This window comes from Janthinobacterium sp. SUN073, from assembly GCF_030397665.1.
GTDB lineage: Bacteria > Pseudomonadota > Gammaproteobacteria > Burkholderiales > Burkholderiaceae_D > Janthinobacterium.
Genome location: NZ_JAPUBT010000006.1, coordinates 281704 through 333796, shown reverse-complemented (window position 1 = coordinate 333796; position 52093 = coordinate 281704). Strand labels below are relative to the sequence as shown.

48 protein-coding genes (1 of these 48 cut by a window edge) are annotated in these 52093 nt (G+C 62.5%); 19 read left to right on the top strand and 29 right to left on the bottom strand.

Features of this window, described 5'->3' with window-relative positions:
- From O0882_RS18620 to O0882_RS18605, 4 genes are all read left to right on the top strand, one after another.
- Positions 1-232 (top strand): hypothetical protein (locus O0882_RS18620; protein ID WP_289950349.1); only part of this gene is annotated, 232 nt, incomplete at its 5' end.
- Positions 233-245: 13 nt separating this feature from the next.
- Positions 246-512, top strand: a complete 267-nt coding sequence (locus O0882_RS18615) for a PAAR domain-containing protein (protein WP_289950347.1) — start codon at positions 246-248, stop codon at positions 510-512.
- A 100-nt stretch (positions 513-612) separates the two neighbouring features.
- A complete protein-coding gene (locus O0882_RS18610; protein WP_143451712.1) occupies positions 613-1260 on the top strand; it encodes a hypothetical protein in 648 nt (215 codons plus the stop codon).
- Between the two features lie 40 nt (positions 1261-1300).
- Complete coding sequence (locus tag O0882_RS18605) at positions 1301-1735, top strand: DUF695 domain-containing protein (protein WP_100875823.1); 435 nt, start codon at positions 1301-1303, stop codon at positions 1733-1735.
- Here the strand turns inward: O0882_RS18605 and bla are convergent, their stop codons facing one another.
- Together bla and O0882_RS18595 are read right to left on the bottom strand one after the other, a co-directional pair.
- The gene (gene bla / locus O0882_RS18600; RefSeq protein ID WP_289950341.1) at positions 1736-2629 is read right to left on the bottom strand and encodes a class A beta-lactamase; all 894 of its coding nucleotides are present in this window, start codon (positions 2627-2629) and stop codon (positions 1736-1738) included.
- The gene (locus O0882_RS18595) at positions 2622-5297 is read right to left on the bottom strand and encodes a PAS domain-containing protein (RefSeq protein ID WP_289950339.1); all 2676 of its coding nucleotides are present in this window, start codon (positions 5295-5297) and stop codon (positions 2622-2624) included. The genes bla and O0882_RS18595 overlap by 8 nt, the downstream gene beginning before the upstream one ends.
- A 519-nt stretch (positions 5298-5816) precedes the next feature.
- Between O0882_RS18595 and O0882_RS18590 the strand changes: the two genes are divergently transcribed.
- Positions 5817-8048 carry a TonB-dependent receptor gene (locus O0882_RS18590; RefSeq protein ID WP_289950336.1) on the top strand — a complete coding sequence of 744 codons (2232 nt, stop codon included), beginning with the start codon at positions 5817-5819 and terminating at the stop codon, positions 8046-8048.
- A gap of 76 nt (positions 8049-8124) precedes the next feature.
- Here the strand turns inward: O0882_RS18590 and gluQRS are convergent, their stop codons facing one another.
- The 8 genes from gluQRS to O0882_RS18550 all read right to left on the bottom strand — a co-directional run bounded on the left by gluQRS (position 8125) and on the right by O0882_RS18550 (position 21840).
- Positions 8125-9051, bottom strand: coding sequence for a tRNA glutamyl-Q(34) synthetase GluQRS (gluQRS, locus tag O0882_RS18585; RefSeq protein WP_289950334.1), 927 nt, complete (start codon positions 9049-9051; stop codon positions 8125-8127).
- 106 nt (positions 9052-9157) lie between these two features.
- The gene (locus tag O0882_RS18580; protein ID WP_289950332.1) at positions 9158-9562 is read right to left on the bottom strand and encodes a hypothetical protein; all 405 of its coding nucleotides are present in this window, start codon (positions 9560-9562) and stop codon (positions 9158-9160) included.
- A 6-nt stretch (positions 9563-9568) separates the two neighbouring features.
- Positions 9569-14563 carry a PAAR-like domain-containing protein gene (locus tag O0882_RS18575; protein WP_289950329.1) on the bottom strand — a complete coding sequence of 1665 codons (4995 nt, stop codon included), beginning with the start codon at positions 14561-14563 and terminating at the stop codon, positions 9569-9571.
- Positions 14560-15858, bottom strand: a complete 1299-nt coding sequence (locus O0882_RS18570) for a DUF2169 domain-containing protein (protein ID WP_289950327.1) — start codon at positions 15856-15858, stop codon at positions 14560-14562. Before O0882_RS18570 ends, O0882_RS18575 begins: the two co-directional genes overlap by 4 nt.
- Before the next feature lie 2 nt (positions 15859-15860).
- Positions 15861-18002 carry a type VI secretion system tip protein TssI/VgrG gene (gene tssI, locus O0882_RS18565; protein WP_289950324.1) on the bottom strand — a complete coding sequence of 714 codons (2142 nt, stop codon included), beginning with the start codon at positions 18000-18002 and terminating at the stop codon, positions 15861-15863.
- A 77-nt stretch (positions 18003-18079) separates the two neighbouring features.
- Positions 18080-19126, bottom strand: coding sequence for a type VI secretion system baseplate subunit TssG (gene tssG / locus O0882_RS18560; RefSeq protein WP_289950323.1), 1047 nt, complete (start codon positions 19124-19126; stop codon positions 18080-18082).
- The gene (gene tssF / locus O0882_RS18555; RefSeq protein ID WP_289950321.1) at positions 19090-20949 is read right to left on the bottom strand and encodes a type VI secretion system baseplate subunit TssF; all 1860 of its coding nucleotides are present in this window, start codon (positions 20947-20949) and stop codon (positions 19090-19092) included. The genes tssG and tssF overlap by 37 nt, the downstream gene beginning before the upstream one ends.
- Before the next feature lie 78 nt (positions 20950-21027).
- Positions 21028-21840 carry an outer envelope protein gene (locus O0882_RS18550; protein ID WP_289950359.1) on the bottom strand — a complete coding sequence of 271 codons (813 nt, stop codon included), beginning with the start codon at positions 21838-21840 and terminating at the stop codon, positions 21028-21030.
- Positions 21841-22286: 446 nt separating this feature from the next.
- Here O0882_RS18550 and O0882_RS18545 point away from each other — a divergent pair, with 446 nt between their 5' ends.
- The 6 genes from O0882_RS18545 (at position 22287) to O0882_RS18520 (ending at position 29596) form a co-directional block, all read left to right on the top strand.
- On the top strand, positions 22287-23801 hold the full coding sequence (locus O0882_RS18545) for an ABC transporter ATP-binding protein (protein ID WP_289950319.1): 1515 nt from the start codon (positions 22287-22289) through the stop codon (positions 23799-23801).
- Complete coding sequence (locus O0882_RS18540; protein WP_289950317.1) at positions 23794-24870, top strand: ABC transporter permease; 1077 nt, start codon at positions 23794-23796, stop codon at positions 24868-24870. The genes O0882_RS18545 and O0882_RS18540 overlap by 8 nt, the downstream gene beginning before the upstream one ends.
- The gene (locus O0882_RS18535) at positions 24863-25792 is read left to right on the top strand and encodes an ABC transporter permease (RefSeq protein WP_289950314.1); all 930 of its coding nucleotides are present in this window, start codon (positions 24863-24865) and stop codon (positions 25790-25792) included. Before O0882_RS18540 ends, O0882_RS18535 begins: the two co-directional genes overlap by 8 nt.
- A 21-nt stretch (positions 25793-25813) precedes the next feature.
- Positions 25814-26890, top strand: a complete 1077-nt coding sequence (locus O0882_RS18530) for a BMP family ABC transporter substrate-binding protein (RefSeq protein WP_289950312.1) — start codon at positions 25814-25816, stop codon at positions 26888-26890.
- A 121-nt stretch (positions 26891-27011) separates the two neighbouring features.
- A complete protein-coding gene (locus O0882_RS18525) occupies positions 27012-27848 on the top strand; it encodes an HDOD domain-containing protein (protein ID WP_071079117.1) in 837 nt (278 codons plus the stop codon).
- Between the two features lie 137 nt (positions 27849-27985).
- Positions 27986-29596 carry a M28 family peptidase gene (locus O0882_RS18520; protein WP_289950307.1) on the top strand — a complete coding sequence of 537 codons (1611 nt, stop codon included), beginning with the start codon at positions 27986-27988 and terminating at the stop codon, positions 29594-29596.
- A 43-nt stretch (positions 29597-29639) separates the two neighbouring features.
- Here O0882_RS18520 and O0882_RS18515 read toward each other — a convergent pair whose 3' ends face one another.
- From O0882_RS18515 to O0882_RS18505, 3 genes are all read right to left on the bottom strand, one after another.
- Complete coding sequence (locus O0882_RS18515) at positions 29640-30863, bottom strand: MFS transporter (protein WP_289950305.1); 1224 nt, start codon at positions 30861-30863, stop codon at positions 29640-29642.
- A gap of 180 nt (positions 30864-31043) precedes the next feature.
- Positions 31044-32042: an LLM class flavin-dependent oxidoreductase gene (locus O0882_RS18510; protein WP_289950304.1), complete on the bottom strand. Its 999-nt coding sequence runs from the start codon at positions 32040-32042 to the stop codon at positions 31044-31046.
- 154 nt (positions 32043-32196) lie between these two features.
- The gene (locus tag O0882_RS18505) at positions 32197-32475 is read right to left on the bottom strand and encodes a hypothetical protein (protein ID WP_289950303.1); all 279 of its coding nucleotides are present in this window, start codon (positions 32473-32475) and stop codon (positions 32197-32199) included.
- Between the two features lie 167 nt (positions 32476-32642).
- On the opposite strand from O0882_RS18505, the gene O0882_RS18500 reads away from it, so the two are divergent.
- A complete protein-coding gene (locus O0882_RS18500; protein ID WP_289950302.1) occupies positions 32643-33770 on the top strand; it encodes a peptidase M24 in 1128 nt (375 codons plus the stop codon).
- A 61-nt stretch (positions 33771-33831) separates the two neighbouring features.
- On the opposite strand, the gene O0882_RS18495 is transcribed toward O0882_RS18500, so the two are convergent.
- Positions 33832-34269, bottom strand: a complete 438-nt coding sequence (locus O0882_RS18495; RefSeq protein WP_289950301.1) for a hypothetical protein — start codon at positions 34267-34269, stop codon at positions 33832-33834.
- A 220-nt stretch (positions 34270-34489) separates the two neighbouring features.
- Between O0882_RS18495 and O0882_RS18490 the strand changes: the two genes are divergently transcribed.
- Entirely contained in the window at positions 34490-34768 is a 279-nt protein-coding gene (locus O0882_RS18490) for a hypothetical protein (protein WP_219133153.1), read from the top strand.
- Between the two features lie 18 nt (positions 34769-34786).
- Here the strand turns inward: O0882_RS18490 and O0882_RS18485 are convergent, their stop codons facing one another.
- From O0882_RS18485 to O0882_RS18465, 5 genes are all read right to left on the bottom strand, one after another.
- A complete protein-coding gene (locus O0882_RS18485) occupies positions 34787-35212 on the bottom strand; it encodes a VanZ family protein (RefSeq protein ID WP_289950299.1) in 426 nt (141 codons plus the stop codon).
- 543 nt (positions 35213-35755) lie between these two features.
- Positions 35756-36520 carry an SDR family oxidoreductase gene (locus O0882_RS18480; RefSeq protein WP_289950298.1) on the bottom strand — a complete coding sequence of 255 codons (765 nt, stop codon included), beginning with the start codon at positions 36518-36520 and terminating at the stop codon, positions 35756-35758.
- A 23-nt stretch (positions 36521-36543) separates the two neighbouring features.
- Positions 36544-37065, bottom strand: coding sequence for a TPM domain-containing protein (locus O0882_RS18475; protein WP_289950297.1), 522 nt, complete (start codon positions 37063-37065; stop codon positions 36544-36546).
- Entirely contained in the window at positions 37065-37892 is an 828-nt protein-coding gene (locus tag O0882_RS18470; protein WP_289950296.1) for a TPM domain-containing protein, read from the bottom strand. The genes O0882_RS18475 and O0882_RS18470 overlap by 1 nt, the downstream gene beginning before the upstream one ends.
- A 1-nt stretch (position 37893) precedes the next feature.
- Complete coding sequence (locus O0882_RS18465; protein WP_289950295.1) at positions 37894-38508, bottom strand: LemA family protein; 615 nt, start codon at positions 38506-38508, stop codon at positions 37894-37896.
- A 157-nt stretch (positions 38509-38665) separates the two neighbouring features.
- On the opposite strand from O0882_RS18465, the gene pyrF reads away from it, so the two are divergent.
- A complete protein-coding gene (gene pyrF / locus O0882_RS18460) occupies positions 38666-39490 on the top strand; it encodes an orotidine-5'-phosphate decarboxylase (RefSeq protein ID WP_289950294.1) in 825 nt (274 codons plus the stop codon).
- A gap of 144 nt (positions 39491-39634) precedes the next feature.
- Here the strand turns inward: pyrF and sbcB are convergent, their stop codons facing one another.
- Complete coding sequence (gene sbcB, locus O0882_RS18455) at positions 39635-41083, bottom strand: exodeoxyribonuclease I (protein WP_289950293.1); 1449 nt, start codon at positions 41081-41083, stop codon at positions 39635-39637.
- Positions 41084-41225: 142 nt separating this feature from the next.
- On the opposite strand from sbcB, the gene O0882_RS18450 reads away from it, so the two are divergent.
- On the top strand, positions 41226-41855 hold the full coding sequence (locus O0882_RS18450; protein ID WP_289950292.1) for a DUF5610 domain-containing protein: 630 nt from the start codon (positions 41226-41228) through the stop codon (positions 41853-41855).
- Position 41856: 1 nt separating this feature from the next.
- On the opposite strand, the gene O0882_RS18445 is transcribed toward O0882_RS18450, so the two are convergent.
- The 6 genes from O0882_RS18445 to O0882_RS18420 all read right to left on the bottom strand — a co-directional run bounded on the left by O0882_RS18445 (position 41857) and on the right by O0882_RS18420 (position 46713).
- Positions 41857-42822, bottom strand: a complete 966-nt coding sequence (locus O0882_RS18445) for a GGDEF domain-containing protein (RefSeq protein WP_289950356.1) — start codon at positions 42820-42822, stop codon at positions 41857-41859.
- A gap of 2 nt (positions 42823-42824) precedes the next feature.
- Positions 42825-43061 (bottom strand): hypothetical protein, encoded by a 237-nt coding sequence (locus O0882_RS18440; protein ID WP_289950291.1) that lies wholly within the window; start codon positions 43059-43061, stop codon positions 42825-42827.
- A 24-nt stretch (positions 43062-43085) separates the two neighbouring features.
- Positions 43086-43463: an HPF/RaiA family ribosome-associated protein gene (locus O0882_RS18435; protein WP_070221366.1), complete on the bottom strand. Its 378-nt coding sequence runs from the start codon at positions 43461-43463 to the stop codon at positions 43086-43088.
- Between the two features lie 187 nt (positions 43464-43650).
- Complete coding sequence (locus tag O0882_RS18430) at positions 43651-44316, bottom strand: DUF1345 domain-containing protein (protein WP_289950289.1); 666 nt, start codon at positions 44314-44316, stop codon at positions 43651-43653.
- A 37-nt stretch (positions 44317-44353) separates the two neighbouring features.
- Positions 44354-45604: an MFS transporter gene (locus O0882_RS18425; protein WP_289950288.1), complete on the bottom strand. Its 1251-nt coding sequence runs from the start codon at positions 45602-45604 to the stop codon at positions 44354-44356.
- 83 nt (positions 45605-45687) lie between these two features.
- Positions 45688-46713 (bottom strand): CDP-6-deoxy-delta-3,4-glucoseen reductase, encoded by a 1026-nt coding sequence (locus tag O0882_RS18420; protein ID WP_289950287.1) that lies wholly within the window; start codon positions 46711-46713, stop codon positions 45688-45690.
- A 12-nt stretch (positions 46714-46725) separates the two neighbouring features.
- Here O0882_RS18420 and O0882_RS18415 point away from each other — a divergent pair, with 12 nt between their 5' ends.
- The 4 genes from O0882_RS18415 to O0882_RS18400 all read left to right on the top strand — a co-directional run bounded on the left by O0882_RS18415 (position 46726) and on the right by O0882_RS18400 (position 48946).
- Complete coding sequence (locus O0882_RS18415; protein WP_289950286.1) at positions 46726-47643, top strand: SDR family oxidoreductase; 918 nt, start codon at positions 46726-46728, stop codon at positions 47641-47643.
- Positions 47644-47726: 83 nt separating this feature from the next.
- Positions 47727-47987 carry a hypothetical protein gene (locus O0882_RS18410; protein ID WP_070257479.1) on the top strand — a complete coding sequence of 87 codons (261 nt, stop codon included), beginning with the start codon at positions 47727-47729 and terminating at the stop codon, positions 47985-47987.
- A gap of 207 nt (positions 47988-48194) precedes the next feature.
- A complete protein-coding gene (locus O0882_RS18405) occupies positions 48195-48464 on the top strand; it encodes a hypothetical protein (RefSeq protein WP_289950283.1) in 270 nt (89 codons plus the stop codon).
- Between the two features lie 242 nt (positions 48465-48706).
- Positions 48707-48946: a hypothetical protein gene (locus tag O0882_RS18400; protein WP_029496207.1), complete on the top strand. Its 240-nt coding sequence runs from the start codon at positions 48707-48709 to the stop codon at positions 48944-48946.
- Between the two features lie 81 nt (positions 48947-49027).
- Here O0882_RS18400 and O0882_RS18395 read toward each other — a convergent pair whose 3' ends face one another.
- The 3 genes from O0882_RS18395 to O0882_RS18385 all read right to left on the bottom strand — a co-directional run.
- Complete coding sequence (locus O0882_RS18395; RefSeq protein WP_289950282.1) at positions 49028-49714, bottom strand: hypothetical protein; 687 nt, start codon at positions 49712-49714, stop codon at positions 49028-49030.
- Between the two features lie 188 nt (positions 49715-49902).
- Complete coding sequence (locus tag O0882_RS18390) at positions 49903-51762, bottom strand: CHASE domain-containing protein (RefSeq protein WP_289950281.1); 1860 nt, start codon at positions 51760-51762, stop codon at positions 49903-49905.
- Positions 51763-51964: 202 nt separating this feature from the next.
- Positions 51965-52093, bottom strand: the 3' end of a protein-coding gene (locus tag O0882_RS18385; protein WP_289950280.1) for a glutamine--tRNA ligase/YqeY domain fusion protein. It continues 1638 nt past the right edge of the window; the window shows 129 of its 1767 coding nt (coding positions 1639-1767); its start codon lies off the right edge, out of view — the gene reads right to left on this strand; its stop codon occupies positions 51965-51967.

Sequence of the window (52093 nt, the reverse complement as noted above, 5' to 3'; positions counted from 1 at the left end):
CGGCAGCAGTCTCGCCACCGCCCTGTCTTTAAATTCTTGTCCGTATCGTGCCAATTCATGCTCCAGTCAACGCTCCCAAGTTTACCAAACCTATCGGAGCGACAACCATTCTGACACCGGGGGGGATGCCGGCGGCGATATCTTCCGCAGCCGCGTCACGCCAGCCGTCGACCCGGCCAACTACGCGGCGCCATCGGTGGAAGCCATCCTGGAAAGCTCGGCGGGACAATAATTCGGGAGGCAGCATGCGCAAAGTCATCCGTTTGGGCGACGCCACGTCGCATGGCGGCAAGGTGCTCAGTTGTGCCGCCACGTATTTTACGGTCAATGGGATTGCGGTCGCCTGCGTCGGGGACTTGTGCAGCTGCCCCATCAAGGGGCATCAGGGCTGCAAGATTGCCAGCGGCTCGTCCCGGCACACCATCAACGGCATCGCCATTGCCTTTGAAGGCGATACCACCACCTGCGGCGCCAAGTTGCTCGCTGGTGGTGTCAACTTCCGCACCTCCTGACGTCCGCTCCTCCCTGTATTTCCTGGTAACTATATAATCTGCGCTTGGGCGATACCCGCCCCTGAACGTCGATTGAAGGAATGCCATGCCAGGATATTTCATGCGCTCTGTAGCGCTCTTTACCGTATCGGCCGTGTGCATCTCAGCCAGCGCCGCCGAGGTGGTGGCAGTGGATGCGCAGCAGCGCGCGTCCTTGCTGGAATTTTATGCGCAGCAATATCCGGGTGAGCCCGCTGCGCGCACCGTGTTCGAGAGCGTGCCCGTGGTAGGCGGCCGTGGCAGCGAAGTGGTGGGCAGCGTGGAAACGTCGCCGTACCGTGGCCATGGCGCGCTGTGCCGCACGCAGCGCACCAAGTTCGTGCAGCACGGTGAGGGCAAGCAGGCGCGCTGGCAGGAGGCGGGCATGGAGTATTACGCCTGGCTCGACCGTGGCACCTGCCGCGCGGTGGCTGAACCAGTGCGCATGCTGCAACGGATACCCGATGTGGAGCTGGAAGGCGTGTTGCTGTACCAGAAGCCACTGCTGGAGCGGGCGCGTTTATTGATGGCGGGTAACACTGCCTGCGCCCCATTGCGGGCGCTGAAGTTTACGCTGGCGGCCGTCGACGTGGGCGCCGCCGCACCGCGTGCCGAAGAGCGCTATGCGCTGGTGTTCAAGAGCGACCGCGACAGCTACGCCCGTGTCTGGCTGCGCAAGAGCGGCGCCCAGTATGACGCCTGGAATGTGACTTGCCCGCCAGTGCTGTAAGCTGCGCCTCCTCGATTTATTTTTTTTGACTGTTGCAACCATGAACGAAAATTCCACTTCCGCCCGCAGCTGGGGCACCATCGTCACGCATAGCGACGAGATGGCCATCATCTACCGCTATGTCGACACTTTCCATGACGACTGGGACCTGTCGTCGCAACCGGACCGCATCATCATCGCCTGGCGTTATGAAGATGAAACAGGCATGCCCGCGCCGAACGAGCGCGAGCACATGGAAGAGCTGGAAGCGGCGCTGGCGCCCGTGGTGGAAGAGGGCGGCTTCGCCACCCTGGCGCTGGTGTCGACCGGTGAAAACTTGCGCGAATGGATTTATTACACGCAGTCGGGCGAAGAGTTTTTCAACCGCCTCAACACGGCGCTGGCGCCGCGTCCGAAATTCCCGATTGAAATCCGCAGCGCGGCCGACCCCGCCTGGTCCACGTATGCGGGCTTCATGGCTGCTCTACCGAAATAATCAGACCAGCGCAGCCGTCACGATGCGCGTGGCGGCCGTGATGATGTCCTGATTCGTGTCCGCGTTTTTCTGTTCGCGCGTGTAGTACACGGCGATGACCAGCGGCGCGCCGCTGGCCGGGTAGGCCACGCCGATATCGTTGACGCTGCCATAGGCGCCCGAGCCCGTTTTATCCGCCACCTGCCAGCCGGCGGGCACGCCGGCGCGGATGCGCTTGTCGCCCGTCGTGTTGCCGCGCATCCAGGCGTCCAGTTGCTGGCGCTGCGGCGCCGGCAAGCTATTTCCCAACAACAATTGCTGCAGGCTGTGCGCCATCGACGCAGGGCTGGCCGTGTCGCGCACTTCGCCGGGGATGGCGCTATTGAGTTCCGTTTCCCAGCGTTCCAGCTGGAACACCGTATTGCCGATGCTGCGCGCAAACGCCGTCACGGCTTGCGGCCCGCCTAATAATGTCATCAAGAAATTGGCTGCGCTATTGTCGCTGTACTGCAAGGCGGCGGCGCACAGGTCGGCCACGCTCATGCCGTCGGCCAGATGCTTTTCCGTGATGGGCGAATAGGTGACCAGTTCCTTTTTCTCGTAACGCACGTGCTGCTCCAGCAAGCCCGGCTGGCTGACGCCGCGGGCAAGCACGGCGGCCGCCAGCATCGCCTTGAAGGTGCTGGCCAGGGGAAAGCGTTCGTCGGCGCGGTAGGCAACGCGCAGCTCGCTGCCGTGGCGCCAGGCGGCAACGCCAAGGCGTCCGCCAGCGGCCTGTTCCAGCGCGGCCAGTTGCGTGTGGGCGGCGGCGAGGCTGGTGGAGGGCGCGGCAAACAGCAGCGGTGCCGGGCACAGCAGGGCGGCGCCGCTGGCCAGCAGGAGGGTGCGGCGGACGTGGTTCAGGGATTCAGTCATGGTTGGTCGGTGTTGTTGGAGTGGAAAGGGTGGTCAGCAGTTCGCCGATGGCGAGCAGGTTGGCCGGTTTGGTCAGATGGTGGTCGAAGCCGGCCGCGCTCGATTGGCTGCGGTCGTTTTCGGCGCCCCAGCCCGTCAATGCGACGAGCACGACGTTGGCGCCGACCGGTATGCGGCGCAGCGCGCGCGCCACCTCGTAGCCGTTCATGCCGGGCAAGCCGATGTCGAGGAAGATAACGTCTGGCAAAAATTGAGGCGCCACGGCCAGCGCCTGCGCGCCGTCGTGGGCCACTTGCGTGGCATGGCCCATCATGTCGAGCACGGCGGCCAGGGTATCGGCCGCATCGATATTGTCGTCGACCACCAGCACGCGGAAACGGGGGCCGCTGGTGGCGCTGGCCGGCACGGCCGGTGCGGCGGATGCTTTCGCTTCCTCCAGCAGCAGGGGGAGGCGCACGCTGAAAGTGCTGCCCAGGCCGGCGCCGGGACTGGCCGCCGTGGCGCTGCCGCCATGCAGCTCGGCCAGGCGCCGCACCAGCGACAGGCCGATGCCCAGGCCGCCCTGCGCGCGGCCCATGTTCTGTCCCACCTGGGTAAACATGTCGAAGATGGTGGCCAGCGATTCGGCGGGAATGCCCACGCCGCTGTCCTGCACCTCGATCAGCGCCTCGTTGCCGTCGCGCCGCGCGCGCAAGCTGATGTGGCCGCCGGCGGGCGTGTACTTGGCGGCATTGTTGAGCAAATTGCCCAGTACTTGCGCCAGCCGCGTGGGGTCGGCCTCAAGCGGCAGCGCCTGCTCGTCGAGTTGCACCTGCAACTGGTGGTGGCCCGCTTCGATCAACGGCATGCTCGTTTCCACGGCGCTGGCGATGATGGTTTTCAAGTCCGCGCGTTCCAGCTTGAGTTCGATCTGGCCCCGCGTGATGCGGGCCACGTCCAGCAAATCATTGACCAGATGCACCATCTGATTGACTTGCCGCTCCATCACGTCGCGCACTCTCGCCACGGTGGCGGGCTTGTCGGCGGCCAGGCGCATGATCTGCAAGCCGTTGCGGATGGGCGCCAGCGGGTTGCGCAATTCGTGCGCCAGGGTGGCCAGGAATTCCGTCTTGCGCCGGTCCATTTCGGACAGGTTGTCGGCCAGCTGGCGCAATTGCTGCTCCGAGCGCTTGCGTTCGCTGATGTCGCTGAACAGCACCGTCAGCAGGCGGCTGCCGGGGCCGCCCAGGCGCGCGGCGAAGACCTCGAACCAGCGCTCCATGGCGACGGCTTCGTTTTCATAGCGCACGGGTTCGCCCGTCTTGACGACCTGGTCGTACAGGTCGAACCAGTGCTGGTCGTGCTCGGGCACGAAGCTGCGGATGGTCTTGCCGATGGCATTGTCCAGCCCCGACTGCTTGACGAAGGCGGCATTGCCTTCCAGGTAGCGGAAGTCCACGGGGCGGCCTTGCTCGTCGTACAGCATTTCGATGACGCAAAAGGCCTGGTCCATCAGCTCGATCAGGGTGCGGTAGCGTTCCTCGCTGCGGCGCAGCGCATCTTCCACCTGTTTCTGGCGCGTGACGTCGAGCAGGACGCCGGGAAATTGCAAGGGCGTGCCATCGGGTGCGTATTCCGCGCGGCCCCGCGCGATGACCGAGCGGTACTGGCCATCGCCGGCAGTGACGCGGTAGCTGGCTTCGAACGGCGTGTGCGCCTGCAGCGCTTGGGCAATCTGCGCGCTGACTTGCTCGCGGTCATCGGGATGGATGAGGTCCAGGTAGCGCGCCAGTGGCGCCGCCGTGGCCGTATCGGCATGGACGGAGAACAGGCGCGCCATGTTGCTGTCGGCCGTGACCCGGTCGGCCACGATGTCCCAGTTCCAGGTGGCCACTTCACCGGCCTCCAGGGTCAGGCGCAGGGTTTCCTCATTCTGCTTGCTGGCCGTCAAGTCGAGCGAGATGCCGGACAGGGCGATCACGTTGCCGGCGCCGTCGCTGGCGCAGGTGCCGCGCATGTGCGCCCAGTGCAGCGATCCATCGGGCCAGCGCACGCGGATGTCGATCTCGAAATCGCTGGCGCTGGCGATGGCTGCGTGCACCACCGTTTGCCAGTGCTGCAGCTCGCCGTCGAGCATGGCGCCCGTCAGCTGCGCGTAGTCGATGTGGCTGGCAGGCGGCAGGCCCAGATTGGCCTTGAACGCGTCGGAGCAGGCCATGCTTCCGCTGCCCAGGTCGATCTCCCACGTGCCCATGCGGCCGCCCTGCATGGCCAGGCGCAGCCGCTGTTCCGTCTGCCGTTGCTGCGTCACGTCGCAATGCGAACCCAGCCATTCAACGATGCTGCCGTCGGGCGCCAGCACAGGCAGCATGCGCACCACCATATTGCGGTAGGTGCCGCTGACGTGGCGCAGCCGGTATTCCGCTTCGAACACGCTCGTCAGATGTGACGGCATGACGTAAGGCAAGTTGCGGTCATCCGGATGCAGGGCATTGAGCCAGCCGCGGCCCAGCAGTTCGGCTTCCGTCTGGCCCGTGAAGGCACGCCAGGAGGGCTGGTCGGCATCGAACTGGCCGAAGCTTTTCGTGCTCCAGACGATGTCGCAATGGGCGCGCAGCAGCAAATGGGCGGCCTGGGCGGCGGCAATGGAGGAAGGGACGGCGTTGCTGGGCTGGCTCGGTTCTGGCATGGAGGCGATCGACGATGGTGCGGGGTACCGCCGCCGCACTGGGATGGGGCGGCATGGCAGCTCAATTCTGGCGATATTACAACTATTTTTACCCTCAGGGTTGTCTTGCAGGACGCCAATTCTGCTTTCTGCAGGCCACGAGAAAAAGGCGCGTCCTGCGGCAAATCATCGGGTGAAACAGCCAGGCAAGGGCGCTGTTGTGGCTGAATAACCACTAGTCGGCCCTTTATGTTGATGAATGAATATTTTACATAACAATATTCTTGCAGCGCATAAGGCGCTTGAATTAAATTGGCGCCTTACTTAAAAGTTGGTGTTCATCAGACATCCCAGAGATGCGGCCGCCACCGCTGTCAGCTTGGACGACAGCCAGGGCAGAGCCAGTGACGCCAGGAGCGGAGAAACATCCGCTCGCGCTGCCGCACCATGACGGTGCAGAGAACGCCAGCGCCGTACATAAGCCGGAGACAGGTTGGAAGACAGATTTCGCAATTCTTTTTTAAACTTCTGGGAAACAACATGATCAAGATGTCCAAGATGCACCAGCGTTTGTGCGCCAAAAGCGCCGCCATGCTGGCACTGTCCGCTGCCTTGCCTATCGGCTCGGCGTATGCTGATGAAGTCGCTGCTGATACGACCCCTGCCGCCAGCCAGCTGGAAACCGTGACCGTGACGGCGCAGCGCCGCAAGGAAAATATCCGCGACGTGCCCGTCTCCGTATCGCTGCTGCGCGACGAGAAGCTCGACGTGCTGGTATCCGGCGGACAAGATATCCGCGTGCTGGCCGGCAAAGTGCCTAGCCTGAACGTGGAATCGTCGAACGGCCGCACCTTCCCCCGCTTCTACATCCGCGGCTACGGCAATACGGACTTCAATACGTTTGCATCGCAACCTGTTTCCCTGATCTACGACGATGTCGTGCAAGAAAACCCCATTTTGAAGGGTTTTCCGATTTTTGACGTGGCTGGCGTCGAAGTGTTGCGCGGCCCGCAAGGTACCCTGTTCGGCCGCAACACGCCGGCCGGCGTGGTCAAGTTCGAATCGGCCAAGCCGAAGCTGGAGAAGGTCGAAGGTTATTACAACGTTTCCACCGCCACGCACAACACCAGCAATGTCGATGGCGCCGTCAACGTCCCCCTGAGCAATGAATGGGCCTTGCGTTTTTCGACCCTGCGCCAGCACCGCGACAATTATGTCGACAACACGTTTACGGGCAAGAAAGATGCGCTGGACGGCTACAATGAACACGCCGAGCGCGTGCAACTGCTGTACGCACCGAACACCACGTTCAACGCCCTGTTCAATGTGCATCAGCGCACCACGACCGGCAGCGCGCGCCTGTTCTTCGCCAATGCAATCAAGAAGGGCACGAATGACCTGGTCGATGGTTTCGACCCGCAAAAATCGTACACCAATGGCCAGAACTTCCAGCGCCTGCGCACCAGCGGCGCCAGCGCCCGCCTGAGCTGGGACCTGGACAGCGTCAAGCTGTTCTCGATCACCGGCTATGAAAAGGTCAACAATTACCTGAGCCATGGCGACATCGACGGCGGCGTACCTGGCCCTTCGAATAATTTGCCATTCCAGGTAGAGACGGCTGGCGGCATCAGCGGCGTCACCCAGTACAGCCAGGAATTCCGCGTCGAATCGAAAAACGCCGGTCCTTTGAACTGGCAGTCGGGCCTGTACTTCTTCGATGAAGATGCCAACGGTTTCACCGACAACTTCAACAGCGACACGGGCGCGCTGACCTCGCACGTGGCCAGCCATCAGAAAAACAAGGCCTGGGCCGCTTTCGGTTCCGTCAACTACGCCGTCAACGAAGATTTCATGTTGCGCGGCGGCTTGCGCTATACCAAGGACAAGAAGGATTTCAACACGGTCGAGGCGGACCGCGTGAAGCAAATCTCGCCCACCAGCGCCGATGTCAGCAAGGGCAAGGTCAACTGGGACTTGAGCGGCACCTATAAATACAATAAGGACGTGAACTTCTACGCCCGCATCGCCACCGGCTTCCGCGCGCCGAGTATCGCGCCAGCTGGCGACAAGGTGCCTGTCACCATCGCTGATGCGGAAACCATCCTGTCCTACGAGGCCGGCATCAAGGCTGACTTGTTCAACCGCCGCGCCCGCGTCGCCTTCAGCATTTACGATTACGAGATCAAGAACCAGCAACTGACCGTGGTTGGCGGCAGCTCGAACGTCAACCGCCTGATCAATGCTGCCAAGACCAGCGGCCGTGGCGTTGAGCTGGACCTGGAAGGCTTCGTGACGCCTAGCCTGAAAATGTCCCTGGGTGGCAGCTACAACTTCACCCAGATCAATGACGCTGGCCTGGCCGTCAGCAAATGCGGTTTTGCTTCCTGCACCATTCTTGATCCGATCAATGCCGCCGGCAACGTCGTTATCAACGGCAATCCGCTGCCACAGGCGCCAAAATGGATCGTCACGGCCACCGGCCGCTATTCGATCCCGCTGGAAAACGGCGAACTGTTCCTGTTCACGGACTGGGCATACCGCAGCAAGATTAACTTCTTCCTGTACGAAGCGGCCGAATACACGGGTAAATCGTTGCTGGAAGGCGGCTTGCGCGTAGGCTACATCTGGGATGCCGGCAAGTATGAAGTGGCCGCTTTTGGCCGCAACATCACCGATACCCGCCGCATCACGGGCGCCATTGACTTCAACAACCGCACGGGCTTCATCAATGAGCCACGTCAATTTGGTGTGCAGTTTAAAGGCAACTTCTAATTGCCTGATACGAGGCGCCGGCCCTTGCGGCCAGCGCCTGCTTCAACCCGCCCGGTTTGCGCCGCGGCGGGTTTTTTTATGTGCGCTCGGGAAGGCGCGCCAGCCGCTGCGCCCAGGCGGGAATGGCTTGCCGCCAGAAATCTTCCACGTCGTCGGCGCGCACGTCGAGACCGAGGAAGCGGGCGGCCGGCAGCAGCGCCGACGCCAGCAGTTCGCCGGCATGCGTGCCCGTATCGAAGGCGAGGGCGCCCGTCTGCTTCGACAGTTTCTCGCCGCTGGCATTGTTGACGACGGGCACGTGCAGAAAGCCCGGATGCGGCAAGCCCAGCACATCCTGCAGATACAGCTGGCGCGGCGTGGAATCGAGCAGATCCGCCCCGCGCACCACCTGCGTGATGCCCTGCACGCCATCGTCAACCACCACGGCCAGCTGGTACGCCCAGTAACCATCGCCGCGCAGCACGATGAAGTCGCCCACCTCGCCAGTCAGGTCCTGCCGCTGCGGACCATGCCAGCGGTCAATAAAGCCATACACGGCTTGCGGCCCTTCTGGCACGCGCAACCGCAAGGCCCGCGCCGCCTTGCCCGGCGCCAAACCATGGCGGCAGGTGCCCGGATACACGGCGGCCCCGCCCTTGGCGACACCCGCCTGCAACACCGAATCGTGGATTTCCTTGCGCGAACAGGCACACGCATACACGAGGCCAGCGTCCTGCAAGCGCTTCAGCGCCGCCTGGTACAGCGGCAGCCTGCGGCTCTGCCACGTCGCCTCGCCATCCCACGTCATGCCGCAGCGTTGCAAGGTGGCCAGGATCGCCATATCGGCGCCCTCGACATTGCGGTCATAGTCCAGATCCTCGATGCGCAGCAGCCACGTGCCGCGATGCACCTTCGCATCGAGATAGCTGGCCATGGCGGCAACGAGCGAACCCATGTGCAGGGGGCCGGAGGGAGAGGGGGCGAAGCGGCCGATGTAGGGGGCGGTGGGAAAAGAAGTGTTCATTCGTGCAGGCGCAAGCGGCTACGTCGGTAGTCTGCGCTTGTGGAGTTGGTTATGGTTGGAGCCAAGTATCGGGGAGCGAACGTGGCGTGTCAAATCGGTTGGCAGGTTAGTTGATTAACAAATACTCTATTTTGTTGAAAATCTCCGCTATCTCCTCTTTGCAATAGTGGGGGTCATTTAATTCACGCCATTGGATTCCCTTTAATTTCTTATTTTCCTCATGAAATTTATCTCTAAAGCTAACTACAATGCTTCCATTGTTTGGCCAGTTATTTTTGCTTATGCTTTTTAGTACATTTCCATTTTCCATCTCATTGATTAATGCAGTCATTATGTTATTAGGCATATGCTCTAGTTGCTTTGCCCATTCGATATTTTTGTTTTTTATTTTTTCAATATTTTTTTTGTTTTCCTTAAAAATTTCTTCTTCTTCCCATGATGTTGGGTATGTGAAATCGTATATGGGGTTTTCTTTTGTTCCATTATTTTTCCAGTGTTTTTTGTTTTTCATTTTAACTTATATCTTTCTTCTTATTCCCGGTGAGAGACTGCTTATGTCTGATGGGGAAACGTAATACTGTGTTGCGCCACCGCTACCAAATTGTGTATTTGCTTTTGCCATTCCTTTTGCTACGCAAATGTCCTTATTTACACGATAAACTTGTACTTCAGTTCTCATCGCTCGTGGGTTGCCCATGCTATCCTTTCCTGCTGTTACCTGGGTCAGATCATGATACTTCTTCACGTCGCCGGCTGATTTGATTAGGGTATGATTTGTGACACCAAAGCCTGGATCTGCTCCTGGTGATAGGGAATATAAAATTGTCCCCTTTTTCAATACCATATTGGTGTAAGTATCTACAAAAGCATAAGGATTGTTCGGGTAGGTTGCGGTTCCTTGAGTTGCCCGTGCTTCAGATGCGGGATCTTTCCCGACGCAAGGGTTGCAAGGTGTATTCTTTGGACACCGAGCAGACAAACCCAATGGATCGATCCATTGGGTTGGCGACTTCACATAGGTATAGCCATTCAGCCCTCCCAGTAATCCTATTGGATCTTGCGTCAGGTACCTTGCAGTACTGGCGTCATAGTACCTATAGCGATTGTAAAACAGCCCAGTCTCTTGATCCTCATACTGCCCCTGAAACCGCAGCGGCTGCTCGATTTCACCTTCGACGTGCAGCAAACGCCCCCACGCTTTGTAACGCCCGCTCCAGACCACGTTCCCTTGCGCATCCGTCAACTCGCGCGGCGTACCCAGGTGATCGCAGTGGTAGTGGGTGATGCTGTCGTGTGCTGCCGCGTCATCGGCTGCCGCCTGGGTACCTTGCCATGCCGATACATGCAGCGTTTCGGTGTCCACATGTTCTTGCTTAATCGTGGCCTGCAGTTCGGCGTCGTGCCGGGTGGCAGGCAAATCCCATTGGGCCACGCGCGGCAGGTGGACCGCGCTTGTCTGGCGGCAGGCTGGCGAAGCGATACTGGCCAGCGGTACGAAGCTGTCCGGCTCGTACAGGTATGTGATCGTGTCTTCTTGCCCAAGTTCCTGTGCCAGCGTGTCGCCATCCCAGACGAAGAAGGTGGTGGTGGCGTTCGTGCGGGCGGGCTGGTCTTTGGTGATGTCTTGCTGCTTGCTCCAGCGTGCTTCTTCTACCCGCTTGACGATGCGGCGGCTGAAGGCGTCATAGAAATAGTGGGCGCGGTGGCGTGACTGGCGTTCCGTCCTGGTGGTGTGGCTGAGGCGGTTTTCGGCGTCGTATTGCAGTTCCAGCTCGCTCCAGGTCGACTCCCTGCCTGGCGGATGGAAGCGCTTGCCGATGGCGTTGCCTTGCTCGTCGTAATCGTATTCGATATCGCCGTAGCGTTTCAGTACGTTGCCGGAGGTAGGAGCCTTGTCGAGCAGATTGCCTGCCGGATCGAAGGCGAAGTGTTCGTCCAAGCCCGGTTGCACGGCGGCCAGCAGTTGGCCGACGGGGTCGTACGTATAGCTGAGTTTGCCGAGCGGGCCGGTAGCGGTGGCGCCTGTTTGAAAAATGGTGGTCAGGTTGCCCTGCGCATCGTAGTCGAAGCGGCGTTCGCGCACGGGGGCGGGCGCGTCGGCGCCGCGTGCCAGAGTCATTTGCGTGAGCCGCGATTGCGGGTCGTACTGGCGCGTGGCGAGCAAACCGCTGCTGCCCAGCTGCCGCTGCTTTTCCCGGTGCAGCTTGTCGCGCTCCACGTCGACCACGGTCTGGCCCTGCCACAGCACGCCATGCCAGTGGCCGGAACCATAACGCAGGGTGTCGATGCGGCGTCCGTTCGGCAAGACCGTCTGGATGCGGTTGCCCAGCTCGTCATAGGCGTGCGTCATGACGAAGCTGGCATCCGGCACGCGCGGGGCATTGGGCAGCCTGCCGGCATCGGGTAGGGATTGCAGAAAATATGCGCTGCGCTCTTCGGTCAGCTGGCCCAGCGCATCGTGGAAGAAACGCTGTTCGGCTTGCGGCGCGGATACGGCCGTCAGGCGGCCCAGTGCATCGTAGGCGTAGCGCACCACGCCGTCCGCCGTGGTCTTGACTTGCAACAAACCGAGTGCGTCGCGCAGCAGCTGCGTGCGCTGGCTGCCGCACTCGCTGGCGGTCAGGTTGCCGGCCCGGTCATAACTGTATTGCGTGCGCTTGCCGTCAAAGCCCGTTTCCGACGTCAGCCAGCCTTCCGCGTGATACGCGAGCCGGTAGCTTTCGCCCTTGGCGTTGATCAATTCCGTCAGTTGCAGCGCGCTATCGTAGCGATACTGTAAAGACTGGCCAATGGCGTCCGTGCGCTCCACGGGCAAGCCCTGGCCGTTGTAGCGGTAGCGCGTCTGCTGGCCGGCGCCATCCACGTGCAAGACCAGATTGCCGTCTGCATCGTAGGCGTAGTGTTCCCGTGTTTTGTCTGGTGCGATGAGCCCGGTCAGGCGGCCGAGGCCATCGTACTCATAGCTGCTGACGTGGCCCATGGCATCGCGCGCAGCCGTCAATCTTCCCTGCTTGTCGTAGCTGTATTCGCTGCTGTGGCCAGAACAGTCCGTGTAGCTGGTAAGCAAGCCCTGGCGGTTGTACTGGAAATGCTTGCTGCCGCCCCTGGCGTCGGTCAGTTCCACCAGCTGGCCGCGCTGGTCGTAGCGGTAGCGCGTGACGTGGCCCAGCGCATCCGTGATGCTGACGGGGCGGCCTGCCGCATCGTATTCGCGGCGTGCGGTGTTGCCCAGCGCATCCGTGAAGGAGACGGGCTGGTTCTGGCCATCGTATGCGATGTTGCTGCCGTGCCCTTTGGCATCGGTGCTGCGGGTCAGATTGCCGGCTGCATCGTAGGCGTAGCGGGTGGCGGCGCCGTTGGCGTCGATATCGGCCAGCAGCATGCCGTCGCGGTCCCACTCGCGCCGGCCCAGCGAGGCGGCCTTGTCGCCATTCACGCGGCGCACCTCGGTGACCAGCCAGTTGGCGTCGAATGTGTATTCAAGGACGCCGCCGTTTTCCGCGACGCGGCTGGTGTCGTTGTCCACGTAGTCGATGCGTGTGTGCTCGCTGCCATCTTGGGCGCGCGTGGCGATGGCGCGCGCCTGGTAACTGTTGGCCACGGTGACGGGGAAACGTTCGGCCAGCTCCGGTTCGCTCAAGGGTGAACCGCTCCAGCTGGCGCGCAGCGCGTCCAGGCTGATCCATTCCAGTACGTACGTAAAACCCGTGTAGCTGCTGCAAGAGGTGAGCAGGTGGTGACGATAGCTGTAGCGACGCGTGTCACCGAGCGCATTCGACTGGCTGATCAGGTTGTGGCGCGGCGCGAAGGGCGCCAGGGTATCGTTCGTCTCGACGGCATAGGCGTAGCGGACGTGGCAGAGGCGGCTGCCGTCTGGCAATACTTCGTCGACTCTTCCTATGTGGATGGCTTTTTCCGACTCCCCGCGCATGGCTTCGAGCATGCTGCCATCATCGCCGCGCAGGCGCAGCAGCACTTCGCCCGGTTTGGCATCGATGCATCGGTCGATGCTGATGCCGCGCCCATCGCGCCCTTCGCTACGCACGAGTGCAAAGCGTTGCGTGGCGACGGGAGCGGACGGGGCCAGCATGGCGTTGACGCCGTCGTAGCCGTGCGGCAGCCAGCCGCCTTCAGCGCGCGCGTAGCGGTCGACGCTGCCGTCGCGCCACAGCACGGTAAAAGTGTCGGCGCCGTCGCGCGTCAGCGTAAAACCTTCCTTGCGGCTGTCGTGCTGCTGGCCCGCTTCCAGGTGGGGCAGGCGCAGGGCGCGGCCGCTGTCATCGTGCAACACGATGCCCGCATCGCACAGCGACAGGCTGGTGGTGTAGGGCGTAGACCAGCGCGCGCCCAGCAAGCCCCAGTCCTCGCATGCGGCGCCGGAACGGTAGCAGCGCGTCCAGGCGATGGGGATGCTGCGTTCGAGCGCGAAATCCGTCTGGTACAGGATTTCCTGTCCCGTGCCGAAATGCACGGGCTTGCGGCCCTTGACGGGTTTTTTTGCGGGGCCGCTATCCTTTGGGCAGCAGTCGGATGGCGGCTCCGATTTCGGCTCCTTCTTGCCGCGGCTCTTGCCGTCGTCGCCGCCGTTTTTCGGGGGAGGTTTGTCGAGTTTTGGGGGCGGCTTGTCCGGTTTTTTGCCGACAATCTTTTCCTTGACCTTGTTGATGGTCGGCGCCGCTTTTTTGCCGAGAAACTTGCTCAGTATTTTTCCGCCTGGAACCTTCCCGAACACCGCTGTTTGCAGTAATGTGCCTGCCGCATTCGTGACGATGTCCGAGGCCGTATTGAGTAAATCTGGTGTCTTGCCTGTCAATACATAGTCGGCTGCCTGGTCCAGCACCGTGGCCGATGCTTCCATTGCCGTTCCGCTGGCAACGGTCGCTGTGCCGGCAACGGCGCCTGCCGCCGCCCCCGCTTCCATCGCGGCAGCAACGGGGGCGCCGACTCCCGTTGCCGCGACGCCCACGCCGGCGACTCCCAGCACGGCGCTGCCTGTCAGGACGGCGCCGCCTGCGTCCACCAGGTCTTCGGCGGCGCCATGCATGCTCTTCGAACCATGATCCTTGTAGTCTTGTGCCGCTTCCCGTATCGCCGCCTTCAGTTCCTTGAGCACGGGCTTGGCCGCCTCCCCACCCCGTTCATAAATCTTGCCCACGGTATTGCGCGAATTCATCCACACTTCGCGTCCCATCTGCACCAGATTGGCGCCATTGGCGCGGTGGATGGGGCTGGCGACCTTGGTGTCGACCTGCTTGCCGACGGTGCCGCTCTTGACGCCGCCCGCCTTGCCGGCCGCGTCGCCCTTGACGGTGGGAATGATGCTGCGCTGGTGCAGGATGACGGGTTCGCTGTGCGACTTGACGTTGGGCGAAGCGTTCTGTGCCTCCGCAAACTCACCGATGATGCTGTAGGGAATAGGGGGCGTGCTGGAGCCGACGGGCGTCTTGCAAATGTCGGGGCTGAGGCTGACGCAATAGAAGCGCCCCGACTTGGTGACGGTTTCATTCGTCATGGTTTCTTGCCCTGCCCGGCGGCTTCGCTTAGCGCTTCCTGCGCCTGTTCCAGCAGTTCGATGCGGGCGATCTGCGCCGGTTCCATCAGGTGCAGCAGGCGCGAGGCGACCTGGCCCGCATCGGCCGGCACGATGGCACGCCACACCAGTTCCACGCTGGCCGCCTCGGGATCGACCAGCACCGTATCGATGGCCAGGCGCCAGACGAGCAACTGGTCGTTCTTGTCTGTCAGCAGCAGGCACAGTACTTGTTCAGGCAAGGCGAAGTGCAGCACGGTGTTGCCGCGCTGGTCGATGCGGGCCGAGCGATGGTCGTGGCGGCACAGATTGGTCAGCGTAAATTGCTCCCGTCCCGCCAGGTACGGACATTGCTGGTCGGGCGGCGTGCTGTTCCAGTACGCGAAATCGAAGTCTTCCGGCAGGGTAGGGACTTCGTCGGTATCCCATTTTTCCTTGACGACGATGCTGCCGGCCAGTGCGCGGCGCGGCAGCCAGCCACGGCCGATAACGGCCAGCCCCGCCGGCGCGGGCAGCTCCTTGCCGCCGGCGCCTTGCCAGAACTGGGCGGCCGTGCATGGCAGAGATGCATCCGTGATGCGCGGTGCCGGCACCTCGTCGATCTGTTTCGCATCCAGGTACCAGTGCCGCGCAAAGCCCCGTCCCAGGGGATTGGCCTGGCAGGAATCGTGCGCCGCCGCGTTGCAGTCATCGGCCTCGATGCGGCATTGGCCGCCATATGCGTAGGCGTAGTGCAGCGGCAGTTGCAGGAACGCTACCGGTGCGGATAGCTGCCACGGATTGGGCCGCAGCAAACCCACCGTGGCGATGCGGGCGCAGCCCTGCGCCAGGCGAGTGAGGATGGCTTTCTTGCGGAAGGCGCGCTCGCCACTCACTTGCAGGGTCTTGTCGATCAGGGTCTTCTTTTCTGACCGCACCTTCAGGTTGACGAGAAATTGCGGCATCGCCTGCCCGCGCGGCGCGTGCGCCACGCCATTGACGATCACGTCGCAGCGCGGTTTATACGGCGCGAAGTCGCTTTCCTGAACGGTGCCCGCCTGCGTGTCGCCGTCCAGGTGCTGATCTTCCGTGGCCAGCGGTGATTGGCGCGCCATGGGCAGCAGGCTGGCCAGGCCGTCCGCGCCGCAGGGGCCCAAGGTGTAGCCCATGCGCGCCACCACCACATGAAAGGCCTCGCCAAACTGGTCGACCATGTCGAACTGGCTGGCCGCGTGCGGCGTGCGGTTGTCGAAGAGCAGGTTGGGGATGTTGAAATGGGCTGTGCCGGCGTCGTTCATCGTCAGCCCGGGTTGTTGTCGATGTCGTCGCCATGGATCTGCACCTTCGATCTGCCGCGAATGATGATTTCATCGGCAACCAGTTCGATGCGTCCTGGCGTGATGGTGATGCTGGACGTGCCCACTGTCATTGTGTGCGAATCGGTGGCCGTGAGCGTGCTGTCGGCGCCGACGATGACGCTTTTCGTCAGGCCGACTTGCTCGGCCTGCGCCAGCACCACAGTGGTGTTCATGGCGCCGATGACGGTGGTCTGGTAGGCTGCGCCGATGGTCAGCACCTTGGCCAGGCCGATCGTTTCATCCTTGGCCAGGGTCACCCGTTCCGAACGGTGGCCGTCGATCTGCACCTGCTCGTTGCCGCCCACGTGTTCGCGGCGGTTGTCGCCGATGTCGATGTGTTCGTCATGGTCGACGCGCTCACGGCGGTTGTTGTGCACGGTGATGTCTTCATCGTGGTCCACCGTTTCCGTGCGGTCGCGCTTGACGTGCACCGTTTCATCGCGGTCGATGGTTTTGCGCCGGTCATTGCCAACCCAGTGCGACTCGTCGTGCTCGACTTCGATGCGCTGGTCTTTTTCCGCATGCAGCCATAGCTCTTCCGCATCCTTGCGGTCCTCGAAACGCAAGGCATTGGCGTGCGCGGAGGAACCTTTTTTTGAGGAGCGGCTCAGCATGCCGCTTTGCGTCTTGTTGGCCGGTAGCTCCCATGGCGGCATATTGCGCGCGTTGTAGACGCAGCCGATGATGATGGGCATGGCGACGTTACCGTCGAGAAATTGCACGGCCACTTCCATGCCCACCCGGGGCAGGCTGATGTGGCCGAAATTCGGGCCGGCCCAGTTTGATATCACGCGTATCCAGGGCGAGCTCTTGTCGTCGAAGGTGCCCAGGCGGTCCCAGTGGAATTGCACCTTCACCCGACCATAACCGTCCGTATGGATTTCCTCGCCGGGCGGCCCGACGACGGTAGCTGTCTGCACGCCGTAGATCTTTGGTTCGCGGCTATGAAAATTGCGGCCGGGGCGCCAGGGAGTGGCGCGCGGGATGCACGTAAACGTGTTGCTGTAGTGCGAGGTGGCGCCGTGCCCTTGCTGGTAGTTGTTGCTGGCGTAGTGGTGCACGGACAGGATCAGGTATTCGCCAGCTGCGCTGTCGAAATGCCCGTCCAGGGTGAACCAGCGTCCCGGCTGCGCCGTGCGGTCATTGCCCTGCGCCTCGAACCGCTGGCCCTGGGCATCAACCTCTTCCATGCGGCGCTGGGCCAGGGCTTCGCCATCGTCGATGTTTTTAAAACCGTAGCTGCCCGTGTTTTCATACACTTCCAGGGACGGCACGGCGCCTTGCCGGTTCAGCGAGTCGCGGCTGGCGCGGGCGCTGCGCGGATTCTTGAAGTTGAAACTGGCCACCGTCATCTGGGCCGGGGCCATGCGCCGCACCGTGCGCCATTGATGCACGCCATCGTCTTCCAGGGAACCGGCCTGGTGCTGGAAGGGCATGGCGCTCGATTCTCCATCGATGGGCTTGCCGGTAGTGCTGTCGTCGTTCAGCCACAAGGTGTGGCCGTCAAGGCGGTGTTCGTAGCGGTAATGCCAGCCCAGCTGTTCCCAATGGCGGTGCAGCAGGTTGTGGTCGCTTTCGTTGTGCTGGCACGTGTAGGTGATGGCGGGATCCAGGCCGCTGGCGGCCAGCTTGTAGTCGCGCATCAGGTAGTCATCGAAGACCTTGTCCGTTAGCGCCGCTACCGTCAGGCCGTGGAAGGCGACATTGTTTTGCCGCAAGTGCAGATGCGCCAGCCATGGCTCCAGCACCATTTCATAAAAGGCGAAGCCGCCGTCCGTGCGCAGGAAGCGGAATTCGAACACGTAACCATTGAAGTAGCGCAAGGTACCGTCTTCGCGCACCAGTTCGATGGTCACCATCTTGCCCATCACCTTGTCGAGCGCGATGGCGGCGTTGTCGGACAGCACTTCCACCACATGGGAAAAATCGCGCGACAGGCTTTCGCTGGCGGCCAGGCTGTTGGCCAGGAACTGGATGCCGGCGGGGCCGTCGCCATGCGGAAAGTGCAGGCGCAGCAGGCGCTGGCCCTGCATGTCGCCCGTTAATGCCGTCCATGCCGCCGTCGTATCGGGGAACTGGCTCATCGCGCATCGCTTCACGGTAGGAATCGTTGAGCGACTGTAGCAATAGCGAACACAAGCGTTTTGCGCCGCCGCAAGGTTCAATCTTTGAGTGATGGCATCAATTGCATTTCGTAATGCATGTCGTCGCGGTGGCGCGGTGATGCTGCATCGCCGAGGAAACTGTTGCAGCCGAGTCCGCCTTGTGGCGCGGTCGTCAATGCCAGTCCCCGCACCTCGCTGGCGTGCAGCACCAGCACGATCTGGTAGCGCACGAGCGGCTGGCCGAACAGCATCAGCATGTGCCGCAGCGCTTCGCTGCCAGGGGCGCGCGGCAGGAAGCTGGCGTGTTGCTGCGCCGTGAGCGGACCGAGGCGCAGGCGTACGGCCAGGTCGGGGCGGCGGCAGCGCTCGCCGATGGTGGCGCGCTGGCCCAGCACGGCATTGGCCATGCCCAGCGCTGTTTGTTCGCGCGGCGCCAGCGCGTCCATGGCGCCCGTCGCTTCGTCGATGTGGCAGGCCACGCCAAAGTGGTCGCTGAGGATGCGCGCCATGACGATGGACGAGATGTTGCGTTGCTGCAGCAAGCCGCTGTACAGGCCGATCGCCACCTCATCCTGGCCCTGGCCCGGCTGGCACGCGGCCAGGTCCAGCAGGCGCGACAGGAAGGCGCCGCTGTGACCGGCCTGCTCGATGCGGTATTTTTGCCACGCCTGGTAAAACAGGGTGACGGCACGGCTGGAAAACAGGTCGAGAAAAGCGCGCGCGCTGGTGTCGCGCTCGCTATGCTGGTGCGCGGCGATGCGCTCCGAATAGTGGCTGGGCAAGCTGCCCTGGCAGCCGAGCAGGCCCATGAAGGCGGGCGTGAGGTGGATGTGCTGGCTGTGGCCGGACAGCAGCGCTTGCAGCAAGGCATCGGCATCAGCGATGCCGTTGGTCGTGAGCGCCTCGATCTGGCTGGCGGGAAAGCGCAGCGAAACGCTGTTGTCGAAGCGCAGAATCTTTGCCAGCGCCGTGTGCTCATCGATGCCGTGTTCGGCCAGCCACGCCAGCAGCAGGCGCAGCGCCTGGAAGCACTCGAAGCGCTGCGGCGCGTCGAGCAATTGCTGGATCACGCTGGCGTGGCGTCGGCGCTGCGTTCCGGGCATCGGATGAGTTCCTCGCCGCTGCGCTGGGACAGCAGCGTCAGTTGGCTAAAGCAGTTGAGCTGGCTGTTCAGGGCGAAGTAGCGCTGCAGCACCTGGGCAAAAATATAGATGCTGCTGCCGACGAAGGCTTGCTCGTCGATGCCCAGGCGGATGGCAATGCCGGGCATCAGGGTGGGAAACGGCACGGTCGGCATCCACGCGCGCGTGCTGCCGTGTTCCAGCGTGACGATGCCCTGGATCAGGCGCTGCGTGGTGGGCGAACGGGGCAGGTCGTACAGGCTGAGCATTTTCTGGAATTCGCCCAGGCCCGCTTGCGTCAGGCCCGAGTAATTGAGCGACAGGTGCGCAATCAGGCGCCAGTGGGCGCCGTTGTCCGCCAGGAAGCGCATGCTGGGCGTGGGCTTGCGCAGGAAGCGCGCGGGGATGCCGTCGGGCACGTCTTCGGCCAGCAAGTCGCCGCAGGGCAAGCCGTAATGCAATTGCGTGGGCAAGTCGCGGTTGCTGCACAGCAGTTGCGTCGAGACGGTGGCGCAGGCCGCGTTGTCTGGCGAAAACTGCGGGTCGATCAGGCTCAGGCGCATTTCATGGCCGGGGCTGATGGCTGCCACGGTTTCGTCGCGGCGCGCCAGCCAGTATTGACCATGCTCCTGGCCCTGCTCTGCCTGAGAACCCTGCAGCGAGGCATACAGCGGCAAGAAGGTGCTCAGGCGCTCGCCGGCCTCGTCCTTGCGCACCACGGTAACGGCCTCGATGCTATGAACGTCGTAGGCAAACGCATGCGTGGCATCGGCCAGCAAGGCGTAGTCGGGCTCGGTATGCGTGAGGCGGATCGGCACGCCGGACTTGGCAAACAGGTTGACGACAGGCGTGCATCCCGGCAAGAGGTTGTCGCGGCTGACGCCGGACAAGAGCCGCGCCTCGTGGCTGTCGCTGCGCACGCCCTTGAGGGGCAGGTGCAAGGTGAACTGGCGGCATTGCTTCGGCAACAGGGCCGCCAGCCGGGACCAGGTGATATCGATGAAATGGAATTTTTCCGGAAAGGCGAAATACTCGGTCAGCAGGCGCAGGGCCGGGTGCGAACGGGCGGAAATGGGGATCAGCGCGTCGTTTTCTTCGTAACCGGCCGGCGCCAGCAGCGTGCCATTGACGGCCAGCCAGGGATTGTGTTCATCCAGCGCCACGTACGCGCCCGCGCCGCGCAGGAAAAGGGCATCGAGCAGGGCCGCGCGCACGGACGGTTCGCCATCGGCAAACAGGCGCAGGCTGGAAAAGCCGGCCTGGTCCAAGTGGTAGTTGTCGCTGCTGCTGGTGAAGTGAATGCTGAGCAGGGCGCTGGCGCCGTCGGGCAGGCGCAGGCCGGGCGGCGCGTCGATGATGGCAGAAAAATGCAGGCGAGAAATGGCCAACGGCGCCAGGGTCACGTCATACGCGCTGGTGAATTTGCAGGCCACGCCTTGCACCGGCTGCGAGCGCAGCACCGTGCCGCGCGGGACATGCACAAGCTGGGCCAATTGGCCGCCGCCCGGCGCTTCGTCGGCGGCGATGCGCACGATGGAGCATGAGGGAAACGGTCGCAGATAGTGCGGGTACAGGGTGTCGAGCAGGGAATGCGTAAATTGCGGATAGGCGTCGTCGAGGCGTTTTGACACGCGCGCCGTGAGCAGGGTAACGGACTGGATCAGGCGTTCGACATGCGGATCTTCGCAGGTGTCGCCGGCGATCAGCAGGCGCCCGGCCGCTTTCGGATAGCGGCTGGAAAACTCGCGCGTGTACTGGCGAAACAAGCCCAGCTCACGCTCGTAATACGGCAGCAGTTGTTCCACGGTCGCGCTCTCCGCCAGCTGGAAAGCTTCATGCTGGCATCAGGCGCGACCGTGGATGTTGATGCGTGACAATGATTCTTAGAAATGGTACTCCGCGCGTATCATCGGCGTCTTCGCCGTCTGGCCCACATTGCCCGTGGTGGCGGCCGAGTTGCCGAACTTGTTCTTCCAGTACTGGTATTCCAGGCCCACGCGGAAGGTGTTCTTGGCGCTGCCGAGGGCCGCGCCCACGTCGTACATCACTTGCATGTCGATATTCGTTTCCACCGCCGTCTTGCGTCCCACTTCATCCTTGCCTTTGGAGTCGATGAGGTTAAAGAAACCTTCGAACGAGAACAGCGGCGACAGGGGAATGGCCCAGGCGCCCGTCAGCATGGCGTGCGTTTTATACGTGTAGCGGCCCGTCACTTGCGAGATGGGCGGGAAGGCGCCGCTGGGGGCGTTGCTTTCACGCAGCAACAGCAGGCTGGTGTTGAAGAAGCCGGGCACGTCCCACATCAAGGTCGGGCCTGCCACCAGCATGCGCTTGCGCGAGTTGTAGCCGACGTCATTTTTCGTGTTGACGTCGAAACCCAGGGTGACGCCGACGCCGCGCACGGGGCCGAACTTGATGTCACTGCCGCGCACCTTGCCGATGTCGATGGTGTTGCGGTACACCAGATACGCCTCTTGCGCGCCGGAGGTTTTGCCCAGCGCGCCAGGGTCCTTGCTGTCGGAGATCAGGAAATCGAGATTGACGAAGTTGCTGCCGTATTTGTAGCCGCTGGCATGCGTGATGGCAAAGATGTTTTTCTTGATGTCATCGGGATTGAACGGCTCGCGGTAGTCATTGCCGGCGCGCCAGCTGAGCGAGGTATCGCTCCATTCGGCAGCCTGGGCGGTCGCTCCCAGGCCCAGGGTCGTGGCAAGGCACAGGCAAGGCAACAGACACGGTAAGATTTTTGGCACTTTCGGCTCCTGATGGCGGTGTTGGAAAACGGATACAAGGGATGGCGGGGCGCGTAGGGCGCATGATGCGCTGCGTTGCCGCAGAATGCGCGCCGTTCAATCCATGATGCGAGAGGCGCGGCGTCAGATAATATGCAGTATTTACATACCTACTATCATTTCTTGCATATAATCATCGCATCTTCCAGCCCTTGTGGGGCAAGGCGGGGGCTGCAAAGCAGCTAATTTTTTTCAAAATTGTATACAGGTGTTGTTTTTTTGTAGAAATAGAAATGGACTACAAAATGCCAGCCCCCCAGCATCCGCGGATGCCGATACGATAGCTATCGCGATGGCTTGATGCCGCGCTGATCGATAGACGGACAACTTAGCGAGGCACGAAAAAAACAATGACGGCACGTCTGGAATTACACGACATCAGCAAGCGCTATCCGTCCGTGGTGGCGAATGACGGCATTCACCTCACCGTGGCGCCCGGACAGATTCACGCCGTGCTCGGCGAGAACGGTGCCGGCAAATCGACCTTGATGAAAATCATCTATGGCGCCGTGCAGCCCGATGGCGGCCGCATCCTGTGGAATGGCCGCGAGGTCGAGATCGCCAACCCGTCGGCCGCGCGCGCGCTGGGCATTGCCATGGTGTTCCAGCACTTTTCCCTGTTCGACACGCTCACCGTGACGGAAAACATCGCCCTCGGTTTGCCCGCAGGCACCAACATGGCGGAACTGGCGCAGCGCATCGAGGCGACGGCGCGCCAGTACGGCCTGGACCTGGAACCGCAGCGCCACGTGCACACCTTGTCGGTGGGCGAATGCCAGCGCGTGGAAATCGTGCGCGCCCTGCTGGCCAAACCGCAACTGTTGATCCTCGATGAACCGACGTCCGTGCTGACGCCGGGCGCCGTGGAGAAACTGTTTACTACCTTGCGCCAGTTGGCGGCCGAAGGCTGCAGCATCCTGTACATCAGCCACAAGCTCGACGAAATCCGCGCCCTGTGCCATACCTGCACGGTGGTGCGCGCCGGCAAGAACGCTGGCGTGTGCGACCCCACCCAGGAATCGGCGGCCAGCCTGTCGCGCATGATGATCGGTGCCGAACCGCCCGCCGTCACGCGCGTGGCGCGCACGCCCGGTGCCGTCATGCTGAGCGTGCGGCAGCTGGACTTGCCGAAGAGCCACCCGTTTGCCACGCAGTTGACGGACATCAATTTCGACGTGCGCGCTGGCGAGATCGTCGGCATCGCGGGCGTGTCCGGCAATGGCCAGCAGGAATTGCTGGCGGCCCTGTCGGGTGAGGACATGCGCGCGGCCCCCGCCAGCATCGTGCTGAACGGCACGCCGGCAGGCCGCTTGCCGCCGGGACGCCGGCGCGCGCTGGGCTTCGGCTTCGTGCCGGAGGAGCGGCTGGGACGCGGTGCCGTGCCCGACATGGGGCTGGCCGACAACGTGCTGTTGAGCTTGCAGACACCCGCCACCATCCGCCACGGCTTCGTGCGTCATACCGTCATCGCGCAGCGGGCGGCCGCCATCATCGCCCGCTTCCAGGTGAAGGCGGGCGGGCCGCAGGCGCTGGCGCGCAGCTTGTCTGGAGGCAATTTGCAGAAATACATAGTCGGACGCGAAGTCATGCGCGAGCCCACCGTGCTGGTGGTGGCGCAGCCGACCTGGGGCGTGGACGTGGGCGCCGCCGCGCAAATCCGCGCCGAATTGCTGGCACTGCGCGACGCCGGTTGCGCGTTGCTCGTCGTCTCGGAGGAACTCGATGAATTGTTCGAGATCAGCGACCGCCTGTTGGTGATGGCGAAAGGAAAGATTTCACCTTCGCTGGAGGTGGGCGAGGCCAGCGTGGCGCAGGTGGGGCAATGGATGAGCGGGCTGTGGCCGCAGGAGGCAGTCCATGGTTAAGTTTGCCTTGCGCCTGGAAGCCCGGCCAACCCCGTCGCGGCTGATGTCGTGGCTGTCGCCCGTGCTGGCCGTGCTGCTGACTGTGCTGTGCGGCGCGCTGCTATTTGTTGCGCTGGGACACGATCCGCTGGCGGGACTGGCCGTCTTCTTCGTGGAGCCCTTGCGCGACGCGCACGGCTGGTCCGAGCTGGGCATCAAGGTGGCGCCGCTGCTGTTGATCGCCGTGGGCCTGGCCATCTGCTTTCGCGCCAACATTTATAACATCGGCGCGGAAGGGCAGCTGACCCTGGGCGCCATCTGCGGCGGCGCGGCAGCCCTGTACCTGGACGATGGCGTCGGCGGCGCGACCGTCATCGGCGTGTCCCTGCTGGCTGGCATGGCGGGCGGCATGGCGTGGGCGGGCCTGGTGGCCTGGCTGCGCGACCGCTACAACGCCAGCGAAATCCTCGTCTCGCTGATGCTGGTCTACATCGCCCAATTGCTGCTCAGCTATCTCGTGTATGGCGTGCTGCGCGACCCGGAAGGCTTCAACTTCCCTCAGTCGAAACTGCTGTCCGACGGCTTGCTGTTGCCGATGGTGATCAGCGACACGCGCTTGCATGTGGGTATCATCTTCGCCTTGCTGGCCTCGCTGGGCGGCTGGCTGTATTTGTCGCGCAGCATTTCGGGTTTTCGCCTGCGCGTGGGCGGCATGGCGCCCGCCGCCGCGCGGTATGCGGGTTTTTCTTCGCGCAAGACTTTGTGGTCGTCCCTGCTGATCTGCGGCGCCCTGTCCGGCCTGGCGGGTGCCTGCGAAGTGCTGGGACCGATGGGGCAGTTGACGCCCACGGTCTCGCCCGGCTACGGCTTTGCCGCCATCATCGTCGCTTTCGTGGGGCGGCTGCATCCCGTCGGCGTCCTCTTTTCCAGCTTCGTCATGGCCCTGTTCTATATCGGCGGCGAACTGGCGCAATCGCGGCTCGGCTTGCCCAGTGCCATCACGGGCGTGTTCCAGGGCATCTTGCTGTTCGCCTTGCTCGCTTGCGACGTGCTGATCCAATACAAATTGCGCTGGAGAAAACATGGATAACCTGGCCCTGACGATAGCGCCCTTGATCGCCGCCAGCATCAACGCGGGCACGCCGCTGATGCTCGCCGCGCTCGGTTTGCTCGTCAATGAAAAGGCGGGCGTGGTGAACCTGGGCGCGGAAGGCATGATGCTGGTCTCGGCCATCACGGGCTTTGCCGTGGCCGTCAACACGGGCAGCCCCACCCTGGGTTTTCTGGCGGGGGCGGGCGCCAGCATGGTGCTGTCCGGCTTCTTTGCCTGGCTGACCGTATGGCTGGGCACGAACCAGTACGCGACGGGCCTGGCCTTGTCGCTGTTCGGCGCGGGCGCCTCCACCTACATCGGCCTGAAGTATGTGGGCAACAGCTTGCAGAACGGCCGCTTCGGCATCCCCTTCCTGGAAGACATTCCCGTGCTGGGACCGGCCCTGTTCCGCCAGCATCCGATGGTGTATCTGTCGCTGCTGCTGTGCGTGGCCATCGCCTGGTTTCTGTACCGCACGCGGGCGGGACTGGTGCTGCGCGCCGTGGGCGAATCTCCCGCGTCCGCGCATGCGCTCGGCTATCCCGTGCGCCGCATCCGCCTGGCGGCCGTGCTGTTCGGCGGCGCCTGCTGCGGCCTGGCCGGCGCGTTTTTATCGCTCGTGTACACGCCGCTGTGGGTCGAGGGCATGGTGGCGGGGCGCGGATGGATCGCGCTGGCGCTGACCACGTTTGCCACCTGGCGCCCCGCGCGCGTCGTGGGCGGCGCCTACCTGTTTGGCGGCATCACCATTCTGACCTTCCATGCGCAGGCGCTGGGCGTGCCGATCGCCTCGCAGCTGCTGTCGATGCTGCCGTATGTGGCGGCCATCGTCGTGCTGGTCCTCATTTCCAGCAATGCCAATTACATCAAGCTCAACATGCCCGCTTCGCTGGGGAAAAATTTCAATCCCGGAAATTAATCACTCACCACAAGGAAAACCATGTCCAAGAAATTACTGTGCGCCGCCGTTTGCAGTGCCATTCTGATGCCTGCCATGGCCGCCGCACCGGCCGCTGCGCCGCTGAACGTCGGTTTTGTTTACATCAGCCCCATCGGTGACGCGGGCTGGACCACCCAGCATGACCTGGCGCGCAAGGAAATGGAAAAGGCGCTGGGCAACAAGATCACCACCAGGTTTGTGGAAAACGTGCCGGAGAGCGCCGATGCGGAACGCGTGATCCGCGACCTGGCGCAAACGGGCAGCAAGCTGGTCATCACGACCTCGTTCGGTTACATGAATCCCACCTTGAAAGTGGCGAAGCAATTTCCTAATGTGAAGTTCATCCACCTGACTGGCTACAAGACGGCCGTCAACGTGGCCAACACGAATGCCCGTTTCTACGAGGGCCGCTACCTGGCCGGCGTGCTGGCAGGCAAGATGAGCAAGACGCATGTGGCCGGTTATGTGGCGGCGTTTCCCATTCCGGAAGTGTTGCAAGGCGTCAACGCCTTCACGCGCGGCATGCGCAGCGTCGACCCCAAGGCGGAAGTGAAAGTGGTGTGGGTAAATAGCTGGTTCGATCCGGGCAAGGAACGCGACGCGGCCATCACCCTGATAGGCCAGGGCGCCGACGTGGTCACCCACCACACGGACTCGACCGCCGTGGTGCAGGCGGCGGAAGAAAAGGGCAAGTATGCGATCGCCTACCACTCGGACATGAAAAAGTACGGACCGAAGGCGCAGCTGGCCGCCGTCACCCACCATTGGGGCGAGTACTATACGAAGCAGGCGCAAGCTGTGCTGGACGGTACGTGGAAGTCCAGCAGCACCTGGGGCGGCATCAAGGATGGCATGGTCAAGCTGGAAGGCATCAACGCCGCCGTGCCCGCCGATGTGAAACAGTTTGTATTGGCGCGCGAGAAAGACTTGGTGGCTGGCAAGCTCAATCCTTTCAGCGCGCCGATCAAGGATAACGATGGCAAGGTGCGCCTGGAGAAAGGCGTGCTGGACGATGCGGCGCTGACGAAGATGGATTATTTTGTCGAAGGCGTGGCAGGGAAAGTTTCCGGAAAGTAATAGGTTTGAGTTTGAACTTGCTGTAATATTGCCGGAAACGGGAGCAAGGCCGGGGATACATGCGCATTCCCGGCCCATCCACATAGCTGAGCCTGCATAGGCCCGTACCGGAGATCGACCCATGGACAGACTGGAAGTATTCAAGATTATCGCGCTGCAAGCGAGCAAGGGCGAGTTGACGTTCCCCGCCAACGTCAAAGCCACCTTGAAGCTGCAGGAAGCGCTGGATGACCCCGATTGCCATATCGAAGCGGCCGCCCGCATGGTCATGGCCGAGCCGCTGCTATCGGCGCGGGTCGTGGCCTTGGCCAACTCGGCCGCCTACAACCGTTCCGGCAATGAAATTGCCAATGTGCGCGCAGCCGTCTCGCGCCTGGGATTTGCTACATTAAAGTCGATGGTGGCGTCCGTCATCGTGCGCCAGCTGGGCAGCCAGATTACTGACCCGCAATTGCGCGCCAAGGGGGCCAAGCTGTGGGAGCACACGGCCCACGTGGCGGCATTGAGCCAGGTGATTGCCCGGAAAGTCACACATGTGGACGTGGAAACGGCCATGTTCGCCGCCATCGTGCACGAGGTGGGCGGCTTTTATCTGCTGTCGCGCGCCGAGGAGTATCCGGGCTTGCTCGACGACAACACGGAAGACTGGATCGAATACGGCGAAAAACTGATCGGCCGTGGCGTGCTGCGCCAGCTGCAAGTACCCGACATGGTCTTGCAGGCCGTGGAAGGCATGTGGCATGGCGGCAGCCCATTCCCGCCCCGCACCTTGGGCGCGACCCTGGTGCTGGCCAACGATCTGTCGCCTGTCGGCTCGCCCCTGCACCCGCCGGAAAGCGCCGAGCGGCGCCTGGCAGCGGCGAAGATCGACTTCGGGATTGGCGGCAGCACCCTGCACACGATCCTCGAGGAATCGGCCGAAGAGATCGAATCGCTGGCGGCGGCCCTGCTGGTCTGAGGCTTCCCCATGGTCTATCCCCGCCCTTGCTGCGGGGATTTTTTTCGTCCGCATTTTGATCCATCTTTCCCCATGGCATACAATCGCCGGCCCGGCTATCCGCCGGACCGCTTTCCTCCTCTTACCCAAAGGATCTTATGCAGAAGCTGTTTTCTTCCCTCGCCTTGACTGCGCTGGCGTTTTCCGCCCAAGCCGCTGCCGGTTTGCCCGTGGTACAGGAAGCGCCGCTGCGCGCCCACCTGGCCTTCCTGTCCAACGATTTGCTGGAAGGCCGGGGCACGGGCCAACGGGGCGCCGACCTGACGGTGGCGTATCTGGAAACCCAGGCGCAGATGGCCGGTTTGCGTCCCGTGCGCGGCAACAGCTACCGCCAGAGCGTGCAAATCGCCGGCGTGAAGTCGCTGCCTGCCGCGAGCAGCCTGCAGGCGCTGGCCGGTGGCAAGGCCGTGCCGCTGGCGTTCGGTCCGGACTGGGTCTGGGCCACGGGCGACTCCGTTGCCGCCCACACCTTCGACGCGCCGCTGGTGTTCGTCGGCTACGGCATCACGGCACCGGAAGAGGGCTGGAACGATTTCAAGGGTGTCGATGTCAAAAACAAGATCGTCGTCATGATGGTCAACGACCCGCAGCCGACCGCGCTTGATCCGAACCGCTTCGCAGGCAAGGCGTTGACCTATTATGGCCGCTGGACCTACAAATTCGAAGAAGCCAAACGCCAGGGCGCCGCTGGCGTATTGCTGATCCACACGAAACCGTCGGCTTCGTACGACTGGAGCGTGGTGCAGAACAGCTGGAGCGGCAGCGAGCGCTTCCAGTTGGCGGACCGTACTGCCGGCACTCCCCTGCAGGGCTGGATCGAGGAAGACGCGGCGCGTCGCTTGTTTGCGGCCGGCGGGCAAGACCTGGACGCCTTGCGCGCGCAAGCGGAAAGCAAGGACTTCAAGGCCGTCGCCTTGAACGCCAAGTTGAGCGGCGAAATGAAGTCCATCGTGCGCAAGGTGGAACAATTCAATATCGCCGGCATGGTGCCGGGCACCGACGCTGCATTGAAGGATGAAGCCGTCATCTACAGCGGCCACTGGGACCACCTGGGCCAGCAAGGTGACTCTCGAGACACGATTTACAACGGCGCCGTCGACAATGCCTCGGGCATTGCAGGCTTGCTGGCCATGGCGCAGGAAGCCGTGAAGCAACCGGCGAAGCGCACGCAGATCTTCCTGTGGGTGGCGGCCGAAGAGCAGGGTTTATTGGGCAGCGCGGCCTATGCGGCCGACCCGCTGTGGCCCTTGAATAAGACGGCGGCCGCGCTGAACCTCGATAGCTTGAATTTCGTCGGCGCCACGCATGACATCGGCGCGCAAGGCAGCGAGCGCACGGACTTGGGGGCGATGGCGGCGGCAACCGCCAAAGCCATGGGCATGCACATTGCCCAAGCGCGTCCCGACCTGGCCGGCGGCTATTTCCGCAGCGACCATTTCAGCTTTGCCAAGGCGGGCGTGCCCGCGTTTTCCATCAATGGCGGACGCGAGTACATCAAGGACGTGGCAGAGTCGAAAGCCAAGGCGGCCGCCTACGGCCCCCGCTACCATCAAGTCACCGATGAGTACGATGCCAGCTGGGATTTGTCCGGCATGACGCAGCAGGCGCAATTTACGCTGAACCTGGGGCAAGCCGTGGCCAACGCGGCGAAAATGCCGGCGTGGAAGGCGGGCGACGCGTTTGGCAAGGCGCGCGAGCAAGCAAAATAAACCCGGGGTCAGACCCTCAACAGCGCCAACATCAAGGCTGGCGCTAACTCACCCGGGGGTCTGACCCCAGCTTTCGTTGCGTATGGCGGTACTTGCTCCACACGATCAGCAGCAACAGCGGCATGGCGCCGCCCACCATGCATAGGGCGGGCCAGCCGCCAGCGGCAAAGCTGGCGCTGGCCAGCGCCGAGCCGGCCGAGGCGCCGATGAAGCCGCCCGCGATGAACACGGTGGTGACTCTTGCCCGCGCATGCGGCGCCAATTTATAGATGATGGACTGGTGCGTCACTTGCAGGCCCATCACGCCCATGTCCAGCAGGACGATGCCGATCAACAGCAGCACCAGCGAGTGGGCGCCGAAGCCGATCAGGGCCCAGCCCGCGATCGAGGCGACGGCCAGCAGCCAGGTGGCCTGGCGCGCGTAGCCGCGGTCGGCCATGCGGCCCGCCGTGTTGGCGGCAAAGGCACCCGTGGCACCCGCCAGGCCGAACAGGCCGATCTGCATTTCCGAATAGTGATAGGGCGCGCCGCTGAGCAAGAAGGTCAGGCCCGTCCAGAACACGCTGAAAGTGCCCAGGCCCAGGCCCGAGAACAGGGCGCGCTGGCGCAGCAAGGGTTCCTGGCGGATGATGTCGGCCAAGGAGGCCATCAGCTTGGCGTATTGCAGCTTGCCACGTGGCGCCTCGTTCGGCAGGATGCGGCGCAGCATGACGAGCAGGGCGGCCACGACGATGGCGGCCAGTACGTAGACGCTGCGCCAGCCGCCGCTGATCTGCGACACCGTGCCGGAGACGGTACGCGCCAGCAAGATCCCCAGCAACAAGCCCGTCATGACGGTGCCCACCATGCGGCCCCGGCTATGGTCGGGCGCATACGAGGCCACCATGGCCGTCACCACCATCAAGGCGCTGGACGTGATGCCCATCAAGACGCTGGCGATGGCAAAGACGATGATGTTCTGGCTGGTGGCGGCCAGCAGCAGGGCGCCGATCTTGGCGATCAGCATCCACGTCAGTAATTGGCGGCGGTTCAGCACGTCGCTGAGGGGGACTAAAAAGACGATGCCCAGCACATAGCCGATCTGCGTGGCCGTGACCAGGTAGCCCGCTTGCGGCACGCTGACGCCAAACGAGGCGGCCAGCATCGAGGTAAGCGGCTGCACGTAGTACAGGCTGGCGACGAGCACGCCGGCGGACAGGGCGAACAACAGGATGCGCGTCGACGTCAGCAAGGCGCTGGCGTCGATAGTGGATGGTGCTGATTTCATGCGATACAACTTTCTTGGAATGACGCTTTTGGACGAGCATGATAGCGGGGCTACGCATTTCCTGCCGGGCAGGGCCGGTTTTGCGGCTGTAACGTAGACAAGAGACAGGCAAAAAAATCCCGGCGATCGTTGCCGACGGCCGGGAAAAGGGTATACGGGGATATACCGAAGGAGGAAGATTTACTGCTGCTGCGCCAGCTCCGCATGCACCTGCGCCGTGATTTCGTACGAGCGCAGCCGGTGCTGGTGCTCGAAGATCTGCGAGGTGATCATCAGCTCGTCGGCGCCCGTTTCGGCGATGAAGGAAGCCATCTTTGCCTTGACGGTGTCCGGCGCGCCGATGGCCGTGCACGACAGGACGGAATCGAGCATGGCGCGTTCCTGCGGGCCCAGCTGCTCCAGATAACCGGGCACGGGCGGTTGCAGGCGCGACGGGCGGCCCGTGCGCAGGTTGACGAACGCCTGCTGCATCGAGGTGGCGCGCAGGTGCGCCTCTGCATCCGTGTCGGCGGCGAACACATTAAAGCCCAGCATCACATACGGTTTGGCCAATTGTCTGGAAGGCTTGAAGTGCTCGCGGTAATACGCCACCGCTTGCAGCATCATCTGCGGCGCGAAGTGCGAGGCGAACGCATACGGCAAGCCCAGGTGGGCGGCCAGCTGGGCGCCGAACAGGCTCGACCCCAGTATCCACACGGGTACTTTCGCGCCCTTGCCGGGCACGGCCAGCACGCGCTGGCGCGGCTCGTCGGACATGTAGTCGATCAATTCCTGCACATCCTGCGGAAACTGTTCCGCGTCGGACTGCAAGTCGCGGCGCAGCGCGCGCGCCGTCGTCTGGTCGGAGCCGGGCGCGCGACCCAGGCCCAGGTCGATGCGGCCCGGGTGCAGCGCTTCCAGCGTGCCGAACTGTTCCGCGATGACCAGCGGCGAGTGGTTCGGCAGCATCACGCCGCCCGCACCCACGCGGATGGTTGTCGTGCCGGCCGCCACATGGGCGATGACGACGGCCGTGGCGGCGCTGGCGATGCCGGGCATGCCGTGGTGTTCGGCCAGCCAGTAGCGGTTGTAGCCCCAGCGTTCACCGTGCTGCGCCAGGTCCAGCGTGTTCTTGAACGACTGGCTGGCGTTGCTGCCTTCGGCGATGGGCGCGAGGTCGAGTATGGAAAATGGAATCATGGTAGCGATATCGGGACGTGGTGGAAAATCACAATGGACGATTTGTCTATCCCCTGACGCTGGCAGGGTCACGCATGACGGCATGGCGGGGAAGACAGGCTGTGCACATGATAATGCGAATCGGGAATTTGCGTACTGATCGGTAAAAAACTCGCTAGGCGATGAACGCGATCCAGGATAAACAGGTGCCGCTGAGCAAGTGCATCGGGCTGTACGTGTACAAGTCTGAGGCATGGACTGGGAAGCGTTGCAACCGTTCCTGAAAACCCCATGCGCGGCCGCAGGTGAACATCAGCATCGATGCGCAATACTCGCTGGTGCCGGCAAACCCGGGTTCATCCCGGAAAAGCAGCTGCTGCTGAGCTTGCAAATGTACACGGCTGTCTTGATCGCACTGGCGAAATAGCCGCTTGTAAAAATGGACGGAAGTCATAGACTGCAAGCCTGAGACGAATCCGGGCGCCGAACTTTTTATGCGCATGCGGGTCTGACGTTTCCATATAGGAAGGGAGCAGCTATGCATGAGCAACAGGAGGCCCGGCTGGCGCCAGGCAGGGCAGGCGGGGTGGTGCCGCGCCTGAACCCGGACGAGGAGTGGTCATGAACTGGCCGCTGGAACTGGAAGTGGCGCATAAGCTGGCGCAGATGCGGGGCTGGCTGGAACAGGAACGTGCCGGTGCCGTGCGTCTGCGGGGCGTGGACTGGTTTGCGTGGGCCACGGCGGGCGCATCGAACAGCCATAGCCATACGGCCGAGTGCGGCTGCGCGGAAGTGCTGGTGACGCGCGACGCGGCCTATATCCTGACGGACGAAGCCGAAGCCATGCGCATGCGCGAGGAAGAAGTGCGCGGGCCATGGACGTGGCAAGTATCGCCCTGGATGCAGCCGCAGCTGTATGAGTTGCGCGAGCATTTCGTGCAGCATGCGGCAGGTGGTGCGCCTGTCTTGTCCGACCGGCCAGGCTTGCATGAACGCAGCCTGCCCGTGGCCCTGCGCGAAGAGCGGCTGGTGCTGCTGGAATCGGAGCAACAGCGCTATCGCCAGGTGGGGCAACTGGCTGCCGGCGCGGCCGCCGATGCGCTGCGCCAGGCTCGCCCCGACTGGAGCGAGCAGGAACTGGCTGCCGCCTGCGTGCGCGCGCTGTGGCTGCGGGGCTTGCAAGCCGTGCATGTGCTGGTCAGCGGCGCGGAGCGCCAACAGCGGTATCGGCGCGCGCCGCCGGCCCAGGTGGTGCTGGGCACGCAAGCCGTGCTGGCCCTGTGCGCACGGCGTTTCGGCCTGTGCGCCAGCCTCAGTCGTCAACGCCGCTTCAGCCCGGCGCAGCATCGTGCCGATGGCGCGGCGCTGGTGATGGGCGATGCCGATGCCGCCATGCTGGCGCTGGAAGCGGTGGCGCTCGACGCTTGCGAAACGGGCCATGCGCTGAGCATGGTGTATCACGCGCTCGACAGCGCCTACGCGTACGCAGGCCAGCCCGATACGGTGCGTACCAGCCGGCAGGGCGGCATCCATGGCTACCTGGCGCCCGAAGTGGCGGCCGGCGCGCACACGGAAATCCTCCTCAAGCGGGGCATGGCGCTGGCCTTCCACCCCAGCCTGCCCGGCAGCACGGTGGAAGACACCTTTCTGCTCGACGGCAACCAATTGCACAACCTGACGCATGACCCGGCCTGGCCCTCGGCCATGGTGCAGGGGCGCAGTCGCCCGCTCACCCTGGCCTTGGCCTGATGCGGCCCTGTGCAGTCGCCATCGGCAGGGATCTGCAGGCATCGGCAAGCCCCGGCACCAGTCAATAGCGCTGCATCACGCCTTTTTGCACGCTGACCCGGTCGCCGATCTGGAAGGCGGGCTGGGTATTTTGCATGAAGGTGCGCGTCGTGCCGTCGTCCAGGCGCAAGGTGACGCGGTACAGCATATTGCCCGCCGCACCCGAGGTGCTGCCAGCGGTGCCCGATGTGCCCGCCTGCATGTCGGCACTGCCTTGATCCATGCCACGCGGCACGGTTTCTATCGACTGCACCGTCGCTGAACTGATGTTCATGCCGGACTGATCCGTATCGCTGCGCATGCTGCTGGCTGGCATGCTGCTTTGCGGCGTCGTGCCGGCCGGTGCGGCATAGGTCTCGCCGCTATTGCTGCGCGCCAGGCTGGTACTGTCCGTGGAATGGCAGGCTACCAGCAAGGTACAGGCCAGACCGGCCAGCAGCAGGGTTGTTTTCGATCTCATCTTGGTCTCCTCATGGTCGAACACTCAGGATCGGCACCCGCGATGATGCGGATAGCAGCGATTGCTGCATGTAAGAGCATGGCGGCGCCGGGATGTTCTGCAGCCGTCATCAGCGATTGAGCTAGATCAAGTGTCTAATTGCCGCGCTTGGTATAAACGATGCTGGTAATCACTAGGTCGTGCGCCCGCACGATTCCTCACTGTTGAGTCGGGAGAAAAAATGTCATCTGGTCCTACCGCAAAACTGATCGATGAACTGGTGCTGGCCGTCGTCGGCACCGCGCGCGATGCCCGTGCGCGCCATGTACTGGCGCAGGCCTTGCATGGCCTGGTGCGGCTGGCGCGCTCGGAACAGTTGCTGGACATGCAGCGCGATGCGGCACGCGCCATGGGGGCCGGCAGCCGGCGCGAGACGCGCGCCCTGATGCGGCGCCTTGGCGCGCGCAGCCAGGGGCAGTTGCCGCTGGCATTGCAGGATAGCGAAGCGGACCGCGCCTGACGGGCGGTCATGCCCCATTCAGGCAGCTGGTTGCGGCGACTCCTTGCCGAGGGCAGAGGCGACCATTTTGGGCCAGAGGAAACACAGCGGCAGGCAGACCGCCGCCGCGGCTGTGATATCGACCACCCAGTCGCTCACGGCGCCATGGCGGTACGGCAGGAAACTCTGGATGAACTCGTCCAGCGCGCCCATGGCCGCCACCATCAGCACCGATAGCAGCGCCCGGCGCGCCATGCCGCCGCCCGTGCCGCTGAACAGGATCAGGGCCAGTACGCCATAGCCGAAGGAATGCAGCACGCCGCCTGACGCATATTCGCCCACGTCCGCGCGCACGCCCGGTATGTCGCCGACCAAGATCACCAGGGCATACAACACCAGGGCCGTGCGGTAGCGCAGGCGTGCGTGGCGGTCGGAAAAACAGAGTTCGGGCAAGGATACAGGCATGGTGCGTCAGGACAGGTGGAAAGGCAGTCACAATATCATGGCCATGGCGAGCCACCGTGTTTTTGCGCAACAGCTTGCCGATCAGGCAAAAAAAGGCCCGCGGGGACGCGGGCCAAAAACCCAAATGAAATGGGTCAAGAGTTGAGAGTTGCTCGGTGCTCACCATGTCGCGCGCCTTGCCGGTGCCCGCCACGGTCATGAAAGGGGAGTGGTGTGCCATCGCGGCACACCTGTCTGTAGTCAGGCATATCGGTTGCCTGTACAGCAGATGAAGCAAGTATAGGGGGCGAAAATGACGGGCCTATGACACGCCGCAACATTTTTTGCAGCGCAGGCATATTGTCTGGAAAAATCGGGCGGCATGGCAAGAATGGCCATGTTTCATTCGTGATAGCAAAAAAAAAGCCCGCTGGTGAAAGCGGGCTTAAAACTATTTTCTTGGAGGAGAATAGTGGAGACAGGTGCATTATGCTGCGTCGCACGATATGTGTCTAATGATCTTTTTAGATATGCATTATTATTTTTTGATATAACTCGCCTGTTTCACTCTTTCACGGGCACCGTGTAGTTGAGTGCCATGCGTCCGCCATCGACATAGATGGTCTGGCCCGTCATGTAGGTGGCGTCGTCGCTGGCCAGGAAGGCGGCGATACCGGCCACTTCTTCCGGTTCGCCGCAGCGGCCCAGGGGCGTGCGCGACAGGATCGTGTGGCGCGCCTCCGGGCTCGACAGCACCGCCTGCTTGGCCAGTTCCGTCAGGATGGTGCCCGGTCCGATGCCGTTCACGCGCACGCCGTACGACGCCAGGTTCAGAGCCATGACCTTGGTCAGCTGGTTGATGGCGCCTTTCGACACCACATACGGCACCTGGTTCGGAATCGCCAGCTCCGCATTCACGCTGGACATATTGATGATGCAGCCGCTGTCGCGCTTGACCATCTCGCGCGCCACGGCCTGGCCGCACAGGAACATCGATTTCAGGTTGATGCGCATGACCCGGTCGAAATCGTCTTCGCAGACATCGAGGAAATCGGCCGCGTGCGTCACGCCCGCATTGTTGATGAGGATATCGATGTGGCCGAACTGCGCCAGGGTTTGCTTCAGCATGGCGTCCACGTCCGCCTTCTGGCTGACGTCGGCGCAAAAGAAGCGCGCCTGCGGACCGAGCGCAGCCGCCGCCTGCGCGCCTTCTTCCTTGATGTCCACCAGCATCACTTGCGCCCCTTCGGCGATCAGGCGGGTGGCGCACGCCAGGCCGATGCCTTGCGTGGCGCCCGTGACGATGGCGGTTCTATTGACTAGTTTCATGTAATCGCCTCGGCGGGAAGGAATCAGAGAAGGATGGGTTCGTTCGGCAACTGGTTGCCGCGCGTGCCATTGGCGGGGAAGTGGCTTTGCAGCAAGGTATTCAGCTGCTGCAAGGCATCGAGCGTGCTGTCGTGGTAATTGCCATCCTTGAAGCCGCCCGTCATGGTGCGGCATACGGCTTGCCACTGTTCCGGTGTGATGCGCCGGCCCACGTTGCGGTCGGCCACGATATCGACCTGGTGTTCGGCCAGGTTGATATAGATGAGCACGCCGACGTTATCTTCCGTATCCCACACGCCATACTGGGCGAACAGTTCGCGCGCCCGCTCGCGGTTGCTCACGCCCTGGTAGGCCATGCCAGGCGTCAGGGCCGCCTCGACGATCAGGCGTACTTCCGCCTGGTGCATCGCTTCACCGTCGGCAATCGTCGTCTCGATGGCTTTCAGCGTGCGTTCTGGAAACGCCTGGCGCGCCGTCGCCGGCGTGCCGCGCAAATGTTTTAAAGCGCGTCCACAGCGCTGTCCGAATGTCAGTTGTTTCGTCATTACCAATCTCCCGAGGCGCCGCCGCCGTCAAAACCGCCGCCGCCACCACCGAAACCGCCGCCACCGCCAAAACCGCCGCCGCCGCCGAAGCCTCCGCCGCCACCGCGGTTGTTCAGCGCCTGGCTCAAAATGCTGCCCAGCACGACACCCGTGGCGCCGCTGGACCAGTTGCTGCCGCGCTGCAGCCGGTTCGGCCCGCCGCGCGAACGGAACACGGTCAGCACGACGAGAAAACCGAAGAACAGCAGCGGCAGCCAGAAGGTCAGGCCACCCGCTTCCACGCTGGCCGGCGCCTTTTGCTGGGCGGGAGCGGGGAATTGCTCCTGGTTCAGCAAGGTGGCAATCGACCCCACGCCAGCGACCAGGCCGCCGTAATAGTCGTTTTGCTTGAAATGCGGGGCGATCACGTCTTGCAGGATGCGTTTCGATTGCGCATCCGTCAGCACGCCCTGCACGCCGCGGCCCGCTTCGATGCGCAGGCGGCGCAGCGAGGATGGATTGTCTTTCGCCACCATCAGCAGCACGCCGTCATCGACGCCCTTGCGGCCCAGCTTCCAGGCATCCGTCACGCGGATGCTGTATTGCTCGATGGCTTCCGGTTCCGTGCTCTTGACCAGCAGCACGGCGATCTGGCTGCCCGTCTTGGCTTCGTAATCGGCCAGCACGCCTTCCAGCGCCGCTTTTTGCTTGGCATCGAGCATGCCAGCGTTGTCCGTCACGCGCGCGGCCAGCGGCGGCACGGGCTGCAAGCCCTGTGCGCCGGCCGGCGCCATCGTCCACAGCAGCAGCGCCGTCGCCAGCGCCGCGAGGTAGGACCAGGCTTTCATCTTATTTGCCAAAGTTGACGGTCGGTGCGGTCGAGATGGCTTTTTCATTTTCCACCGTGAACGACGGCTTGACCTTGTAGCCGAAGACCATGGCCGTCAGGTTGTTCGGGAAGCTGCGCGCATGCACGTTGTAATCCTGCACGGCGACGATGTAACGCTGGCGCGCCACGGTGATGCGGTTTTCCGTGCCTTCCAGTTGCGACTGCAAGTCGCGAAAGCTGGTATCGGCCTTCAAGTCCGGGTATTTCTCGGACACTACCATCAGGCGCGACAGGGCCGACGACAGCTGGCCCTGCACTTGCTGGAATTTCTCGAACGCGGCCGGGTCGTTCAGCACTTCGGGCGTGATCTGGAAACTGGTGGCGGCGGCGCGCGCCTTGGTCACCGCTTCCAGCGTTTCGCGCTCGTGCGTGGCATAGCCCTTGACGGTATTGACCAGGTTGGGGATCAGGTCGGCGCGGCGCTGGTACTGGTTGACCACTTCGCCCCAGGCGGCCTTGGTGGCTTCATCCTTGCTCTGGAAGTCGTTGTAGCCGCAGCCCGTCAGGATACCTGCCAGGACGGTGACGCTCAGCGCCAGGCGCAGCCATTGGGTGAATTGTTTGGTGATTTGCATGATGGTTTCCGTGCAGAGTAAAGGGGATGCGGCAAATATACCTGAAACGGCCTGCAATGTCGGTTTAATCAGCGCCGGCCGCCGCCACCGGCTGACTTGACAGGTCCGCGCCGCGTTACAATACGGGGTTTGCAACTGAATATAGAGAAGGTGTGCCGTGAATTTCATCAATAAATTATCCGCCGCATGGACGGCCAATAATTCCCTGCTGTGCGTGGGACTGGACCCCGACCTGGCGAAACTGCCGGCCGAATTGCGCGATTTGCCTGATGGAATCACCACCTTTTGCACGCGCATCATCGACGCCACGGCCGACCTGGCGTGCGCCTTCAAGCCGCAGATCGCCTATTTCGGCGCGCTGGGCGCGGAAAAGCAGCTGGAAGACATCTGCCGCTACGTGCGCGAACATTACCCGCACATCCCCCTGATCCTCGACGCGAAACGGGGCGACATTGGCGCCACGGCCACGCAATACGCGCGCGAAGCGTTCGAGCGCTATGGCGCCGACGCCGTCACCGTGAACCCCTACATGGGTGAGGATTCGCTCGATCCCTACCTGGCGTGGACAGACCGCGGCGTGATCATCCTGTGCCGCACCTCGAACCCGGGCGGCTCGGACCTGCAATTCCTCGACACGGATGGCGTGCCCCTGTACCAGCGCGTGGCACGCCTGGTGGCCGAGAAATGGAACAAGAATGGTCAGTGCGCGCTCGTCGTCGGCGCCACCTTCCCTGAAGAACTGGCGCAAGTGCGCGCCATCGTCGGTGACATGCCGCTGCTGGTGCCCGGCATCGGCGCCCAGGGCGGAGATATTGCCGCCACGGTCGGCGCGGGCCAGACGGCGAACGGCATGGGCATGATGATCAGCTCCTCGCGCGCCATCATCTACGCCACGCCGCAAGCGGGCGAAGATTTCGCCGACGCGGCGCGCCGCGTGGCCATTGAAACGCGCGATGCGATTAATGCGCATCGTTCTGCATAAAAACTATCTACAGTTAGCCTCACAGCGCCTAACAAAACCGTAGCGAGCGGAAGGGAGAGGTGGTCGAGAAGCGCAACCGTACTAGAGTACGGTGAGCATCGCAGGCCACCTATACCGACGCGCAGTAGGTTTGGTTAGGTGCAACTAATCGCGCTGCGGTGCGACGATCTCCGCGTAATCGTACAGCTCGCCCAGTATCTCTTCTCCCCGCTCATCGACCGATTCCGACAGCACGTCGATTTCCGTAAACAGCATTTCGATGGTGCGGGCACCGGCGTCGCCGTCGAACAATCGGGCGGCGCGGTGCTGTTCCCAGCGCAGGCTTTCCGCTTCGCTCAGGGTTTGCGGGAAATTGCGGGCGCGGTAGCGGAACAGCAATTCCTGCAGGCGCTCGTCGGCAAACGAGGGGCGGGCCGTGGCCAGTTTGGCCGGCGTATCGCGGCGCAGCGATTCGAGCAGGCGGCGGTCGTCGTTGCTGACGAAACCATTGTACAAATCCTCATCCACGTCCAGCGCGACGTTCGCGCCCGGGCGCTGGAACACTTCGGCCCAGATCGCATCCATGTTCGGCGCCGTGGCGGCCAGCTGGGCGTTGACCTTCGCCGCATCCACGTCGATGCCCCATTGCGCGGCCATGGCCGGCGACAGGGTCTTTAAATTGCCGACCAGCATGGGTGACTTGTTCAAGTGCACGCTTTTCACGGGCAGGCGCGTCATGCCTTCCTGCATGGCATCGTTGCGCGTGAACAAACGCGTGCGGATGGTGTCGGCGTCCAGACTGAACAGTTCGCGCGGGTCGTAGGCGCAATCCCAGACGAGAATTTCATTTTTGTTGCTCGGGTGCGTGGCCAGCGGCCAGACGACGCCCAGGCAGCCTCGTTCGGCGGGGAACATGCCGGACACGTGCAGGAAGGGCTGGCGCTCGCTGGCGGCCAGGTGCATGCCCATTTCACTGGCGACCTTGTCCTTCTTGTGCAGGGCCAGGCAGAATTCGAACAGTTTCGGCTGCTTTTCGCGGATCAGGCGGGCCAGGGCGATGGTGGCGCGCACGTCGGACAGCGCATCATGCGCCGCTTCGTGGGCCAGGCCATTGGCCTTGCTCAAGTGTTCCAGTTTAAAACTGGTCTGGCCATCGTCGCGCTTCGGCCATTGAATGCCTTCCGGGCGCAGCGCGTGCGTCATGCGCACCACGTCGAGAATGTCCCAGCGGCCGCAATGGTTTTTCCATTCGCGCGCATACGGGTCGATCAGGTTGCGCCAGAACAGGAAACGCGTGACTTCATCGTCGAAACGGATGGTGTTGTAGCCCACGCCGATGGTGCCAGGTTCCGAAAAGGCCGCTTCGATGGTGGCGGCGAACTGGTGCTCCGGCACGCCCAGCTGCAAGCATTGCTGCGGCGTGATGCCCGTGATCAGGCACGATTGCGGATCGGGCAGGAAATCATTGGCAGGTTGGCAATACAGCATGATGGGGTCGCCGATCTCGTTGAGTTCGGCATCCGTGCGGATGGCGGCGAACTGGGCCGGGCGGTCGCGGCGCGGCTGGGCGCCAAAGGTTTCGTAGTCGTGCCAAAGAAATGTCTGGTTAGTCATTGATATCGTTGCTTGCTTAATTGTTATCTTAATTGTCCGGGCCGCTTCAGTTTTCTGAAAACCTGCCGATACTACACGAGAGGATGGTCATCACGGCGTTTCCCGCATGGTGGCATACATTGTCCGTTCAAGGAGGTCTATCGTGTCAATTCCCATCGCCGCAAGCGGCAATTCCACCCCTTCCGTGACTTCCGTCAGTACGGGCGTTGCCGGCAAGGATGATAAAGTCCAGAAAAAGGATGGCGTCAACACTGAAATGAGCGTGAACGATCGCACCAAGCTGCAGTTGAACGCCTCCATCATGCAGGCGTCGCTGAACGTCTCGATCGGTTCGGAAAACGAGCCGCTGGCGCTGCTGTACAAGACGGCCATCACGAATATCAATGAAGCGCTGAAGGGGCAGTACGGCGAGGACGCGATCCAGAACGCCGCTTCGCAAGATAATAGCGCCGAAGCGACGGCGAGCCGCATCGTATCGCTGTCGACGGGTTTTTTTGACGCGTTCAAAAAACAGAACCCCGACATGGACGACGATACGGCCCTGACCAAGTTTATGGACACCATCAGCGGCGGCATGGAAAAAGGCTTCAAGGAAGCGCGCGATATCCTGGGCGGCTTGAAAGTGCTGAATGGCGATATCGCCGGCAATATCGACAAGACGTACGAGCTGGTGCAGAAGGGCTATGCGGATTTCATCGCCGCGCACAGCAGCAAGAAGGATGAGGCCGCCAAGCCGGATGCAAGCAAACCGGCCGACAGCAAGGCTGTCTGAGCTACAGCATGACCCGGTTGCGTCCGCCTGCCTTTGCCCGGTAAAGGGCAGCGTCGGCGGCCGCGATCAGCGCTTCTTCGTCCTGTTCGGCCACCAGGCTGGCCACGCCGAAGGAACCCGTGATGTGTGGCAGCGCGCTGCGCATGTCGGCGAAGATGACGGCGTGCTGCATGCGTTCGCACAGGCGCTCGGCCACCCGCAGGGCCACGTGTTCGTTGGTATCGGGCAAGATCACCATCATTTCCTCGCCACCATAGCGCACGGCAAAATCCGTGGGCCGCAGGGCCGCGCCCAGCACTTGCGCGGCGATGCGCAGCGCCTGGTCGCCCGCCTGGTGGCCGTGCGTGTCGTTGAAGCGCTTGAAATGGTCGAGGTCTATCATCACCAGCGACAGCGGCGAGCCGCTGGCGTGGGCGGTGATGATCATGTTCGGCAGTAAATCGGTCAGCCAGGCGCGGTTGTACAGGCCCGTCAGGCTGTCGACCATCGATAGCTGGCGGTAGAATTCGCCCAGTTTCTGGCGCCGGCGCAGCAGAGCATTGGCGGCGCGGATGCGGAAGGACAGCAAGCGCAGCAGGTTGCGCGCCAGGCCGTTCGATTGTTCGATCAATTCCCAGACGACGGCCGCGTCGATCACCAGCAAATCGGTTTCTTCCAGGGCGGAAATGGCGGCCAGGTTGCTCGCTTCATCGAGCACCGATTGTTCGCCCACGCTTTCGCCGGGCAAAACCTTGCTGACGGTGCCATCATCCATGCCCGTGTGGGTGTCGGCCGCCACGGCCAGCGAGCCGCGCAGGACGATGTACAGGCTGGTGCCCTGGCTGTCGGCAATGGCTTCGCCCGCTTCGAGGCGCATGACGGGACAGTGCGCCAGCATGGCGGCCGTCTGGCTGTCCGCAGCATCGCTAAATAGCTGTAAATCGCCGATGTTGCAGCCTGAAGCACCGAAGTTGCCGATCTGTTCCACAATCATACTTTCAAAAAGCCGGTGCGCGCGAGCAGAGGACCGGTATCTTCATGATAGCGTAAAGCGGCCTTGGCTGTAACGGCAAAGGCTTGCTTGACGTCACTTACTGTGGGAAATACGACAATTATTTCATTCTCGCGCCCATGCGCTGGAATGCTGCTGGTTTTGGCATTCTTGTTGCCGCGCGCGAAAGGCGGGGCGGATGTGCAAAGGCAGCCTTGAACGGCTGCCTTGGTCACTGAAGAGTACTGCGGTGGGGGAAGTTACTCGGCGGTTTCTTCCGCTTCGGCCGTATCGATCACGGCATTCTTGCCGGTGGCGTGGCGCTTGCTGTCTTGCAGGCGGCCCAGGGCACTATCGATGGCGCGTTTCAGTTTGTCGGTGGCGCCGGCAACGGATTGATGCACGGTGGCGTTCTGTTCGGTCACGGCAATCGGTTGATAGCCAGCAACGCGGGCTTCCATGACGCAGCGAATATCGTCGGCGCCGCCTTTCGGGCCATTCGTGTCGCTGATGTGGACTTCGATGCGGGTCAGGTTGTCGCGGAAGCGGCTCAGTGCGCTTTCAAGTACGGATTGCACATGTTCGTTCAGTCCAGCGGTGTTGGCGATGGTGCTGTCGGTATGAATATTGATTTGCATATGCTTACTCCTGTCAATTCAAAAAAAACCCATCTCAGGCGTGCTGCGGCCTGGTTGCTGCCTCATGCACATGACCTCTGTGCATGGAACTTATCTTACTCCTCTTTCCAGTATTTCAAGAGGGTGCGCACGATTAAGATGGGCTTAACCCTTCAGCCAGGTCAAGTTTCCGCTACGAAATTATTTTTCAGCCATTGATGAGCCCGGCGGCGATATTGATCGACAGCCCCAGCACGACCAGGTTGAAGAAAAAGCTCAGCACGGATTGTCCCAGCACGATCTGCCGCATCAGGCGCGTCTGCACGCAGACATCCGACGTTTGCACGGCCACGGCGATGGTGAAGGCGAAATACAAAAAATCCCAGTAATCGGGGTTTTGCTCGTCGTCGGGAAACTTCAGGGGGCGCAGCGCGGGGTCGGCCTGGTAATACAGGTGGGCATAATGAAAGCAGAACAGGGTGCCGACGAGAAACCAGGAACCGACCAGCGTCAGGATCGTCAAGCCGTAATGCAGCGCGCGCTCGTCCGGCGCCATGTCTTTCATCGAAGACAGCTGCGAGACGATGGCCACCAGGCTCATCACCGATGCGACGGACAGGGCCGACAGGACCGTGGTGGCCCGCTCATCCTGGCGCGCGGCCATCACCTTCACCTTGTGATGGTTGGCGCGCATCATCATCCAGGCCATCGTCGCCAGGTAGAACCAGACGGCAACATTCCACGCCGTCAACAAACGCGTCATCTGTTGCCAGGACGAGGGCAGCAGCAGGCCGGCCGTCACGCCGATGGCCGTGGCCATGCTCAGGTGGGGGCGGCTGCGGATGAAGCTGTGCAAGGGAAACGTAATTTTCATGGTGCGAGCTAGCAGTGGCAATAGCGCATCTTAGCTCTTAGCTTGCGCTTGCGGTGGCCATTCTGGCGGCTGCTTCCTTCTCGTGGTGGGGGAAGCGGTCCATGCGCGACAGTACGGGGAACAGCACGGCCCAGATGCCCGTCACGGCCAGGGTGGCGGCGCCGCCAAAGAGCACGGCGCGCACCAGGCCGAACCAGCCGGCCGTCAGGCCCGATTCGAATTCGCCCAGCTCGTTCGAGGCGCCGATGAAGACGGCATTCACGGCGCTGACCCGGCCACGGATTTCGTCGGGCGTCTCGAACTGCACCAGCAGGTGGCGGATGTAGACGCTGACCATGTCACCGGCGCCCATCAGGAACAGCGCCGCCAGCGCCAGCGGGAAATAGCTGGTGCTGCCCAGCACCAGGGTGCCCAGGCCGAAGACGGCCACGCCGCCGAACATCCACGCGCCCACGCGGCGCGTGATGGGAAAGATGGCCAGCGCGATCGAGCACAGGGCGGCGCCGGCGCCCGGTGCCGTGCGCAGCAGGCCCAGGCCGCTGGGGCCGATATGCAGCACGTCATGCGCGAGCGCCGGCAGCAGGGCCGTGGCGCCGCCGAACAGCACGGCAAACAGGTCGAGGGAAATGGCGCCCAGCACGATGGGTTTCGACCAGACGAAGCGCAAGCCTTCGAGCAGGGTATGCCAGCTGACGGGTTCGCGTTTCACCACTTGCGGCGCCGGCGTGGTGGCGCGCATCAGCAGCACGGACAGCACCAGCAGCGCGGACGACATCAAATACACCACCTTGGGGCCGAAGTAATACAGCAGGCCGCCCAGGGTGGGCCCCAGGATGATGGCCACATGCGAGCTCGACGAGCTGAGTGCGACGGCGCGGCTGAAGTGTTGTGTGGGCACCATGTTCACCAGCACGGCTTGCGTGGCCGGCATCATGAAGGCGCGCGCGCTGCCGAACAGCACCAGCACGGCAAACACGGGCCAGACGATGGAAATATTGCTTAACGTAAACGCCAGCAGGGCCAGCGCGCAGGCGAGCTGCGCCGCCAGGCACCAGGCGATGATGTTGCGGCGGTTGTAGCGGTCGGCCACGTGACCGGCCGGCAAGATCAGCACGAGGAAGGGCGCGAACTGCGCCAGGCCGATCAGGCCCAGGTCGAACAGGCTGCCCGTGAGCTGGTACACCTGCCAGCCGATGGCCACGCTTTGCATCTGCACGGCCACCGTGCCCAGCACGCGGGAGGAAAGGTAGCAGGCGAAATTGCGGTGACGCAGGATGGCGAGAGACATGAGATTTCCAGGGAACAGCGGGGTAGGGCGGTGGCGGCAGCGGGCGCCGCGCCAGCCGCGTCCCGCTGTCCGGAAGGTGATGCTTACTTGGCCAGGTCGGCTTCGGTGGTGAAGGCGTCCGCGTAGAACTCGTCGGTTGGAAGTTTACACAATTGCACGAAATCGCGGTTGGCCGATTCGACGACGATCGGTGCGCCGCAGGCATACACTTGATACGCGGACATGTCGGGCAGGTCGGCCATGACGGCCTGGTGCACGAAGCCCGTGCGGCCGCTCCAGGCATCTTCCGGCAAGGCTTCCGACACGACGGGCACATAGGTGAACTGCGGCAAGTCCGCGGCCCACTGGCGGCACAGCGCATCCATGTACAGGTCGTGCGGACGGCGTGCGCCCCAGTACAGGGTGATCGGGCGCGGGGATTGCTCGTTGATCATGTGCTCGACGATGGCTTTCAGCGGGGCAAAGCCCGTGCCCGAGGCCAGCAGCACGACGGGCTTGTCGGAATCTTCGCGCAGGAAGAAGGTGCCCATCGGGCCTTCGAAGCGCAGGATGTCGCGCTCTTTCATGCTGCCGAATACCTGGTCGGTGAACAGGCCGCCCGGCATGTGGCGGACGTGCAGGCTCACGGGGCCGCCGTCGACGGGCGCGCTGGCCATGCTGTAGCTGCGGCGTTTGTTATCGCGCAGCATGATTTCGATATACTGTCCGGCGCGGTAGTTGAGGCGCTCGCTGGCTGGCAACTGCAGGGTCAGCACGACGACGTCGGGCGCGACTTTTTCGATCGTGGTCACGCGCGACGGCATTTTCTTGATCGGGTAGTCGCTGCTGCCCGCCACTTCGCGCGCCTGCACCACCAGGTCGCCCTGGGGCACGGCGCAGCACAGCAGCGAGTAGCCGGCGGTCGCTTCATCTTCCGTCAGGGAGCGGGCCTGGTATGGCTTATGCTGTACATTGCCGGACACGATCTTGCCCTTGCAGGAGCTGCAGGCGCCACTCTTGCAGCTATACGGCAAGCCCACGCCGGCGCGGATCGCCGCCGACAGGACGGTTTCGTCCGCTTCACAGCTGAATTGGTGGCCGCTGGGCTGAACAGTAATTTGAAAAGTCATACAATCCTTGAGATGAAAAATATGTTAATGCACTCTTTGCGCAAGCCGGTGGGCTTGCCGCGCTTGCTGATCCTGGGTTGCGGCGACGTCGGCATGCGTCTGTTGCCTTTGCTGCGCGCGCGCTTTCGCGTCTTTGCCGTCACCAGCCAGCCGGCGCGTTGCGCGCAGCTGCGGGCGGCCGGCGCCGTGCCCATCGTGGCCAACCTCGACGACCGCGCCAGCCTGAAGCGGCTGGCGGGACTGGCGACGATGATCGTGCACCTGGCGCCGCCCCTGTCGTCGGGCTTGCTGGACCGGCGCACGCGCAATCTGGTCGCCATTTTACCCGAGCATGCACGCCTGGTGTATGTGAGTACCAGCGGCGTGTATGGCGATTGCGGCGGCGCCTGGGTCGATGAGACGCGGCAGGTTGCGCCGGGCAATGCGCGGGCGAAGCGGCGTGTGGATGCGGAACAGGTTTTGCGTGGCTGGGGTGCGCGCCGCGGCGCCAGCGTGGCCATCCTGCGCGTGCCCGGCATCTATGCGGATGATCGCCTGCCCCTGAAGCGCCTGCGCGAAGGCACGCCGGCCCTGGCCGCTGGCGACGATGTGTACACCAACCATATCCATGCCGATGATTTGGCGCGCATCATCGAACGGGCCTTGTGGCGCGGCAAACCGGGACGCGTGTATCACGCCAGCGATGACAGCGAACTCAAGATGGCGGAATATTTCGATGCCGTGGCCGATACGTTTGGCCTGCCGCGCCCGCCGCGCCTGCCGCGTGCCGAGCTGCGGCAAGTGGTCACGCCGATGCTGCTGTCGTTCATGTCCGAATCGCGCCGCCTGCACAATACGCGCCTCAAGCACGAGCTGGGCGTGCGCCTGCGCTACGCGCGCGTGGCCGATGCCTTGCAGTCGCTGTCCGCCGATACGGTCGGCATCGGGTAAAATGACCGGTTATCTGCGCACTTTGCCGGACCGGTGCGCAGCGCGCCGTTGCGGCGGCGCGCCATTCACTTAAGGACTACAGCATGAGCACCCTCACTTACGAAGAATACCTGGACGAGGTCACCACCGTCCTGACGGAACTGTATGACCTCGACGACGACGCCGCCATCAAGCTGGTCGTGGCGGCGCAGGATGCCGAATTTTTTGTTCCGCACGATGCGCATGAGGAAATGCGTACCGCCGAGCAAGCCAAGAAAGATGCGGTCACCCTGTTCGAGCGCAAGCAGAATCGCCAGCAAACGCAGGAAAAACAGCAACAGCGCGTGCGCCAGCAAAAGAAATAAGAGCCAGCCATCGGCCGCCAGGCCGCTGGAGCATGGTGCAGTGTGGGCTTCGGCGCAACACCGGGGCCTTGCCATTTGATGCAACGCAAACGCATCTTGGCGAGCTGGCGATATGGTGAGCAAAGTCGTCACGCGTCCTGGCTAGTTGTGGTGGACTCGGCATCTACAATTAGCGCGACGCAGTTTCCCCGTTAGCAGGAGCGATCCATGCGAGCTACGAGTCACCCCAGCAAGGAACAGGTGCGCGCCTATATGCGGCGTCGCGAACGTGCGCTGCAGCCGCCACCGCCGCCCGATGAAATTCGCCGGCAACTGGCCTGGTGCCGCGTGGACGCCTTCCCCGGCACCTGCCTTCCGGCCACCCCGGCCGGCGTGGCCGCGCAAGGCTGGCATTTATCCGCCGACATGGCCCGCCTGGGCACACTCATGGCGATTGCCTGGCTGATGCGCAGCAGTGTTCTTCATTGTAAAAATTGATGACTTGCAGCAAATTTTTCCGATTTGGGTTATCCTCTAGCACATTCCAAGTGCGTCAATTCTCTTCAATTATCACAATTTTGCTTTAAGTTACGCAAAAATCAACAATAGCGTGTATTATATTGTTTGTGGCGTAAAGGCCGCATAAGTGATGGCGCTTTTTAGTGTGTTTACCCTGAATTATTGCAGAAGAGACATTCGGTTTCTTTTTGCCTTAATACAACAAGTACGGATTTTTGATCATGTCTCTCAAACAAATTACCTCTTTGCCTACCTACAACCCGAATCGCGTCCTTGATGCGATCATCGACAAGCTGCAACTGAAAAACGATGCCGCCCTGTCGCGCGCGCTGGAAGTGGCGCCACCGGTCATCAGCAAGATTCGTCACAACACCTTGCCGATCGGCGCCACGATCCTCATCCGCATGCATGAAATCAGCGATTTCAGCATTCGTGAACTGCGCGAGTTGATGGCTGCCTAAGAGCGCCTGACAGACGGCAAACTGAGAGGTGCCGTCTGGGTACGTCAGGCTTGCCGCGTGCGGCAGCCACATCTGTTTTTGCTATTGCGGTTCGCGGTTCAACACCGGACGATCGACATAGAAACGCCCCATTTCCAGGCTGGTCGAAGACGACTTGAGCACCGCTGCTGCCAAGGTGGCGGGCGCGCCGGAAAATGCCGTGCTGGCAGCGCCCGTCGCGCGGCCCGAGTACGCTGTCGCCTGCACCGCTGCACCGGAAAACGCCGTCTGCACGGCCCGGCCCGAGTACGCTGTCGCTTGCACTGCGGCACCGGAAAATGCTGTTTGTACAGCCCGTCCCGAATACGCCGCCTGTACTGCGCGCCCCGAATACGCCGTTTCTGCGCGGATATAATCTTCCCCGAACGTTTGCTCATACAGCTGCTTCATGCGCTCGCCCACGCGCTGGTGTGCCGCTTCGTCGTCTTCGCCGCGCAGGCCGATGTACGGAAAGTGATGCAGGAAGTAGCCGAACACCTGTTCGCAGTCCGCCGCATATTTCAGGGTGTCGAGGATGTGGTAGTGCCAGAAGGTATCGACGTCCATCAGTGGCGCTGTTTCTTCTTGCGGAAACTGTTTCATCAGGATCAGAAAGCGCCGGTACTCGAACTCCACCGCATTGGCCTTCTCCAGGCTCCATCCTTCGCCTGACTCCCGGTGCATCAGCTTGACTTTGATCGCGTCCAAATTCAAATTGGCAATTGCCTTGAAACTGTCGTTCGTATCCATGAATGTCCTTGTGGTAAAGAGCGTTGTGGGAAATACAGTGCAACAAGGGAGAGTGGTGGGTGTGTACTCCTGGTAAATAGTCGAGGAATGCCTGGCGCATGGCGGGCAGGCGCTGAGTTGTTCTACATCAATATTGCATCAAATGACAAAATACGCAAGCTGAGCTTGTTTCAAGCGGAGCGCGCCTGTCAGGCGCTGGCGCGGCCATCTTCCTGGTAGGGAAATGCCGTGGCGTCGGCGCCCAGCGGCACGCTGACATGCACGCTCATGCCGGCGCCAGGGCTGCTTTCGATGTAGAAAGTGCCGCCCAGCAACTTGATGCGTTCCTCGATGCCGACCAGGCCAAATGAGCCCTGCTTGTTGCGTCCGTCGATGGCCGCGCCCACGCCGTTGTCGCTGATGCTCATCGATACGGTGTCGCGGCACTTTGCCAGCTTGACTTGCACGCGGCTGGCATTGGCATGCTGGGAAATATTGCTGAGTGACTCTTGCAGGATGCGGAACAGGGCCGTGGCGCATTGATCGCTGAGGCAGATGTCGTCATGGCTTTCGCTGATTTCGCAGGCGATGCCCGTGCGCTGACGAAATTGCGCCACCTGCCATTCGACGGCCGCATTCACGCCCAGGTCCAGCACGGTTGGACGCAAGTCGTTGATGATTTGCCGCACGCTTTTAATCGTGGCGTCGATCTGTTCCAGGGTCGAACGGGCGCGCGCGTTCAGGTGCGGATGGCGGCGCTGCGTGCGCGAGGCCAGCATGTCGGCGTCGATGCGCAAGACCAGCAGGTTCTGGCCCAGGTCGTCGTGGATTTCGCGCGCGATGCGCTTGCGCTCCTCTTCCTTGATCTGGTCGGCGTGGGCCGCCAGGCGGCGCAGTTTCTGGTGCGACAGCTGCAGGCGGATCTGGCTGGCGCGCAATTCCGCCGTCATGCCCGTCGCCATCTGGATGGCGCGCCGGCGCGACGACGCCAGGGTGTGAAACAGCAGGTACAGCAGCATGGCGCTGGCAAAACCGGTCATCAGGGCCAGCCACGGCAGGAAGGCATCGAAGCGCGTATACAGGTCGCTCTTGCGCACGCTGAACAGCGCTTGCCACGCGCGGCCATTGTGCTCGATCAGCATCGTGCTGCTCAGATAGCGGCCCGAGTTGCCGGGTAGCCACCATGGCGCATGCATGCCCGCCGTGGTGCTGTCGAAGATGGGGCGCATGTCGTGCGGCAGCTGCAGCGGCAAGTCCGGCTGTTCAAGCGCCTGTGGGCCAATATCGAACAGGGTCAGGCGGACATTGTGTACCGGCATGTCGGCCAGCGCGCTGCGCATCATCGTCACCAGGTCGTAGCCGATGCCGACGGAACCCTGGTAGGCCGCGCGCCTTTGCTCCACCGTGCCGGTCGGCATGCCGAAGCGGTACACGGGCAGGCGCATGGCCATGCCCGTCAACTGCGGCCGGCCTTCCATCGGCACGGGGGCGCCGGAATTGCAGATCTGTCCGGTATCGCGCGACTGTTCCAGCGTTTCGGCGATCAGGGGCCGCGAAGCGATGTCATAGCCATACTTTTCCGCAGCGCTGGCAATCGGCTCGATGTAGACCAGCGCGGAATAATGGGGGCGCGGGCCGGGCGGATGGATGGCAAACGCCGGATAGCCGTCGCGCCCGGGCGGATAGTCGCGCTGCATGGCCGCTTCGAAGGCGGCGCGCTGCGACTCGTCGAGTTCCTGGCTGTAATTGAGATTCATCACGCCCGGGTAGTTTTGTTGCAAGGCGAGGTTCGCCACGTAGCGGTGGAATTGCTCGCGGCTCACGTGTTCGTTGGCGTGGAACAGGCTGGCCGTGCCGCGCAGCAGGTTGGTATACGACTTGAGGCGCGATGCGATGTTTTTCTGGGTATTGCGCGACAGATTGTTGAATAGCTCGCTGGCATCGTTTTCGATCGACAGCGAGGCGGCCATGTAGAACAGCAGGCCCACCATCATCGACATCACGACGCCGATCAGCCACTGCGGCCTTTTCTCCAAGGATAACTGTTGTTCACCGGCAGTAGAGGACATCGCCATCCGCATCAGGAAGAGGAATCGGGTGCCGCCTGTGTGCTGGAGGCTGTACCAAGTTGCATAATCACTATCAGCATTGCAAATTGCTCAATAGCTGCCTAATATACAAAATTATCGTGAATATAGTCAACAGGCAATATTTCTGTTGGGAACGAAAAAAAAACCGCCGCAGCGGTTTTTTTGTGAGCAACATGACGGCTTATTTTGCCGGCTGCCAGCTGTCTTTCAGGGTGACGATGCGGTTGAAGACGGGCTTGCCCGGCAGGCTGTCGACCCGGTCGGCCGCGAAATAGCCGTGGCGCTCGAACTGGAAGCGCTGTTCCGGCTG

What these genes read in the sequence shown, in the direction of transcription:
- O0882_RS18615 (WP_289950347.1), top strand. Translation starts at nt 246, where the DNA reads ATGCGCAAAGTCATCCGTTTGGGCGACGCCACGTCGCATGGCGGCAAG.
- O0882_RS18610 (WP_143451712.1), top strand. Translation starts at nt 613, where the DNA reads ATGCGCTCTGTAGCGCTCTTTACCGTATCGGCCGTGTGCATCTCAGCC.
- O0882_RS18605 (WP_100875823.1), top strand. Translation starts at nt 1,301, where the DNA reads ATGAACGAAAATTCCACTTCCGCCCGCAGCTGGGGCACCATCGTCACG.
- bla (WP_289950341.1), bottom strand. Translation starts at nt 2,629, where the DNA reads ATGACTGAATCCCTGAACCACGTCCGCCGCACCCTCCTGCTGGCCAGC.
- O0882_RS18595 (WP_289950339.1), bottom strand. Translation starts at nt 5,297, where the DNA reads ATGCCAGAACCGAGCCAGCCCAGCAACGCCGTCCCTTCCTCCATTGCC.
- O0882_RS18590 (WP_289950336.1), top strand. Translation starts at nt 5,817, where the DNA reads ATGATCAAGATGTCCAAGATGCACCAGCGTTTGTGCGCCAAAAGCGCC.
- gluQRS (WP_289950334.1), bottom strand. Translation starts at nt 9,051, where the DNA reads ATGAACACTTCTTTTCCCACCGCCCCCTACATCGGCCGCTTCGCCCCC.
- O0882_RS18580 (WP_289950332.1), bottom strand. Translation starts at nt 9,562, where the DNA reads ATGAAAAACAAAAAACACTGGAAAAATAATGGAACAAAAGAAAACCCC.
- O0882_RS18575 (WP_289950329.1), bottom strand. Translation starts at nt 14,563, where the DNA reads ATGACGAATGAAACCGTCACCAAGTCGGGGCGCTTCTATTGCGTCAGC.
- O0882_RS18570 (WP_289950327.1), bottom strand. Translation starts at nt 15,858, where the DNA reads ATGAACGACGCCGGCACAGCCCATTTCAACATCCCCAACCTGCTCTTC.
- tssI (WP_289950324.1), bottom strand. Translation starts at nt 18,002, where the DNA reads ATGAGCCAGTTCCCCGATACGACGGCGGCATGGACGGCATTAACGGGC.
- tssG (WP_289950323.1), bottom strand. Translation starts at nt 19,126, where the DNA reads ATGCCCGGAACGCAGCGCCGACGCCACGCCAGCGTGATCCAGCAATTG.
- O0882_RS18545 (WP_289950319.1), top strand. Translation starts at nt 22,287, where the DNA reads ATGACGGCACGTCTGGAATTACACGACATCAGCAAGCGCTATCCGTCC.
- O0882_RS18540 (WP_289950317.1), top strand. Translation starts at nt 23,794, where the DNA reads ATGGTTAAGTTTGCCTTGCGCCTGGAAGCCCGGCCAACCCCGTCGCGG.
- O0882_RS18535 (WP_289950314.1), top strand. Translation starts at nt 24,863, where the DNA reads ATGGATAACCTGGCCCTGACGATAGCGCCCTTGATCGCCGCCAGCATC.
- O0882_RS18530 (WP_289950312.1), top strand. Translation starts at nt 25,814, where the DNA reads ATGTCCAAGAAATTACTGTGCGCCGCCGTTTGCAGTGCCATTCTGATG.
- O0882_RS18525 (WP_071079117.1), top strand. Translation starts at nt 27,012, where the DNA reads ATGGACAGACTGGAAGTATTCAAGATTATCGCGCTGCAAGCGAGCAAG.
- O0882_RS18520 (WP_289950307.1), top strand. Translation starts at nt 27,986, where the DNA reads ATGCAGAAGCTGTTTTCTTCCCTCGCCTTGACTGCGCTGGCGTTTTCC.
- O0882_RS18515 (WP_289950305.1), bottom strand. Translation starts at nt 30,863, where the DNA reads ATGAAATCAGCACCATCCACTATCGACGCCAGCGCCTTGCTGACGTCG.
- O0882_RS18510 (WP_289950304.1), bottom strand. Translation starts at nt 32,042, where the DNA reads ATGATTCCATTTTCCATACTCGACCTCGCGCCCATCGCCGAAGGCAGC.
- O0882_RS18505 (WP_289950303.1), bottom strand. Translation starts at nt 32,475, where the DNA reads ATGACTTCCGTCCATTTTTACAAGCGGCTATTTCGCCAGTGCGATCAA.
- O0882_RS18500 (WP_289950302.1), top strand. Translation starts at nt 32,643, where the DNA reads ATGAACTGGCCGCTGGAACTGGAAGTGGCGCATAAGCTGGCGCAGATG.
- O0882_RS18495 (WP_289950301.1), bottom strand. Translation starts at nt 34,269, where the DNA reads ATGAGATCGAAAACAACCCTGCTGCTGGCCGGTCTGGCCTGTACCTTG.
- O0882_RS18490 (WP_219133153.1), top strand. Translation starts at nt 34,490, where the DNA reads ATGTCATCTGGTCCTACCGCAAAACTGATCGATGAACTGGTGCTGGCC.
- O0882_RS18485 (WP_289950299.1), bottom strand. Translation starts at nt 35,212, where the DNA reads ATGCCTGTATCCTTGCCCGAACTCTGTTTTTCCGACCGCCACGCACGC.
- O0882_RS18480 (WP_289950298.1), bottom strand. Translation starts at nt 36,520, where the DNA reads ATGAAACTAGTCAATAGAACCGCCATCGTCACGGGCGCCACGCAAGGC.
- O0882_RS18475 (WP_289950297.1), bottom strand. Translation starts at nt 37,065, where the DNA reads ATGACGAAACAACTGACATTCGGACAGCGCTGTGGACGCGCTTTAAAA.
- O0882_RS18470 (WP_289950296.1), bottom strand. Translation starts at nt 37,892, where the DNA reads ATGAAAGCCTGGTCCTACCTCGCGGCGCTGGCGACGGCGCTGCTGCTG.
- O0882_RS18465 (WP_289950295.1), bottom strand. Translation starts at nt 38,508, where the DNA reads ATGCAAATCACCAAACAATTCACCCAATGGCTGCGCCTGGCGCTGAGC.
- sbcB (WP_289950293.1), bottom strand. Translation starts at nt 41,083, where the DNA reads ATGACTAACCAGACATTTCTTTGGCACGACTACGAAACCTTTGGCGCC.
- O0882_RS18435 (WP_070221366.1), bottom strand. Translation starts at nt 43,463, where the DNA reads ATGCAAATCAATATTCATACCGACAGCACCATCGCCAACACCGCTGGA.
- O0882_RS18430 (WP_289950289.1), bottom strand. Translation starts at nt 44,316, where the DNA reads ATGAAAATTACGTTTCCCTTGCACAGCTTCATCCGCAGCCGCCCCCAC.
- O0882_RS18425 (WP_289950288.1), bottom strand. Translation starts at nt 45,604, where the DNA reads ATGTCTCTCGCCATCCTGCGTCACCGCAATTTCGCCTGCTACCTTTCC.
- O0882_RS18420 (WP_289950287.1), bottom strand. Translation starts at nt 46,713, where the DNA reads ATGACTTTTCAAATTACTGTTCAGCCCAGCGGCCACCAATTCAGCTGT.
- O0882_RS18415 (WP_289950286.1), top strand. Translation starts at nt 46,726, where the DNA reads ATGAAAAATATGTTAATGCACTCTTTGCGCAAGCCGGTGGGCTTGCCG.
- O0882_RS18410 (WP_070257479.1), top strand. Translation starts at nt 47,727, where the DNA reads ATGAGCACCCTCACTTACGAAGAATACCTGGACGAGGTCACCACCGTC.
- O0882_RS18405 (WP_289950283.1), top strand. Translation starts at nt 48,195, where the DNA reads ATGCGAGCTACGAGTCACCCCAGCAAGGAACAGGTGCGCGCCTATATG.
- O0882_RS18400 (WP_029496207.1), top strand. Translation starts at nt 48,707, where the DNA reads ATGTCTCTCAAACAAATTACCTCTTTGCCTACCTACAACCCGAATCGC.
- O0882_RS18395 (WP_289950282.1), bottom strand. Translation starts at nt 49,714, where the DNA reads ATGGATACGAACGACAGTTTCAAGGCAATTGCCAATTTGAATTTGGAC.
- O0882_RS18390 (WP_289950281.1), bottom strand. Translation starts at nt 51,762, where the DNA reads ATGTCCTCTACTGCCGGTGAACAACAGTTATCCTTGGAGAAAAGGCCG.